Here is a 57,671-nt window from a genome sequence, read left to right on the forward strand (position 1 = left end):
AGAGTGCGGCAAGAGTGGTCACAATAGCATTCCAGAGTTGGTGCTCCATAATCGGCTCCGAAGGTGGTACTTCTGGTGCCTAGTATGGAGCCCAACTTGTTGTCGCGCAATACCTTTCGGCTCATGGCGCAAAAAGCTCGCTAGCCCTGGGTTGTTTGCTAGAATAAGATTCAAGCCCTGAAGGGGCGGGAGAATGCCATTTCTTTGGCTTTACCCTACTTTGCATTCTCGAATATGTCTTCGTGATCAACATCATCTGACCAGTATCCATATCGTCGAGCTAGTATGTCTTCAATCACCTCTGGAGTAAATCTAGGATGATGCGGTGCCAGCCCCCACGTCATAAGAATTGAACCCAGATTCGTCCGACGTGCAAACTCGAGTTCCTCAATAGTGAATATACTGTATGGCAAAGGAGGCTGGTCAATCTTAATTGTCCCCTTCATCACATCCCGCATATATTCAAACATTGCACGTGGATCTGCATGCTTTCCGAGTCTTTGATGCATTCGATTATTCATTGTCACCCCAAAGATAGAGTGTGCAATGTGCCAGTCTTTCCAGCCACGTTTTCTTAATTCTTCCACCAACGCCTGGAATGGTATCTCGCCTGCCAATTTTTTTAAGGTCTCTGGAATCATTTCAATGATGTTTTGATATCTGTTTCGAATCTGGGTCTGAGACTCTTCTTTGGAATACGTAGGACCTGGCCCCGATGGTTGTTGAAGCGATTCATGGCAGCTCACTGGAAATTCATCCTTTGATTCAGGTAAAGAATCAATCACATTGCGTGTTTCATTGAATCGATCTGCTGTAATAAAGTTACGGATGACTTGAGCATAGGGTTGTCCAACAAACATTTTGCCTGGAACGCCACTTTTAAAAATCTCTTCCAGTAACTGTGAGACACGATCGTGCGGCAAAAAAGATATGTTTAGTAACAGTTGGACTATGGTTGCGAGCATATGCGGAAAAACTTCATCTAAATGTTTCTCGGCCACTTGTGATGGCCATTGCACGGTCCACTCTTGTATTTCGCCATTGAGTTCTGGCTTTACGACAGGCTCTAAGTTTGAACCGACTGAAAAGTTAAGAATGACCGATGTTTTAGGGAGACATAAGTCAACTTTTGTCGTTTCTGCTTGCAGAATCTGGAAACATGCTATGAACTGTTCGGCTAGCGTAGTTGACTCATAAGTATTCAACCAACTTACCTTCCAAGTGATTCCTTGGGCACCCCATGTGTAACTTCTCTTAAATCCTAAGTCGCTTGCCGGAAACCCATTAAGTTGTTTCCTGCAAGATGCTACAACAGCATCAGCATCCATGTCCTCAAACTCTTTTTCTGCTTTCCTAACTAGTTCATCAAAAGATCCACCTAAATTCCATTTCGCAATTTGATCATATAAGTGTTGCCCGATCTTCGGCGACAGCTTCTTAGCGAGAACCACCACCATACAAGCATGGTAGTAAAGGCCATCAAACTCTTGATGAACGTCGCTGTCAAATGGGCTTTTCGCCAACTTCCCATGAAAGAATAGGGAAAGGTGTGCAAGCTCAATGAAACCAGCCCAGGCACCCACCGCATAGTCACATTGTGCGGCTTCAAGAATTGCCGTCCATGCCCTGTGTTGTATCTGAGCACGCTGCTGACTTAGTGCAAATTGTGCAGCAAAAAGGGCGTGGTATTTCGCCGCATAGTGCAGGCCAATCTCCTGATAAAACTTTGAAAGCACCATCGCAGCTAGGAAGAATCCCTCAGCGGTTTCCTCAGTAAACCAATTAATTTTCGCCGTATGAATTTCAGAAATTGCATCACGCAGTCTCCCATGTTTGTAGTGAACCATTGCACGATCTCGACTTTTTTCAGCCGCGCTAAATCCGCCAACACGTTTTGACAATGCCTCATCGACTTTAGCAGTAAGCTCAGAGTAATTTGGACGATCAGAAAGTATGTGACAGACGGCGGTTAAAATGTCAGCGAAGTTTTCCAAGGGAAAAAGTGGCGCTTCAGGGAGAAGTTCGGTTAGCTTCATCCACCATTTGATGGGCTCATCAAATTCGGCTTCGATACCGGTCTCAGAGATCTTGTGAATTGCTAGGTGACCACGTAACCGCAGCAGTTCTGCTTTTGTTGATGGGAAAGCACGCTGCTCAATCGCCTTCTCCAACAATGAAATTGTTCTTGCGTATGAGCTTTGAAGTTCTGACAATGTGAATTGAGCATGGCCATGTTTTGTTGCGCTAATGCTATAACTTAATAGCATGCAGTAATCGATAATCTCATCAATATCCGATTCGACTTTGAAGGAACGGTGCAGATACTCAAGTACTTTTCCCTCGTGTCCAATTAGTGTTCCCAGCCCACGAAGTTGTGCTACGGCAATTTCATAGGATGCCCGTCTTTGCAAGTGTTTCGCGCTATTATCACTAGCAAAGACCTCCATATGCCTGAGCCAAAAAGGGATGTCTTGCTGAACTGATTCTTCACTTGTGGCGTGCCTAAGAAGCCCTTTGATCTCGAAGAAATCTGCATAACTACCTTTCTCGGCTGACTTGGTCTTCCATTTTTCAAGCATTGATTCGTATGAATCATCCTTGTCAAAGAGATCTCTTGGATAAATCTCACTCGGAACCTGCAAATACCTGCTTGCAATGTGAAAAGTATCTTTTGCGGAGAGTTCCTCCGACATCGCTTTGCCATCATGGACTTCCAGTTCAACACTGTGCGTTGTTTTTGCCCATTCCTGTAATGCATGTCTTTTTGATACTGCAAGGTCGGTCGAAAGGAAGTAATGGATGGCTTGCACATGTGTGCCTTGTGCCAAAATTGTTTCTATGTCAGCTTTGACCTTAGACTCGATGCTCTCCTTCTGAATCGTACATGCAAATGCAATAGGCTTATCGGAGACCAAACCTAGAAAAGCCGATCTAGATAGTGAAGTAGTGGCTAAGTACGAACGATAAGTTTCAAAATCACGTCCCTGATCGCCACCTGCTGAAACGGGACCTGTTGCTGGCAAGATGTTACTGCAGATTCTCGCACGAGCAAAGTGACGACACATTTCCTCAAATTCATGATGTCCATTCCGGGCACTAATCTGCTCTAATCCGAATCGTATTTGTTGAATAACTTGATCGATGGTCGATGCCATACTATCCACCATTGTTTGATTGTACTTCTATTCTACATGCCCAGGCCCGGATCAATCATCAATCAAAAGCTGAACCAGGATTCTCCACAACTCCTGATGATCTTGCTTCGTCACACCGCAAGTTGGGAAAGCCTGCTCAACCGTACTTGGCAGCGACTTGAATTGCAGCTTGGAGGTGGATTTTCTCTAGCCCATCTTCAATTAACTCAGCATGCTCGCGAACTTGGCTCAACGTAACGTCAAACACTTCCCCATTCTCCATTTGTAAAGTAATTCTACCGCCAGGTTTGCCTACTGCGTTTGTGACATGATCTGCTCGAATGACCTCACATTTACCCAAGCATTGGAGCAACACTCCGCCGCCATGAAATTTTATTAGGGAGCCTACTCTTGGCAGTTCAGGCCAACCGGTAGAGTCGAGGTCCATCGCAATCTCCCTAAAGAAGGACCAGCAACCTCCATAAGGCTAGACAAGTTTTCTTACTCTATCAAGATCAAACACTATTTGCATGGTGCCCTGAAGATTCATGAGATTGCCATGCCACGGAAGTGATGTACTCATCTCTTCCGTGCTAAGTGTGCGATCATCCCCGAACCTCACTTCACCGCTCGCACTCCAATCCCCATGAAAACCCTCACCCTCGAAATCGCCGACTCCCACTACCTCTACGCCGAAAGACTAGCAGCCAGCCTCAACGAACCTCTCACACAACTCCTTCACCGGGCGCTCATCGAGAAACTCGACGAGATCGGAACCGCTCACACTCAAGAAAGAGCCAAGCGTGGCAGCCGTGAAGCTTTTCGGGCGGCCTTGAGCAAAGTTCCCGATGTACCACCAGATGCCGGCGATGAGCTTGATTGAGTCAGCCCCCGAATGGGGGCGACCGGGTGGTAGCTGGCTGCCTGGTGCCCCAGCCGAATGCCCGGATTATCAAAACAACCGAAGCTGTGGCAGGGTCGTTTGGTACTCCAATCGACCCTGTGGAATTGCAACTACATTACGTCTCAGCATCAGGGTTAAGTTGATTACAACACAACCCTGCCAAACATATGCTCACCCCCTCATCGCCTTCTCAATCACTGCAATATCAATCTTCTGCATCATCATCATCGCTTCGAATGCTCGCTTGGCTACGGCAGGATCGGGGTCGATGATCGCTTGTGTCAAAGCCACTGGTGTGATCTGCCAATTGATGCCCCATTTGTCTTTGCACCAGCCGCACTGGCTTTCCTTGCCGCCGTTGCCCACGATGGCGTTCCAGTAGCGGTCGGTCTCGGCCTGGTCTTCGGTGGCCACTTGGAACGAGAACGCTTCGCTCTGCTTGAATGCCGGTCCGCCGTTGAGCCCCAGGCAGGGTATGCCGAGCACGGTGAACTCGACGGTAAGTACATCGCCTTTCTTTCCAGAAGGGTAATCCCCCGGCGCCTTGTGGACAGCCTTCACCTCAGAGTTTGGAAAAGTCTTGGCATAAAACCTCGCTGCCTCCTCTGCATCCCGATCATACCAGAGACATATCGTATTCTTAGCTGGCTTGGCCATGGTGGTTCTCTCCAAAATGAAATTCGAAGGTGTACCCTTTGCAGACAATCCACACTCCCACTCAACCGTCATAATAACAGATGCCTCTCAGGAGAAAACCCATGTCATCTCAACCAATCCTCCTCACCCTCGCATTCACGTTTCTTTTCTTCAATAGCATCCAGGCCGACGACAAACCCGATTCCCGAATCCAGGCCGTCGTCGACTACTTCGGCAAGAACTGCTTCAAGATGGAAAAGTCCAAGGAGGGTGGATGGGATGTGATCGATCCTAAGTTCGATGGCTGGTACATCAACATTTACTTCAAGAGCTTCCCAACTAACGCAACCGAGGAGGAGATGTGGAAAGTGCTGAGGCAGATCAACCTGGCGTTCATCCCCAATGCCCCGGCCAAGCTTGCCATGTCCTACCCCGGCCTGCGTGCCGATGCCCCTGGTGAACCAAAGCGCAAAGCACCCGATTTGAAGAAGCTGGGAATCCATGACAAAATGATCAAGCTCTTCAAGGAGTACAGACCAGCTGAGGTGAAGAAATAGCGGGAGTCTGTAACTGCGCTGACCTCAAGTTCTCTCGCGAGAATTAAAATATTTCTCCACATCTGAAACATTGTTCACATATGCACTAGACAAATGACGATGTGAGTATATATTTCCTTCAGTGACGTTCTTTGTGCAGCAGTTTGTACAGATAGCTATCACCTCTCGTTTTGATTGGCTTCGCTTCTGATCCTGTCAGTTTATCTCACTCTTGTCGTGCCCTTTATCTGGCTCATCTTCATTCTGGCAATTCCAGCCTGTACACGACTAGTCCGTGCGTTTCATTCATTCGAAGTACGATGGAATTCCATCGTGTCTTCGAGGGTCAGTCTCCAGTCAAATCGTTTTACCAAGAACCTGCTATTTGTGGCAGTAACTCCTCGCCATGCTTCCGGTGTCGGAAGCGGAGCCTGCTGCCTTTTGAATCACCTGTAGAAATCGTTCTGCAGGAGTTTACCTGGTCTGAAGCAATTCACCGTGAAACGCTGAATGACCAGGTTTGGAGTAGAGACAATGAGTAAGAAGTTGTATGTCGGTAACCTCTCGTATGAGACCACCGATGCCGATCTGCGTGACATGTTTGAACAGCATGGTAGCGTTTCGTCAGCACAAGTAATTATGGACCGCGACACTGGTCGCTCCAAGGGTTTTGGTTTTGTTGAAATGGGTGAAAGCCAGCACGCTGATGCTGCTATTTCAGCACTCAATGGCCAATCCAGCGGTGGCCGTCAGTTGACGGTGAATGAAGCTCGCCCCAAGACCAATTCCGGTGGTGGCAGCCGTGGTAGCTTCGGTGGTGGCAACCGTCGTTATTAATCGTATCGAGCTGGGTATTCCCATTGAAAATAGTAATAGCTTCAAAGGTAACGGCATTCCCGTTACCTTTGTTGTTAAACAATGCTCCATGGTTTGCCATTTTCCGGTTTACCATGGTTGACTTGTCGTACTTCCCACTCAGCTACACATTTCAATTATTGTCGCTCACATCCGAACATCAGCTCATCATTTCCGCACCTAATCTCGGTGAACTGCCTCTACAGCAGAATCGTGAATAGTTCTGGCAAGAATCGATGTATGAGTAATTGCACAGGCGTTGAATTGGCAAATGAGTTACTGCTGTGAACAAAGCTTTGCCAGAGATAATGAAGAATCTTTGGAAAAGCTTCCTATGATAGAACATCAACGGTGTAACTGGCAATCACACCCATTCAAAAATGCTCTGTCCTGCACCGTAAGATTCAACCATTCAATCAGTTGAAGTCTGCCAGCATGGCGACGCGTTTAGTTTTTTGTGTCCTCGAAAGAATTCATGCAGCCTGTCACGGAGGCTCTCTACGATTGCTGGTATCTGGCAATTCCAGGCAGGCAATTGAAGCGAGGTCGCACCTTGCGGAAAATGTTGCTGGGCAAGTCGGTTCTGCTGGGGCGTGATTCTGATGGCGTGGTCTTTGCTCTCGTTGATATCTGTCCGCACCGTGGCATACCACTGTCACACGGCAAGTTCGACGGCAAAGAGATCGAGTGCTGTTATCATGGCTGGAAGTTCGATTGCTCAGGCACCTGTACTCATATCCCTTCGCTGCTGAGTACGCAGAAGTTTGAGCTTGACCGAGTTCACACAGGCAACTTCCCCTGCAGGGAGGTTCAGGGCAACATCTGGGTCTATATTCCCCAGGAGAAAAATAAACTACCTGAAGCTTTGCCGGAAATACCACTCTGCCCACAAGTTGATGCCAGTCATTATCGCATGGTGGAGCACAGTGTTTTCAATTGCTCGATAGATCAAGCTGTCATCGGGTTGATGGATCCTGCCCACGGGCCTTTTGTTCATCAATCGTGGTGGTGGCGTACTGCCAAAACGATGCATGAAAAGTCCAAGGAGTTCGCGCCCTCGAACCTGGGCTTCACGATGGTTCGCCATCGTCCTTCTTCAAACTCCAAAGTGTATCAACTGCTCGGCGCGGAGGTCTTTACCGAGATCCGCTTTGAACTTCCCGGCAGCCGTATCGAACACATTAGCGTCGGCAAGCACAGCATTGTCGGGCTGACATCACTAACCCCGCTTACGGCAGATCAGGCAGAACTCCATCAGGTTTTCTACTGGACGTTCCCCTGGCTCGGCGTCATCAAGCCGTTCATGCGACATTTTGTCAGAACCTTTATCGAGCAGGATCGCAAAGTAGTTGGTCAGCAGGCGACTGGTCTGAATGAAGACCCGGCTCTGATCCTGATCAACGATGCCGACAAGCCGGCTCGGTGGTACTACGCTTTGAAGAAAGAACTGATCCAGTCCAGAACCGAAGGCAGACCCTTCGTCAATCCCGTGCCTCACACCACGCTGCGTTGGCGAACTTGAAACCTGGGTGAATGTAGATTCCGATTACTATCAGTCCACGCCAAGGCAGCCTCGTCACCAATCCATAGAATGCTTGTTTCTTCAAGGTTCTTATTCGTATGGGCGTTCTGCTGCAAATCACACAAGCTTCCAAGAGTTATGGCGACCAGATATTGCTGGATGGTGCTGAGGCGACCTTTCATGACAATGTCAAAATCGGGTTCATCGGCCGCAATGGGGCGGGCAAGAGCACACTGCTCAAATGCATCCTGGGCGAAGAGGAACTGGACCGTGGCGATATCATCCGCTCTTCGAACCTGAAGCTGGGCTACCTCCGGCAACACGATCCGTTCCTGCCTGGCGAATCAGCGCTCGACTTTCTGATGCGTGACAGCGAGCAGCCTGACTGGAAATGTGGCGAAGTCGCTGGCGAGTTTGAATTGAAAGGCAGCTACCTCAGAGGTCCCATTGCCAAGCTCTCGGGTGGCTGGCAGACTCGTGTCAAGCTTGCTGCACTATTGCTGCATGAGCCGAATCTGCTGCTACTTGATGAACCGACCAACTTTCTTGATATCCGCACGCAGATTCTGCTCGAACACTTCCTCAAGAATCACCGCTCGGCCTGCCTCATTGTCTCGCACGATCGGGCGTTCCTGAATGCCACGTGCACCCACACGCTCGACTTGAGCAGGGGCAAACTGACACTATTTCCCGGCAAAGTGGATGCCTACCTCGAGTTCGTGAAAGAGCAGCGGGAACGGGACATGCGTGCCAACGAAACGATCATGTCGAAACGCAGGCACCTGGAGGAGTTCATTGCCAAGAACAAGGCACGGGCTGCTACCGCGACATTGGCTCGCTCCAAAAGCAAACAGCTTGAACGGCTCGAATTGAACGAGATTGACGGCAATGAATCGACCGCGAACATCCGTCCGCCGAAAGTTGAACCTCGCAAAGGCAACGCCCTGCGCTGCATCCATCTCAGCATGGGTTATCCGGATCGCACGATTGCTGAGGGCATCGAACTCGAAATCGAGCATGGTTCGCGTGCCGCCATCGTGGGTGATAACGGTCAGGGAAAGACAACATTTCTCCGCACGCTGGTCGATTCTCTGCCACCACTGTCAGGCGAAGTAAAGTGGGGGCATGGCTGCAACATCGGCACTTACGCCCAGCATGTCTACACCAGTCTGCCTGAAGACCGAACGGTGCTCGAATATCTGCATTCACAGGCAGCACCGGGCAAAAAGGATCAGGAAATTCTCGGCCTTGCCGGTGCTTTGCTCTTCAAGGGCGGGGCGGTCAACAAGCGTATCGCGGTACTTTCGGGTGGTGAACGTGCCAGGCTTTGCCTGGCGGGTCTTCTGCTCAGCAAACACAATGTGTTGATTCTGGATGAACCGGGTAATCATCTTGATGTCGATACCATCGAAGCGCTGGGCGACGCGCTGGTTGAGTATGAAGGTACGGTCATCTTCACCAGCCACGACCGCCACTTCATGACCAAGGTGGCTACCAGTGTCATCGAAGTGCGTGATGGCCGTGTGGTCAATCACAGTGGCCGGTATCAGAACTACCTCGATCGGGTGAACCAGGAAATTGAAGATGGAGAGCGAGAGTTAGCGAGCACCAGGGCACTACTGCCACGCGAGGTGCGTCACGCAGTCGTTGAAACAAGTGCTGGTCCACGGACGGAAAAGATGGTCCGCAAGGAAATGAAAACCATTGAAAGGCAGATTGCACAATTCGATGAACAGAAGAAAACGCTTACACAACAAATGAACACGACCCAGGATGCCGACGAACTCGTCAAGCTGGAAGCCGAACTGAATGAGATCACTTCTCAATTGGAAGAAGCCGAGAACAAGTGGAGTGAACTCTGGGCCGAAGCCGAAGGAATGTAGTTTTCTCCCCTCTCCCCTGGTGGGAGAGGAGTTGGGTTGAGGGGGTTCTTATTGTGAGTCGTTTAGTCAGAAACTGCTTGATGCAAATCAAATGAAGATGAACCCGATATAGTAGATTCTCGTCTGAATATGGATTAAGCTATCCGCATTCGCGCGAAAACACCATGTCACCATTAGATCAACTACTGCAGGCTCGAACAGAACGGGAACGCAATGCCGCCCTGAAAGGGTGGACGAAGGTGCACGGACCCGTGTTCGAATTCATGGTAACGATCAATCAACCAGGCGTAGTGGCATTGCTGGTGCCAGCAGATCGTTTTGCCGAGTTGCTCGAAGCTTATCAGAGATCCCGTCACCATTACTTAAAACAGCTGTCAGAACAGTTGCCTCAGTTAAGTTTTGATAATGATGAGTTTGAATACCACCTGCTCGTTTATTCACTCGCAGAGCACCTGGAGGGTGATCTCGAGCCGATACGTCCGATCATGGAGAAAATGCTGCTGGAGAAAGATACTGAAATCATGGGAGTAGCCACGAAGCTTTTTGAACGCATGGGGGTAAATTGCTGGGCATCGTGGCCCGTCATTCGCAAGGCATTTGCCTGTCAGGGTATGTGGGAAAGCCCGTTTCATCTGGGTAATGCCGTTGCCGCTACGGTGAGAGAAAAGCCTGATCGCCTGGAGGCCATTAGAACGGCATTACAGGCTGGCAAAGAAAAGGAACAACAGGCACTCTGCCATGTACTCGTCGAGTTAGGCCCATTGGCAAACCCGTTGACCGATGATGTGATTCGTATAACTCTTACGCCATCTGCTTCGCCTGATACCATCAGCTGTGCTATCATGGCACTTGGCTATCTGGGAGAAAAGAACGCTGAGATCTCTGCCATCCTTCGGCATGCCATAGGCAGCGAACACTGGTTTGTTCGTGCCAATGCGATTGCCTCGGCAGGGCAATTGCGACTTGAGCCGGAAATGTTCGTGCCACTCATTATCCAGCGTCTGCAGGATGATTTCGGCTACGATGGCTGGTCAGCATCCAATGCAGCGGTAAAGGCGCTGGGGCAGTATGGGCCTGATGCAAGGATCGCACGCGAACCACTTATTGTCTTGCAGAATTCGACTGATGATGAAGACATGCAGAAGGCTATATCTGAAGCGCTCACTCCGATTCGCTGAAAATCATGGTCAAAAAACGGGCTTCCATGGATCAGCGGGAATTTATGTATTGATATATCGAAATATCACGATATATTGACTGATAGAGGTGCTGAATGCAGAAGGAAGCAATGCTGGAACTTGAAGCACTGACAGAGGCAGCGGAATGTCTGAAGATACTGGCTCATCCGCATCGCCTGCGCATTGTGGAAATGTTGCTGCAGAAACGCTACACGGTCGGCGAGTTGGCTGATGCCTGTGAGATAACCAGCAGCATCGCCTCAGGTCACCTGCGACTGATGCAGCGCTGCGGGCTTTTGCTGCCCGATCGCGATGGCCGCCATGTCTGCTATCGCATCGCCGATCCCTGCCTTAAAAAAATCATGAACTGTATTCGTGAACGATTTGCCTCATAAACCAGGGGAGTGTGATCATGGTAACCATCCATCCATCGGAACTGGCTGCAAAGATACAGGCTGGTGAAAACATCGAACTGCTGGATGTCAGAACCCCAGCAGAGTTTAATGCAGTACATAGCGAATTTGCCAAAAACCTGCCGCTCAACGATCTGAACGCAGCAGAGTATCTGAAGGTCAGGCCACGTGCTGATCAGCCACTGTACGTCATCTGCCAGTCCGGAACGCGTGGCCGCAAGGCTTGCGAGGCATTACAGGCTGCGGGTGGCACCTCGGTTATCAATGTTGAAGGTGGCACTGCAGCGTGGATTGCAGCGGGCCTACCCGTCGTGCGAGGAAGGCAGGTCATCTCACTTGAAAGGCAGGTCCGTATCGCTGCAGGCAGCCTGGTGTTCGCATCGGTCTTGCTGGGCTGGTTTGTGCATCCCTATTTCCTGGGCCTTGCAGCATTTGTGGGGGCAGGGCTGGTCTTTGCTGGAATCACAGATACCTGTGGCATGGGATTGATGCTGGCTCGCATGCCGTGGAATAGAGTTCGAACCGCTACACCAGCCAGTTGTCCAGTTCCACAAAACACTTGATCCGTTGCACGGTGGACTGCTGATGGTGGTTATGCAGATTGACAACCATGGCGAGATTTCCACTCTCCAAAAGAACCCAGACCGTCCCTTGGTTTTCAACCCCCAACTATCTAAGATGCCCCTATCTTACGCGGGGTGTGCTACATGCTTGATCGTATTGCTTACCAGGGTATTACTTTTGACGATGTCTTGCTTGAACCAGGTTACAGTGAAGTCCTGCCCCGCGATGCTGATGTCAGAACCAATCTGACGCGCAACATCCGCCTCAACATTCCCATCATCTCCTCACCTATGGATACGGTCACAGAAAGTGACCTCGCGATTGCTTTGGCTCAGGAAGGTGGTCTAGGTGTCATTCACAAGAACTTGACCGTAGATCAGCAGACCCGCGAAGTGGATAAGGTGAAACGCTCTGAAAACGGTGTCATCACCGATCCGGTAACCTTAAGCCCCGATGCCACGGTCGGCATGGCCCGTCGCGTGATGGAACAGTACAAGATCAGCGGAGTACCTATCACGGTAGGACCGGTGCTCAAAGGCATTCTCACCCGGCGTGATCTTCGTTTTTTGACAGATAATGAGCAGAAACTGCATGAGGTGATGACGAAAGACAACCTCGTTACTGCCCAGGAGGAAACGACACTGGAGGAGGCAGAGAAGATACTCACCAATAATAAGGTAGAGAAACTTCTCCTAGTAGACCGATATTACCATTTGAAGGGGCTGATAACGATCAAGGACATCGACAAAATGCAGAATTACCCTAATGCCTGCAAGGATAAGCGCGGGCGTTTACGGGTAGGTGCAGCTATTGGGGTGCGTGATTACGAGCGCGCTTCCTCGCTCATTAAAGCAGGCGTTGATGTACTAGTAGTCGATTCAGCACATGGTCATTCGTCCAATGTCATTGAAACCGTTGCTGAACTGAAAAAACGGTTCACGGTTGATGTCATAGCAGGAAACGTGGCTACGGCAGAAGGCGCCAGGGCATTGGCCCAGGCTGGTGCAGATGCCATTAAAGTAGGCATCGGGCCAGGTAGTATCTGTACGACACGAGTGATTTCCGGCGTGGGAGTTCCCCAGATTACGGCAATTGCCCATTCCGCCAAAGGTGTGAATGAATACGAAGTGCCCTTGATCTCCGATGGGGGAATACGCTATTCGGGCGACATTACCAAGGCCATTGCAGCAGGTGCAAACTGCGTGATGGTAGGTGGCCTGTTTGCGGGGTTAGCGGAAAGTCCGGGACAGACGATTCTGTACCAGGGCCGAACATTCAAAGCGTATCGCGGCATGGGTTCCATTGGAGCCATGCAGGCTGGTAGCAGTGATCGCTACCGACAGGATGCCAGAGATGGCCAGGTCAGCAAGCTGGTGCCGGAAGGAGTCGAGGGCAGGGTGCCGTTCAAAGGCCCACTGGCTCCCTTTGTCTTCCAACTGGTAGGTGGCTTGCGGGCAGGCATGGGGTATTGTGGGACCAGGACCATTGAAGATCTTCGCACCAAAGCAAGGTTCATTTCAATCAGTCCTGCTTCCGTCCAGGAGGGACATCCACATGATATTTACATTACGAGCGAATCGCCAAACTACAGCCAGTCGCCAGCTTACGCTTCTGAGCGTAGCCACTAGCCTGTTGCTGGTATGCAGCCAAACAGTGCTGGCCCAGGAACCCGTTCAGCCGCCCAAGCCATTGCCTGCAGTGTTAAAGCAGGATACTCCTCCGCAAATCAAGCCGCTGACGCCTCAGGAAGAACGTGCCGTTCAGCTGGAAATGGAAGAAGGACAATTTACGCCTCCGACGCGTGACCAGCTTTACCGCATGGATAGCGAAGCAGCCAAGCTGGAACGTCTGAAGCAGTTACGCAAGGCCATGAACCGCACCGATCTTGATTACCCCGACGAAGATGCGATCCGCATCATGACCAAGTTGGAAACACGCAAATTTGAAGAGATGAAGGCTATGGTTCAGGCCTCATATGTCGTTTATCAGCCTCTCTACTTCCAGCAGATCAACGTGGAACGCTATGGCTGGGAATGCGGCGTATTTCAACCTGTGATCAGCACTGCCCAGTTCTATGGCGATGTGCTGCTCTTCCCTTACAAATTCGCATCTAACCCACCGTGGCATTGTGAAGCCAATGCCGGGTACGCCCTGCCAGGCGACCCTGAACCGCTTCGCTTCCTCACCACGCCATTCAGTTGGCGCGGCGTGGCAGCCCAGGCCGGAGTGGCAGTTGGAGCTGCAGGCATCTTCCCATAGTGCCAATAGTTGCAATGCGAATCGCCGCGTAGTAGCATGGGGCTAGTGCCTCATGCTATTTGGCGTTTATGACAACTCAATGCAAAAAAGTGGAAGTGATTGCTGCAGGTCAGCCCTTTGATGCCGGGCTTTCTCAGGGGCTGGCGCTCCGTAACAAAATACATCACGCATGGAATGCACTGAGCCAGCTTGAAGCATTTCGATTGCAACAGCCCTGGTGGCTGCCTTATGAAGCCTATTGCTGGGTTGCAGCCAACAAGGCTCGCCGTTTTCTTGAACCGTGCTTGCTGAATACGTTGCCATCACAGACCAGGCGATTGGATGGAATAGCTGCAGGCGCCGAACTTCCATTGCGTTCCATCTATCTGTTCAACGCTTTAGAACCGGTGTTGTCATCCGTGGGTGGTTGCACTGTATGTCCCAGCGCCTGTTCCGCCGTTGCCGTGCGAGGAAAGCGATCCGTTCAGCAAGAGCCGATCCTCGTTCGCAACTTCGATTACCTGCCACTCGTTCAACCCTATTATGTCATCCGCGATTCACGTCCAGATGGGAAACTCCGTTCGCTGGAGTTCACCACAGCTCCGCTGGCCGGTGCAGTGGATGGTATGAATGAAAATGGCTTGTGCATCACCTACAACTACGCTTACACCATTGATATTCCCGGCGGATCAGCGGTGCCCATCTCCATGTTGATTTCGGAAGCTCTGCAGCATTGCAGCACGGTCAGCGATGCAGCACAATGGATTGCCGCCCAGCCACGCTGGGGTGGTGGCATCCTCATGCTCGCTGATGCTAGTGGCGACATCGCAGCGCTCGAATTATCCAGCACGCAGAGTTTTCTGAAGCGACCAGCCGATGGTTGCGATTACCTGTTCCACACCAATCACTTTTACGGCTCGATCATGAAGCAGGTGCAGTCGCCGGAGCAGGCTGTCTTCACCAACCTGGCTCCCACTCCACTGCGAGGCAAACAGTTGCACCTTTCCGCACAACTCCGCGATCAACGGCTGGAACAGTTGCTGTCCAAGCCCACCGCCCACGATGGCGAATCTCTTCATGCCATCATGTCCGATCATGGCGAACAGCATTCGCCCACGGACACCACCATCTGTGTGCACAGCAATTACTGGTACACCACAGCCTGCCTGCAGTTTTATCCGAGATCAAGAACGATGCGGGTATCATACAGTTCAGCCTGCCAGGCAGAGTTTGAGGATATTACGTTTTGATCAGGCAGGGTGGGTCGAGCGCTAAGTATTCTGCGAAGAGATCCACACGAAACCAAGCTCGCCCCACCAGTGGTTGCAATCGCTTTGCTAGGGCGATAAGTTGACGAGTAACCACCATGACAAGAAGACAGATTACTATTATCCTTCGTGCAATCGGTGCTGCCGTATTGTCATTAGTATTTGTCTCCATACTTGTAGTCGTGGTTTTCAACAACTATAACTCGCGACGGATAGATTTGCTTAACAAGATCGTCTTAGCGGAAAATGCTTACTATAAATTGAATGGCAAGTATGCAGATCTTGAAACTCTAACGGCAGATATGTACATATCGTCTGACGAAATAAACACTTCTGGATATGTGTCACTCCATATAATTGAAGGCACTTTGATTGACACTTGGTGGGCCATCGCAGGTCCCCAGCATCCCATGCAAGGAAATATCTACTACATAAACGGCAGCGGATATCGTGTATACAGTATTCTGCCATTTCATCTCAAGATCGATAAGGCTACTGGATTGCCACCATCAAATATTAAAAATACATGGTAGCAAGGTAGGGCAGGTCGAGCGCTTAGTAGCTTGCGATGTAACGCTTACAAAACCAAGCTCGCCCCACCAACGCTTGCAATCGCTGTTTTTGATTTGACTGTGATGTGCAATTTAGCGAATCTGGTAATCGTGAAGTGCAGTGAAGAGACTGCTGAATTCATGTTCAGTGGCGATGTACTCGAGGCCTCATGGCACAACTGGTCAATCAACCTGGCGAAATAATCCCTGGCGACCTATATGAAGATTGTCGCTACCACCCGTGCCTTTGCGTTGACGCCAATTCGCTTGATGATGTGGACGGTGTGTATGGCATTTCGTTGGTTGATGGAACGCCTTCCAACTGTAGCATTCGGCATTGCGGTCTTCGTAAACTGTCAGTTGAAGAAGCGGTTCATTGGAAATACCATGGTCCTAGCGACGTGGCCGTTGAGGACCATTGGTGGGAGCGCTGGCCTCAAGTAGACAGCCAGCCACACGCAACTCATGATCGAAGCAACTTGGAAGAGTAAGTCGAATTTATAATAGCGAAATCGCCGTTGCATTCTGAATTCTATCGCTCGACCCACAAAACGTCTGATTACCACCCCACCCCTTCCCGTTTCCACGCATCACACCAGAGAGCTAATATCGCCAGTCGCCAGGCGACGGTGTTATATGCCAGATGTTTGCGTACATGCCTCCACGATGCGTCGTCCTTCCCCTCGAAAAACCGTTCCATTGGTCTCCGTAATCCAAAGTGATCCGCCAGCCCGCCTGGTTGCAGCATGGCATCGCGTGCCAGGTTCTTGAACTCACTCGCCTGTTCCATCCATTGCCCCGGCAGCATCATGCCGAACTTCTGTCGCTGGTAAATTTCCGCAGGCAGCAATTGGTGCTTCTGTGCCAGCATTCGAAGCACGCGTTTGTTCATGCCATCGCCAAGCAATGCCGAGGTGGGCCAGCGACAGACGAGGTTGAGCAACCGTGGGTCCTGGAACGGAACGCGAGCTTCCACGCTGCTGGCCATGCTCGCCCGGTCTACCTTCATATTCAAATTGTTGGGAATCTGATGTCGTAACTCAAACTGCCTCACTGCCTGAAAGCGATCACCTTGATTCTCAAACAGCAGTCGATTCTGCAAACGCATCATCTGCTGGAAAGAGTTGCCCCACTGCTGGCCGCTGCGATGCCGGTATTGACGATATTGAAACAACTGGTTAGGCAGCCAGCGATGCTGAACTGCCGATTGGAAATTCTGGTACCCGCCAAACAGTTCATCGGAACCTTCGCCCACCAGCATCACGGTCAGGCCTTGTGCCTTGCAACTGCGATAGATAGCCAGGCTGCTCAGAAACCCGGTATCCCAGAACAGGTCATCGTAATAGAGAATGTTGGTCTGAATCTCGGACAGAATGTCATCGGGCCGGAAGATCATCTCGCGGTGATCGGTCTTGAGGAAGTCTGCCACCTGCCGGGCATAGGGGCGCTCATCCAGTGGCGTCGGATCGAAGCCCATGCACACCGTTTTCAGTGGCTCCTTGAGTGCCCGCACTGCATATGCAGCCAGGATGCTCGAATCGAGACCACCCGATAACAATAAGCCAACCGGTACATCCGACTGTAGTTGCGTAGCAACTACTTCCTGCAAAGTGGTGTGCAACTGTTCAACGAGATCATCCAATTCAGATGCTGAAAGCGGCCTGTCAGCTTCCGCTTGCGGATACTTCCAATAAGCCTGCGGGCCGGAAACATGGATGCTGCCCTCTTTCCACGTACAGTTCACCATGCTGCCAGGCGGCACTTTTTCCACATCGGTAAACAGTGTACTGAGGTTGTCGTAGAGGTAGCCAAACTCCAGGTAGGTTGCCATCGAAACCCGGTTGATTTCGAGTTTCATTCCTGGGACAGGCAGAAAGCCTTTCACTTCTGAAGCGAATGCGAAGTGAGTTTCCGAGTAACGATAAAGCAACGGCTTCACACCGGTCGGATCACGCACCAGTTTCAAGGTGTGATTTGAAGCATCCCACAATGCCAAGGCAAACATGCCTGCCAGTTTTGAAAAGACCTCATCGCCCCATTGCTGGTACCCAACCAGAATGACTTCGGTATCGGTTTGTGTGCGGAAAGAATGTCCGAGTGATTGCAATTCCTGTCGCAGGGTGCGGTAGTTGTAAATTTCCCCATTGAAGGTAATGACCAAACGACCATCCGGCGTTGACATCGGCTGCCTGCCAGCGGGCGAAAGGTCGATGATCGACAGCCGCCGATGTCCCAGGGCTAAACCGTGAGACTCCAATATCTTTGCACCGTAGTCATCGGGCCCGCGATGGCGAAGTCTATCCCCCATGTTCTGCAATACAGCCTGTGCAGCTTCATCAGGAAGCCGAGGCGATTGCCAAAACCCGTAGATGCCACACATGCCTTAATCCGGTGTGCCGTGCTGGAAGAGGTGAATGTACCGCTGTGCCATGCGATCTACATGGTACTGTTCCCTGACTCGCTGCGCTGCTGCAGAGGTGAGTTGCTTCTGCAACCTTGGGGCCGATTGCAAATCAACAATAGCTTGAATGAGCGAATCCACTTCTCCTTTTACAAACAGCTTGCCACAAACGCCATCCTGAATCAATTCCCTGCACGGTTCAATATCCGAAGCAATGATCGGAATCTCGGCAGCCATCGCTTCAAGCAGCACATTGGGCATGCCCTCGGTTCGGGTGCTGTGAACCAGAAAGTCTGCTTGCCCCAATAACTCTGGCACATTCTGGCAATTGCCGAGGAATTGCACTTGATCGACAATGCCCAGTTGCCTGGCGAGCGCTTCATGGCTCGGTCGCGATGGGCCTTCGCCTGCCAGTTGCAGTTGCACTTTCTTTCCCTGTGCACTGAGCTTCGCCACTGCCTGAAGCAAAGTTTCATGATCCTTGGCATCATCCATGCGACTGACCATGATCAGTCGAAGTGTATCAGAAGGAATATGGACTGAACGATTGGCACGCGATTGAATCTCCTCCACTTCGCAACCATTTTCAATAGTGAAGACACGGTTTGCAGGCAGGCCAATGTTTTCGACCAGTTGCCGGGCGGTTGCTTTCGAAACAGCAATTTCACCGTGACAGAATGGACGCCCCAGCTTCGTCATCAGCTTCGATTTTTTCAAATGCCTGACAGGCTCACCCGCTACGCGAACATAATTGCGTGGAATACCCGCGAGCCAGGATGCAATCGCCACCATGGCATGCGTGCCATAGGCGTAGGAAAGAACGATGTCAGGCCGAATGCCTTTCAGTTGTCGCGACAGTGCACGAATGAATCGTACTCGCCTCCGATGCTGATAATAACAATGAAACGCAGGCAGGTTGACTTCAGCAACAAAATCATCGTATCGCTTCCCCTGCTCAGGCGTTGTAATCATGATGGAGGAGCGGAATTGATCACGAGGCAATCGCTTCAGCAGACGCAAGGCAAAACTCTCGATGCCCCCATACTCCAGCGATGTAAGAACATGAACCAGGTGAAGCATAGGCGATCAGAGTGAACAGAAACAGGGTGGGGCTATGATATGAAGCTGCAAGTACAGGTACTTACTTTTTGAATGAAGGAGCAGATCGTTTCAGCGAAAGCTGTATCAACTCTCCCGAATAGTTAGGCCGTTGCCCCATCCATTTCCCCACCTGCCCACCACCGCCGGGCATGTTCTCCACCAATCCACGGGTGAGGACATACCAGCAGACATAACATTGATTGGAGGATTGCCCGGGCAGGGCCGATGGATCGCGCTCCAGAATATCTTCCACCACCGAAGTTAATCCATCGCGGAAGACTTTGCCAACATAAGGGTGCTTGCGTGCCTGCAGGATGATATCCGCCACCGAATCAGTATGAATGTTGCCGATGGTCAGTTGATCCAGATCAGAAGCGAAGCCACAGCACGGCTTCACTTCGCCTTTAGGTGTAACAATCAATGCCTGCCCTGGCCCTTCGCAGTAATCTTCCTTGAACCATGTGCCATCCCAGCCGCCAGCAAACTTCTCTGCACGCTCGACAGGCGCCAGGTGGTTCCAGTTCAAGGTCATCGTCAGTTCATCACTTACCACCATGTAGCGATGCAGCATTTGAGAATATTCCAGCACACCGCCGAGCGCCTTCGCTAATCGTTCGATCAATTCCAGTCCTTGATCTGGAGCACGGCTCGCATACGAGAGAGAAAGGATGTTGTCCTTATTGAATACTCTCCGTGCAGTCAGGCAGAAGAGTGCCAACTTGTCGATTTCAATGCCATGAAACTTGTCGACGGTCATGCCCAGCTTGCCGGTGAACCCTGCAGCACGCAGATCAGTCAGAACTTTTTGCAGGTGTGGTTCGTCTTGAAACCAGACTCCATTGGACATGATCTTGTCAAACCGGAAACCAAGTTGTGCAGCTCGTCGGCTGACCGAAATGACGAACTCGGGATAGACAAACGGCTCGCCTCCGGTAAAACCCAGACGCTTGATGCCATACTCATGGGCATCTTCAAGGAAACGGATGGCAGTCGGTATGGGCAGCTGGTCCGTCCATTCAATGGGCACGCAACAATGCGGACACGACAAGTTGCACTGGTATGTACCGGCAAATGAGACATAATCAGGACGGAACGTTCGACGCATGGGGTGATTCTATAATGAATCAGAGGATGTTGAAGTTCTGAGAAGTTCCTCACCGATAGGCAGGCTTTGATTGCAATACGCGTTAGCCTGCCTTATCCTGTAAGCAGGGAGGACATGATGCTGCAACGCACCGAAGTGAAGGGACTCAGTCGCACACTGGGCATCGGCCTGTGTTTGTCCACCAGCCTGGCCATCAGCCTGGCTGCAGCCCAGCAACCCAAGCCACCGTTATCCACCAAAGTGGCGCAGGCACCACCGCCAGCCCAAGGTGTCAAGCCGGTAGCACCGCCGGTGCAGTTCCAGATGATGGTCAACGGGCAGGTGGTTGTCGGTGGCGGACAGCCCGGCAATGACAATAAGGAAACTGGCAACCAGCGTGTTAAATTGCCAGTCGATCCCCGCGCTCGACGGAAAATGGAAGAAGCACGTCGCTTTATCGAAACGCAGGATTGGCAAAGCGCTGTCAAGATTCTGCAATCCCTTCTGGATGCCACGGAAGACAACTTTCTGCAGGAAGTTGAAGGCGATAAAGGCAGGCGTGTCAGTGTACGTGCCGAAGCCAATCGCATGCTGAGCAGTCTGCCTCCCGATGGCAAGCGTTTTTACGAGCAACAATTCGGTTCGGCAGCCAAGCTGGCTTTCAAGCAGGCCAAAAGTAAAGCTGATCCGCAGGCGATGGCCGATATTGCCTTGAAGTATGTTCATACCGAAGCTGGTGCCGAAGCTGCCAGTTGGCTTGGCTCCTATCACCTCGATCATGGTCGATACATTGTCGCAGCCCTTTGCTTTGAGCGATTACTTTCCCGCGAAAATGCCAGTAACGATCTCAGTGCCAGTACGCTGTTCAAAGCAGCCTGTGCTTTCGAAAGGGCAGGGGATGTGAACAATCGCGATCGCGCCTGGAGGCTGTTCCAGGCTAAAGTAAACCAGCCCAACGAGCGACTGCCATCAGCCATGCGCAGTTGGGATGAGGCAAAACTCAAAGACGCACTGAAAATTGCTTCAGCAACCCGAGGCATCCTCGATGTCCAGGACTGGCGATTGTTCATGGGCAGTCCTGATCGTACTGCCATCACCACCAGCACCTCGCCATTCCTTGAACCATCCTTCCCAGCCATAGCCACAGCAGAACCGGGACAGGCCAAACAGGAAATTGAACAGGCAGCCAAGAAACTGTCAACGCAGGGTGTGCCCATCATTCCCGGCTGTCATCCATTGATCGTGCGAGACCTGGTCATCTTTCGTACGCTGCACGGCATCAGTGCCTACCATCTGAAGACGGGAACCAAGGCATGGGACAGCCATTCCGATGCCAGCCTGGCTCAATGCCTGAAAACACAGAACCAGGGAGATCCGGAAGCGCAGGTCTACCTCGGAGCTTATCGCGAAACCGCTCCCAACATTCTGATTGAGAATACGCTGCTGGGAACGCTCAGTGCCGATCAGGAACTTCTGTATGCCGTGGAAGACCTGGCATTACCTCCTTATGTTCAGAATTATGGAGCACCCTGGGGCGGTCGATGGAACCGCAACAATCCGCAAGTGGGAAACCGTCTCGGTGAGTTCGTTCAGAGCAATCGCCTGTTAGCCTATGATCTCGATGGGGGCAGAACGGTCTGGTCCATTGGCACGCAACTTCCCGATCAGCCATTTTCACGAATGTTTTTCCTCGGGCCACCGCTGCCACTGGGCGACAAATTATATGTGCTGGCTGAGGTCAGCGCGGAAATCAAGCTGCTCTGCCTGCAGAACCGGAAGACTGTCAAGTCGCAGATTGGTTCCAGTATCGAGTATGAGTACGGCATTGATCTGGTCTGGTCGCAGCCTCTGGGCGTGGTAGATCGCAGCATCACCGAAGATCCTGTTCGCCGAACGCAGGCAGCCTTGCTTTCTTACAGCGATGGTATCCTCATCTGTCCAACCAATGCAGGTTCAGTGATCGGTGTTGATCTGCTCACTCGCACTCTGGTCTGGGCTTACAACTATCAAAATGAAGTTGCTGCAGATCAGCCTTTGCAAATGCAGATGATGAATGCTCGTGGTCGCCCTATGCGGATGTTAGCCACGGAACCTCTCACCAGGGGTGCACAATGGTCGTTTTCCGCCCCCGTTGTCAGCCAGGGCAAAGTGCTTCTGGCCCCATCTGATGGCAATGCCCTGCATGTCATCAATCTGCGTGACGGTACCCTGGCCTGGACGGTGAACCGTGTGGATACTACCAGCAAGGAGCCACTGCCTCCCGATTATTACCTGGCAGGTGTCTTTGGAAACAAGGTTGTTCTTGTTGGCAAACAGAATATCCATGCATTGGATTTGAATACCGGCAAGCATCTCTGGAATACTGCTACCGGTCTCCCCAGCGGCCGTGGCATCGCCAACGATGAGATGTACTTCCTGCCCGTCAAAGGCAATGAACTGATTGCCGTCTCGCTGAAAGACGGAGCCATCATTGCACGTAACAAGGCCCGGCACAAGGAACAGTTAGGCAATCTGGCTCTTATTGGAGATTACTTTGTATCGTTGAACCATTTCCACCTGATGGTTTTCCCCATCCAGGCCATGAAGGAACGGCAGGTCGCCCAGAGGCTGAAAGCCAATCCGAATGATCCCATCGGGCTTGTGGATCGTGGTGAGTTGCGCTGGCACCAGGGCGACATCGCCAATGCCATTACCGATTTCCGCAATGCACTGAAAACCAAACCCGCTCTGGAAATTAAAACCAAGGCCGAAGCTAAACTGTCTGATTCTCTGCTGGCTTTGCTCGAGCAGAATTTTGATCAGCATGAATCCAGTGTTCCGGAACTGGAACAATTGACTCTGCATGTCTCCACGGATGATTGGAAAGACGAAGACAGGCAGAACCTGCTCGACAGAAAAGCACGATTCTATCGGGTTCTCTCCAAGGGGCGGGAGGCACAAGGCAGAATCGGTGACTCGCTCGATGCCTTGCAGGCGTTTGCCCAGTTGGATGACAAGATGATCATCAATCCCGATGATCCGCTCGTTCGCGTCATTCCTCGAGTCTGGTCGCAGGCCCAGGCCAAAGCGATGGCCGAACGTCTGAAACCCGAGTTGCGTGGCAAGCTCGATCAGATCATTGAAGCCAAATGGAATGCCATTCGCAATCATTCCCAGCCCGATGCACTGAGGCAGTTCGTCGATTTTTATGGCGAACTGAACAGCACAGGGCAGAATGCTCAACTGGTGTATGCGGAGAAGCTTCTCGAGCAGAAAAACTATCCGGATGCGTTGCTTCGCCTGTTGCCCTTGCTGAAGGTGCAGAATCCGACGATTGCTGCTCGAGCCTATGATGGAATCGCCAGGCTGAATATTCAGTTGGGGGAAATGGAAAACGCTGCCTACTATTATCGCCTGCTGGCGAAAAAACATCCCACGGTGCAGGTTCGCGATAATAAATCTGGTCTGCAGTTATTCCAGGAACTCATGTACGATAAGCGGTTCCTGCCTTATCTCGAAGAACGTCAGGGACTTTCCAACCTGCAGAACATCACCATCGAAGATTTGAAATACGTTCGTAAATACAACAATAACCACAACTCATTCGTGGCGAACTTTGAGTCGGTCGATGAGTTGCCTCCCAGCCTGCGCAAGTACACGTTGCAGGTGATTGCCGATAATCAGAATCAGTATCGATGTAACTACATCCTTCGCGATCAGGAGCAGGGAAAGGATCTGCTCTCCAAGTGGAGCTTTGCACTGCCCACTTTCAATTACAGCAACCAGGATCGCATCTGGCCCACCTTCAAACTCTGTGGAAACATTCTTGTCTTCTCCTGGTCAAATCGTGTTATCGGCCTTGATCTGGTGAACAAGACGGAAGCCTGGTCGATCAATGTTCTGGGCGATCTGAGTACCTCCGACCAGGGTGGAAATAACAGAACCCAAGTCTTTCCCCTGGAAGATACACCGGGGCGATTTCGTTTTGTGGATCAATTCAACAATATCTCTGAAATTCTCGGAACTTCTGGCCCGGCTACGTCGACACGACTTCTTGTCACCATTCGTCATGAAGGCCTGGTCTGCATCAACCCGCAAACCGGCGAAAAGCTCTGGACCCGATATGGTGTTCCCACTAGTTCCGAACTATTCGGCGATGATGAGTACGCCATCATAATCCCGTACAATCCCAAAAATCAGGCTCGGGTAGAACATCAGACCATGGCTATCAGTCTGCACGATGGCCAGGCTATTCCACTCAAGAACACCGTTGAAGCCCAGTATCGTTCTGCACTGGCCATTCGTGGCAGGCATCTTCTTATGCGTCAGCCCGCCAATGCCGATTCAGACGACCTGCAACTGATGGATCCCATTACTTCCAAACCGGTCTGGAGCACCAGAATCAATTCCAAATCGACCATGGTGAAATCGCCCAGACCAAGCGAACAGATTGGCCATCTGAATCCGCAGGGCGTGTTTACGTTGTGCAATATTCAGACCGGCACAACGGCATTTGTTTCGAAAATGCCTTTCGAAGCAGACAGTTTCACCCAGGCTCATTTTCTTTTTGATGGCAATGAGTGCTACTTGCTGTACTGTCGCAATCTGGAACAGAAAGAGGATTCTGGAACCCGACGCGAGTTGTTCCGCCAGTTTCAATGGCTCCGCAGCATCCCGGTCAATGGTCCCGTGGTTTGTCTGAACAGGGAAAATGGCAAACTGCTCTGGCATGAAGAACTGCCGTTGCATTATGTGGTGATTCAGCGATTTGAAGAACTGCCCTTTTTACTCTGTTCCTCGGTAACCATGTCCACCCGCCAGCCGCCCAACGCCAATGCGAAAGCGAATAAAGGAATGGTCCAATTGAACATCGTGAATGCAGGCAACGGTCAATTGCAGAATGAACTGGCCCTGTTTTCCAAAATGACCGGCAAATCTATTCCTCTCTCGGAAGCAGCTACGCGCGAACTGCAGGGGCAATATGCAGGGCGGGTAAATACCACCACTGGCTATCAGGAACTGCTGATTGATCAGCAAACAGGAAAAGTTGAATTGAAATCGCATGCACAAACACTGTCGTTCCTCTTAACTCCTTCCATTCTCGCAGGCAATCAGAAATAAGGAGATTCCTGTGAATCGCCTCGGTTACACGCGATGGATAACCTGCCTGATTGTGAGTCTGATCAGCTTCTCTGTCATGCATTCCGCAGTCCAGGTTGATGATGCGGAAACGGAAACGCAGAAAGTGCTGGCCAAGTACAAACCAACCGTGGATGCCGGGCTGCAATGGCTGGCCAGAAACCAGTCTCGGGATGGTCACTGGGAAGTGGCTCCGGGTGGTTCGCATCCCATACCCATGACAGCACTGGCAGGTATGGCACTCCTGGCGGAAGGCAGCACCATGTCGCAGGGAAAATATTCTCGCGAAATCGAACTCGCCGTCGAATACCTGCTCGGTAGAGTCACACGTAAAACGGGTTTGATCGGTCGCGCTGATGATGCCCGCGAACAGCAGCGCTATATGTACGGCCACGGCTTCGGCACCATGTTCCTGGCACAGGTATATGGCGAAGAACCAGACGGCGCACGACGCAAGGAAATGGAAAAGGTACTGACAGCTGCGGTACAATTCATTGGCAAAGCCCAGACCAATCTGGGTGGCTGGGGTTATGTCTCCGCTGCCGATGGCAGTGATTTTGACGAAGGCTCGGTGACCATTACCCAGTTGCAGGCGTTGCGTGCCTGCAAGAATGCAGGCATACCCGTACCGAAGGAGGTTATCGACAAAGCAGGTGAATACCTTCGAAAATCATCTGTGGTCTTTCACAAGTCAGGCAATCCCATGACGGAAGAAGCAGGTGTGACCTACAGTTTGCGTGGCGGTGGAGGCGGCGGAATTCGCCCGCCACTGACGGCTGCCGGCATCTGCTGCATGTTTTCTTCCGGTGAGTACAACAACGAACTTGCTCTCAAGTGGATCAATTACTGTCAGAAGTACATCCCCGTGGATAAATCAGGTCGAGACAGCTTCGGGCACTGGGAATACACCCATCTGTATTATGCCCAGGTGATGTATGTTCTTGGTGAAGATCGCCATGCCAAAATGAGACCTGACCTGGCTCAGAAAGAAGCAGATGGCGAGAAGAAGCTGCTCAAGTGGAGCCGGTATCGTGAAGTGGTGTTTGATTATCTGGCAGGCAAACAGGCGCCGGATGGTTCCTGGAATTCAGGTGCTGTGGGGCCGGTCTACTCCACCGCGCTGCACCTGATCATCTTGCAGCTCGATAAAGGTTGTCTCCCCATTTATCAGCGCTAGTAAATGCACTGGACATTCCTTGACAGCCCTGTATCAACCTATCAACCCGTTTAATGCTCTGCGAGACGACGTATGACAGACATGGTGAGTCGCAACAGTGCCAATAACGCCCCGCTGGGTCAGGATGATCTGAGTGAAGCCAGAAAACTTCAGGAGACATTCCAGTCGATCAAAGTACAGCTTGCACGTGTCATCGTCGGGCAGGACATGGTCATCGAACAGTTGCTGATCGCACTGTTCAGCAAAGGGCACGTCATTCTGGAAGGTGTACCGGGTCTGGCCAAGACCTTGCTCATCAGCACGTTGTCCCGCTGCCTGTCACTGGAATTCAGTCGTGTGCAGTTCACACCGGATCTGATGCCTTCGGATATCACCGGCACGGAAGTTATTCAGGAAAACCGCACTACCGGAGGACGTGAATTCAAGTTCCTGCAGGGGCCGCTGTTTGCCAACATCATTCTGGCGGATGAAATCAACCGTACGCCGCCCAAAACACAGGCTGCATTACTGGAAGCGATGCAGGAACGACAGGTTACCGTGGGCCGAACCCGCCATCAGTTGCCCAGTCCGTTCTTTGTGCTGGCCACGCAGAACCCCATTGAACAGGAAGGCACATATCCACTGCCCGAAGCCCAGCAGGATCGCTTCATGTTCAAGGTTTTTGTTTCCTATCCCAGCTTCAAGGAAGAATTCGAAATTGCAAGGCGTACCACTGGGCTGCAGGTGGAAGAACTGCAGCCTGTGCTATCCGGCGATGAAATTCTGCATCTGCAGAGCCTGGTACGCCGGGTACCAGTCAGCGATCATGCCATCAACTATGCTCTAGCCCTGGTCAGGCAGACTCGTGTGAAACAGGATGGCTCTCCTGATTATGTTAAAAACTGGCTCGATTGGGGCGCTGGTCCGCGTGCTGTGCAGTTTCTCATTCTAGGCGCCAAAGCTCGGGCACTGCTGTATGGCCGCACCCATGTCCAGACGGAAGACCTGGCTGCCTTGGCGCTACCCGTTTTGCGACATCGCATCCTGACCAACTTTGCTGCAGTTTCTGATGGCATTACCACCGACAAGGTGATTGAACGCCTGGTGCAGGATACTCCACTGAAAGAAAGTGACCTGACCCGTGATGCACGGTTTCAGAAAATCTTTGCTTCTTAATTAATATGTCGGGTACGGCCAACCTTGGATGGATCATCGCTCAGGCAACCGTGATATGACTGAAAATCCACGACGATTTTTGAGCCCCCAGGCTATTTCGCGGATATCCCGCCTGGATCTGCGTGCCCGGCGTGTTGTCGAGGGCTTCATCAGCGGCATGCACAAAAGCCCGTTCTTCGGCCACTCGGTCGAGTTTGTCCAGCATCGCGATTACACCCCCGGCGATGATATCCGCCATCTCGATTGGAAAGTCTGGTCCAAGACAGATCGCTTTTACATTAAGCAGTTTGAGGCAGAAACCAACCTGCGGGCCATGCTCCTGCTTGATGTCAGCGAATCGATGCGTTACGGCCGTGGCCCGATGACCAAGTACGATTATGCCTGCACCATGGCTGCTTCGCTGGCGTATATGCTTTTGCACCAGGGCGATGCCGTCGGCTGCATGACGTTTGATAATCAGTTGCGACAGGCAGTACCGGCTCGCAGCCATCTGACCCATCTCGATTCCATCCTGCAGTCCATGCATGTCAGCAAGCCTGCCGAAAAAACCAATTTGAAATCGATCCTGCAGCGAGTCTCGGAAAGCCTGCCTGGCCGAGGTATGGTCATCCTGATTTCCGATCTGCTGACAGACCGGCCTGAACTGTTTGCCGGGCTTGATCTGATCCGCCATCGTCGACATGATGTCATCGTCTTTCATGTACTCGATGAAGATGAAGTGAACTTCGATTTTCAGGGCACCACCCGGTTTCTCGGTATGGAGGCCATGCCCGATCTGGTGTGCGACCCGCGAGCACTGAGGCAGGGATACCTTGAAGTGCTGAATGAATATCTCGATGAAGTGCGACGAGGCTGTGCGTCGCATGGCATTGAATACTCGCTCATCCGTACGAGCGATTATCTGGATGCGGTGCTGGCCCGCTTCCTGGCTTCCCGCATGGCACTGCGTGGCAGAAAGTAAGGATCAAACGGACATGTTCGAAAACGTGCTCAATCCGTTTGCCTGGTGGGGAATGCTGGCCCTGGCTGTCCCCATCATCATTCATTTGATCAACCGGCTCCGCTATCGGAAAGTCCACTGGGCTGCGATGGAATTTCTGCTCAAGGCCATGCAGAAAAACAAGCGCAAGCTGCTTCTCGAACAGTTACTATTGCTGCTGCTCCGCTGTCTGCTCATTGCACTTGTGGCCTTGCTATTCATCCGGCCACGGTGGTTTCTCGGTGGCGCCGGCAACGAATCGGGCTCGGTGCATCACCACTACTTTCTGATGGACGACAGCTACTCGATGTCTGATCTGGAAGACCCATCTCGCCCAGATGGTGTATCAGCATTCAAGCGTGGCACCCAGCTGCTGGCTGACCTGGCTGCAGCACATAGCAACAGTAATGCATTGCATCACTGGACGGTTCTCTCCTGGTCGAACCCGGCGGTGCCTGAATTCGGCTCGCCACTCACCAGCGAGAAGCCGGAAGGTTTCAGAATGACCCCAGATGCTCTCACCAGGCTTCGCGAGCGATTCGATGAGTGGAAGCCAACACATCTGGCACTCACGCCGCTAGCAGCAGTGCAGCAGGCTAACAAATACCTCGAAACAGTGACTGATGGCAGAAGGCACATTCATATCGTCAGTGATTTCCGATTGGGAACCTGGCGCAATTCAGGCGATGAGGTTTATTCCCTCCTGGCAGACCTGTCCCGGCAAGGCAAAGTAGATGTACAACTGCATGACGTGGCTCAGCCGGCCCGTTCTCAGGTCGCTGGTGATGTTCCCCCGGCACACGGCAACCTGGGCGTTACCAGCATTCTCGTCAAGCCTCGCCGTGTTGCGGACAGTGTAATGTCTCCGGGCGATGCACCGTTGCGTGTTGTCACTCCCCGACTGCCCTTTGATGTACATGTGACTGTCAGGAATTTTGGTTCCGCCGAGCACAGCAGGATCAATCTTTCCCTGCTCAGCAACCAGCAGCAGCGTGCCGAACGCATCCTCGACAGACTGGCCGGGGCTGAAGAACGCACGTTGGTTTTCAATATGGAGTACGCTACTGATGAACCGATAGGCCTGAAATCGCTGACGGTTCGCCTGTCCGACAGTGAAAATCGTGATCATCTTCTGGTGGACAATGAGCGTTATGCCCAAGTGGAGTTGCGGAGCCATGTGAAAGTGCTGCTGGTTGATCCGGAAGCCCGCAGCAGCCAGGCTGCCAGTGACTGGCTCTACATCAATGCTGCGCTGACTGGCACCAGCCGAACCGGCGTGCAGGCTGATATTATCACGCCACGCGAGTTGTCTGCACGACGCAATCTCTCAGCGTATTCGGTGGTTTACCTGCTGAATATTGCCGGTGTCGGTCGCAGCGAAGGCGATCTCGATGAAGATGGATTGCGTAACATCACACGATATGTCAGACAGGGAGGAAGTCTGGCCTGGTTTCTGGGACCACGCACGAATGTCTCCAGCTTTAACGACAGGTTGTACCAGAAAGGGCAGGGCATCTTTCCTGTTCCGCTGATGCTCAGACCTGATCCGGATGGCAGAAAAAATTTCCCGTTCATCGATGAAGAACCAGACAAGGATGATTTCTTTGCCAAGGTGCGGTTTATGAAACTGCATCCCGCCTTTCCCTTTACCGGTGAAATTGCCGACACCTTCGCACGCTTCATTCACATCAACCGCTACTTCCGAATCGATCCGCAATGGAAACCGGGTGAAGGATCCGAAGTGCTGATGCAACTCGTTAATCGCAGGCCGCTGCTCCTCTACCGGGATCAGGTGCGACAATTAGCAGAAGAACTCAATGCAGTGGCGTCCCAGGTGCCTGCCGGCAAGCTGACTTCGCATGTTGGTAAAATCCTGGCCAGCATCGTGGAAGCTGACAGAAAGAAAGCACGTAAGGGTGAACTGATCCAAGCACTCAGTGCTGCACTATCAGAACCTGCTGCAGCAGATTTCTGGAAGGACAAGAAGAATGCGGACTTGCTCAAGAAGTTTAATGACCTTCAGATGCTCCTACTGCAGGGCGATCCTGTGGTCGTGGAAGCTGCGGTCACCGGCGGTATTCGCACTGGCCGGGTCATGGCATTTATGATTCCTGCCGCCCCAAGCAGCATTCAAGGCAAGGACTACGGCTGGCATGATATGGCAGTGGGCGACCTGGGTCAGTTCTTCTTTGTCCCCATGATACTGGGAGTACAGGATCATTTGTCCGGACAATCGCGTAATGTGGAACTGTCGAATACTGCACTGGTTCAAGCCCAGCCGCTCGAACTGCGACTCGAACAGGACAGATATCATCCCCAGGTGGAACTCTGGTATCAGGGGCCTGAAGAAAAGGAGCCAGCCAAGGTTGATACAATCACAGGCGAACGCTTCAAGTCCCTGTTCCAACCAGCACCCGGGAAGGAATCGGGTGCCAGCATGGCGGAACAATTCGACTGGATGGTGAAAATCAAGGCGGTGAAAGGCCCAGGTCATTATCGCTTGAAGTTCAACCAGGTGGGTACAGCATCAGGTATGAGCGATACAGCAGTCCGTGGCGAAGCCAGCATTAATCTGGATACTGCCAAGATACCGGAAGAACGGCCATTGTCATTCAATCTGGATGGGCAACAGGAAGGTGATATGTCCCGCCTTTCGGAAGATCAGATACGGGAATCTTTGGCCGATGGTCTGCAGAAAGGTGTCAGCAAACTGCCAGCTGGCGAAGCACGTGAATTTGTTCAATCGAAAAACTGGTTTGTCGTCAATGCAATTGATACACAGGCTCTGGAAGCGTTGCAGTCGCAAACCTGGTCGGAATTCTCCTGGGTGCTGCTCCTCTTCCTGGGTCTATTGATGCTGGAGCAGTACCTGGCTATGAAGTTCAGTCATCATCTGGCATGAGCGGAACTATGCAAGCGAGTTCTGAACAACGCATGGAATTCATCTGGCGCCGCCTGCAGGAGCCGCCCGAGTTGTTCGGCATTCCACTCTCGTTTGATCCCTACTGGTGGCTGGCGGTTCTCATCCCGCTGCTGCTGATTGCCTTCGTACTGATCATCCTGAACTGTCGCCGCGAGAGTCGGACGATTGGTATGAAGTGGGCCAGCCTGCTCGCCCTGTTACGCATCGGCGTTTGTCTCGTCATTGCCATAGTCTGGCTGTTGCCCGCCATGCGGCAGGTAACTCTCAGCGAACAACAGTCGAAAGTGGCTTTGCTGTTCGACGTTTCTGCCAGCGTCACGGAAACCAGCGACCAGAGTGCTTCTGAGGAACCCGGTGCATTACGACTGACCAGACAGGAAGAACTCATGGCATTGCTGCAAAAAGCAATGCCTGCAACTCCGGGTGCGCCTGTTCAACCCGATTTTCTAACCAAACTTCTCGAGAAAAACCCATTAGTTTGCTATCGCTTTGGTGATACGCTCGATGCTGAACCATGGCAGATTGCTGCGAACACGCGGCCTAGTCTGGGAAAATGGAAATCGCTTCTGTTTCCCGGCCAGCCAATCACGCTTGATGAAGTACCACCTGCTGATTTGATGACTTCCCTCAGCGATCTGGCGACACAAGCACAAGCTGAACAGCAATCAGGGCAGGCATCACGTGCCAAATCCCTCGTGGATGCATTTGAACGTATTTCTGCTGAACGCAAGACGCTGCAGAATCGCTTGCCGGAACGTACCAATCTGGGTACCGCAGTACGTGAATTGCTCCAGAAAGAGAAAGGGCAGTTGCAGGGAGTCATTATCTTTTCCGATGGCAAATCAACCGCTGGTTCCAGTCAGGATTTGAAGGAAGCACTCAGCCTGGCTCGTCAAGATAATGTACCCATCTTCACGGTAGGTCTTGGCTCAGCACAGTCGATTCCCAATCTCCGCCTGGTGGATGTGCTTGCGCCCGCCCGCGTTCAGCCCGAAGACGACTTCCCCGTTCGCGTGGCAGTGGAAGGTGATAACCTGACTGCAGGTCAAGCCGCCTCGGTCATTCTGCAGGTAGAGAAGCCTGGTGAAGCGCCATCCGATCTGCCGGCGCAGCAGGTCAATCTCCTGCAGGCTGCCGGACAGCAATCGCGAGGAACTGCGGAATTCCGCATTACCAACCCGAAAAAGATCAAGGGAGAATGGAAATTCCGGGCTCGAGTCGTGCCCGTGGCAGGTGAACGCACTCGTGCCGATAATAGTTCAACCGATGCAAGTCTAGTCAAGGTTGAGGACCGTAAGTTGAGTGTGCTGCTCTTCGCCTCAGCAGCTACCAGAGAATATCAGTTTGTCCGCAGCCTGCTGGTGCGTGAAGCGGAAAAGTTTGAATTCAGCATCGTGCTGCAATCCGCCCAGAATGGCACTGTCCAGGATATTGATCCCAAGCGGTTACTGGATCGATTCCCCACCGTGCTGCGTGCGAGAGACGCAGACCCCAACAACCTCGGCAATTATGATGTCGTGGTGGCATTCGATCCGGACTGGCGATACCTGCTGGCAAAAGAAGACAGCATGGGCAGGGAATCGAGTCAGGAACTGCTGCGTCGCTGGGTGCAGGAACAGGGCGGCGGGCTGGTTACCATAGCCGGCCCGGTGAATACCTTCAACCTGGTGCGCGATCCGGAACTCGCAATTATTCAGAATCTCTACCCGGTGATCTTTGATGATTCTCCCGATGCCCTGCATATCCTGGATCGGTCCAACCGTGAACCCTGGGCTTTGAACTGGGACCCCAGTGCCAGCAGTCAGCCCTACCTGGATCTCAATGATTCGAGTTCGCCAGGAAACTTTTTCGAAGGGTGGAATGCCTTTTTCGATCTGCAGAAACAGGGAGATGTACCACAGATAGATATGCCTTCCTCGCGAGGCTTCTTCAGTTATTTCCCTGTCAGACAGGTGCGTGCAGGCGCCCAGGTGCTGGCACGCTATGGCGATCCGAATCGCAAGGCGCAGACTCCGCAGGGTGAACGTCAGCCTTTCTTCGTCCTTTCCAAATCGGTCAAAGGGAATGTCTTCTACATTGGTTCCGGCGAAACGTATCGCTTGCGCAGCTTCAGTGAAAAGTATCACGAACGGTTCTGGACCAAGCTGCTGCGTGCCATGGGCAAACGTGAATCCTCACGTGGCCTGCTCATGGTCAGTGGAAGACATCATGAAGGTGATACCGTTCTGGTGGAGGCGGAACTGCTGGATAATGATCTGAAGCCACTGGCCGCCGATCCCCAGTCGCCGGTAATCCTGCAGGTCAAGGCGCCGCCAGCAGCTCGAGATGTTCCCAGGGAGTGGGCCGAAGGCATGCCCATGCAGCAGGATATGGGAAAGCCCGGTGCTTACTCCAGTCGGCTTCTCGTCAAGTCAGCTGGGAAGTATATTGTTGAATTAAGGGTGCCTGGCACGGGAGAAAAACTGACTGCCAGCTTCATCGTCGAAACAAGTGACCCGGAACGGGACAATACCCGGCCTGATCATGCATTGCTGCATCGCATGGCTTCAGTCAGCCAGGTTGTCACCCTGCTTGATGAGAAAAAGAGACCAGCTTTCATGGAAGCACTGCTGGATGCCCGTCAACGCATGACCGCTGATGCCAGAAATGCTCCTGGCGGTGCTGTCGCCAATCTTACTGCAGAGAATGAAACAGATCGTCTTTACTTTTCACTGAATTCGATGATGTGGATCACTGAATGCCTGGACAGTCATATTGTCCCCTACAGTACCGAAGGCAAAGTGTACGATTTGTGGGACAAAGGCATTTCCGTTCTGAATCATCTTGATCAGCCTGACAAGGCTGATGGTATTTCCTGGGCGCTTTGGCTGATAGGTGCACTGCTCGGCACAGAATGGCTGATTCGCAAACTTCTCAGGTTGGCCTGATACAGGAGTTCGATGGGTGTCCACAGCGACAACAACAAGACTGGTACAACGTAAGGCACCATCGCCATTGAGCAGCGGCTTAACCAGCCCGCTGGCAAGCCTGCAAACTGCCATCCGTCGTTATGTCGTTCTGGAAACACTGGCCCTGCTGGTACTGGCTGCTTCCATCTGGTCGCTGGTCTCACTCTGTTTCGATTGGGGCATCTTTTTCAAACTGTTCGGATTTGATTACCTGCGTGAGGGATCGCCAGGCGTACAGACATTTCTGCGCACCAGTGCCCTGCTGATTCTGGTGGGTGTGGCGGGATGGATCATCTGGCGATATCTCGTCGTACGAATGCTCAAACCTCTTACTGCATCTGATCTGGCCATGGCATTGGAACGAAGGTATCCAGGAGCACTGGCAGATCGACTGATTACCGCGGTGGAGTTGAATGATATCGAGGAAGCTGCCAGGAAGGGATATTCGCGCTCCATGCTCGAGGCAACTGCCCGGCGAGCTGAAGAATCGCTGCAGGGACTGAACGTTGGCGATGTTCTGAACACGCAGCGACTTCACAAACGGTTGGGATTGGCAACAGTGTGCCTGCTCATCGCAACCTTGTTATTCCTGCTCATGCCGGAAATTCTGCAGACATGGGCTGAGCGCAATGTTCAGTACCGGCGCACACTCTGGCCACGAGAAGCCATACTTGAATTCACCGATTTTCAGAACCGGAACAAGGCGGTTCCGGTGGGCAGTGAATGGAAGGCGGTTATCCGTTCAGCCCGCTGGGCGGTGAAAGATGCATCTTCATCGGAAGGCTGGCGACCTCTCATGCCGGATGACTTTCAGAGCCTCAATACGCCTTGGGAACTGGTTGACATGCAGAAGGACACGTTGCTGTCATTCCTTCCTGCTGACTGGCATCATTGGTCGCTCGACCGGATTGAATCGAACCTGATCACCGAAGGAGCGCAACGGGAATTGGGGCTGACCTGGGCAAGCCAGGCCTTGCAACAGTTAAAGAGTGCTCAGGATGCGCTGCCAGATTCGATCAGATCATTTCTTCCGGAATCCATGCAGAAGTATTCGTTACAGCAGGTCTCGCAGGTGCTGGAGCTTGCACGGACCTTAACGCGTGAAGACGCCATCAGATTGCAGAAGGAGTTGTTCACACTGCGACCTGTCTCAAACGACATGGTCTGGACAGTTGCTTCCATGCATCAGACGGGGTTACCCATTCCTCTCTCCTCGATGGCATTTATTCAGAAACTAGCGTACGACCGCGACGCCAATGCACCGGCTTTTGCCATGCCCGCTGCTGACTGGAATCGCTTGCCTGTTGACTGGCAGAAGCTTGCCATCCGTGATCTTTCCAAACGACTGAAGCTCTTTGCAGAATCCGAATCGGCTGATGCACTGGGCCAGCGGGTAGCATCGCAGGGCAAGGCATTCTTTGCAGATTTGCAGGCACGGGCAGCACTCACTAGTTTTGCAATACGTAAAGCATTTCGTCAGTTGACCATTCCAGACAAAATAACTCTGGAATTCGAGAATCTTTCCGAGGTGGATGCGCGAGGCAAAGCCAAGCGTGGGCAGCCTGAGGTGAAACGTCAGCCATCCTCCAATGAATTCCAGTACGAGTTTAAGAAAGTCGATCGCCCGATGCGGCTACGGGCCTTGAGCAGTCAGACTTCCACGCCCTGGTATCGGGTGGATGTCAAGCCGTTGCCGACTCTGAAAAGCCTGGTGCGTTGGCAGGAAGAGCCTGGATATCTGCACAGCAGCGCGAGTAAAGTTCGCATTGGCCCGCTGGTCATGCCGGTAGATGGTGAGGAAACCAGAGTTCAGGCGCCGTTCGGTTCGCTCGTCCGTATCGAAGGAGAAAGTCATAAGGCGCTGTCTGATGTCAAAGCAACTGCTGATCTGCCTGAGCAAAATCCAGAAGTTGAACTGCAAAGCGACCAGGTCACGTTCCAGCTCCGCTTTACCAACCCCTTACGCGAAGATGTCAGGCTGAAACTGACTCTGAAAGACCAGGATGGCATCTCAGCAGTACGAACTCTGCTCATCCTGATGACTCCCGATAAATCGCCTGAATTCATCAAGGGTCAGTTTGAGGCACTCAATCGCAAGTTTGTCACCAACAAGGCTGTCCTGCCGTTAAGCGTTTCCGTTCGCGATGATGTAGCTCTGCTCGCTTTGGAATACGATGTGAACATTCTGAAGAATGATCGAACAAGTGTGCATCAATTCCGTGTGCCGTTGCGTACCTTTGAGCCATACCCCGAAGTTCCTGCGATGCCAGGTGGATTGAATTTTGAAATCCGGGAAGACGTTACGCTACCCCGGCTGTTGACACATTACAACCAGGCAGCAACGGGAGCGCCGATGTATCACCTCAGCCGACTCGGAGCATTGCCCGCAGGTTGGATGGTACTGATGCCGGATTGGAACTTTGGCCTGCACAAGGAGTATAGTCGCGACTATGTCGATCGCGCTATGTCGGGGCCGGTTTATACTAACAAAGATGAATATCTCGATACCTTGGAACTCCGGACCCTTGCCAAAAAGCCGATCACCGAGCCACTCCTCGAAACGCCCTATCGCATGGTGATTCGCATCGTAGCTCGCGACAATCGAATGAACCAGGGTAAGCCCGGTCATCAGGAAGGTTACTCGTCAGAATCGTTTGAATTCAATGTCGTCAGCGAACAGGATGTCCTGATTGAAGGCGGTCGTCGCGAGGAAGATTTGCGGGACCAATTTGAGGAATCTATCCAGGCCTTAAGGAAAGTGCGGAACGGATTGAAAAGAATCCGCGATGAGATCGATACGTCAACCACCGCGCGTGCCGAAGATGTCCGACGGGGCATGAACGATGCCCAGGATGCCACCAGGAGTCTGGCCCAGATCAGGGCAGCACTTGATGAGAAAGTTCTCAGGGAATTCAGGCAGATATACAGAGAATTCGCTTTATGCAGAGTTGATGAGAGAGTTCTCAATCGAATTGATCAAAGAATCTGTAATCCCCTTTCAATTCTCTTGCAACCAGAGCAGGGGTTCGCCAAACTGGAAAGTGGGGTTGACACTCTGGCCCGACGATTGGAGAGTGAAGGCTCCTCCCTGCCGAAGAGTCTGCTGCAGGATCCCGTATCCCAGGCAGATCGAGTACTGCAGAAACTGGAAGAGATCCTGAACGACATGCGCAAACTCATCGAATTCAATGAAGCGCTGCGTGTCTTGCGTGATCTCATTAATAACGAACAGAAGCTGGTCGACGAGATGAAGAAACTAATTCAGCAAAAACTGAAGAATGATCTCGATGACAGGTAAGTTGTAACGTCGATACTAAGAGGGTGTTGTCGAAATAATACAGCACCATCGCATGATGAAATGCCACTCCGCTCCCTGGCGTAAGGTACAATGTACAATGCAGGTGGAGGTAAAGCGATGCGAAGGATTATTGCACTCACCGTATTCCTGGCAGGCAGCATCACCCTGCTGACATGGGGTCAGGATCAGGGCAAACAGCCTCCGCTCAATCTCTCCGGTACCCAGGACGATATTGCCAGAAGTTACAAGGCTCTTGAAGGCACTCTGATCAAGATTGCCAGCAAGCTCGAGCGCACCGGTACCAAGGAAGGAGTCGAAAAATCGCGGATCATCTTGCGTGCCTTGCAGGAAGCTCGTGAAAAAGATATCGCCATCAACCTGACTCAACTCGCAGATGTTCTGAAAGAGCCAGACATTGCCCGTCTTAAGAATGCAGTCGAAAAGGGTGGAGCAATCAAAGGCGACTTGGAGGCACTGCTGACAGCCTTACTCTCGGAACGCTCCTCCAAGGAGCATGTTGAATACCTCAAGCAACTGGTCAAGGAACTGGAAAAGGCTATCCGCGATCAGAAAGTGGCCATCAGCAAGAATCAGTCGAGTGCCGTCGATAAGGAAGACGCAAAGAAAGCTCAGGAGGTAGCAGAAAAGCAGGTGCAGAAGATTCTGCAGCAGATCAAGGACTACGAAGCCAAGACTGGCCCCAAGCCAGGCGAGCAGAAAGACGGTAAGCCTGGCGAGAACAAACCGAACTCCAAATCAGACCAGAAAGATAAAGAGCAGAAATCCAAAGACCAGCAGGACAGGAATCCGCCAGAAAAGAAGGACAGTAAACCACAGGATAAGTCAGCTCCATCAAAAGATGGAAAACCGAAGCCTGGTGAATCCAAAGATGGCCAGTCCAAGGAAGGCCAGTCTAAAGAAGGCGAACAGAAGGAAGGTGAGCAAAAAGAAGGTCAGTCCAAGGAAGGTCAGCCTAAAGAAGCTGAAGGCAAAGAAGGACTGTCCGGCAAGAGCAAGCCCGGTGAGCAGAAAGAAGAAGAACAGGATGCCGGCGTTCCTCGCAAGCGAATTCAGGACGCCAACGATTCACAATCCAAAGCCCGCGAAAAGATCGAAAAGAATGAACGCAAGAATGCGATAAACGATCAGGAAGATGCGAAAACCAAGCTGGAACAAGCTCGTAAGAAGCTTGAAGAGATTCTGCGACAGATGCGTGAGGAAGAAATCGAACGTGTATTGGCTGATCTGCAGAAACGATGTGAAAAAATGCTGCAGATGCAGGAAATCATCAATGCAGGCACCAAGCAGGTGCAGGCACGCATCATCAGTCAAGGCAAATCTGAACGCGAAGATGAGCAGGTCTGCAGACGCTTAAGCGAAGATGAAGACAAGGTGCTGCACGAAGCTGACAATGCCATCGCAGTCATTGAAGCAGAAGGAACCGCGGTAGCATTCATTGAAGTCTTCCATCAGGTACGCAACGACATCATGCAGGTTTCACGCAGACTGGGTCGCATCGATGCCGGTCAGGAAACACAGTTGATTGAAGAAGACATCATTGCCACGCTGAAAGAGATGATTGAAGCTTTCAAGAAACAGCAGCAGGAACAGCGCGACAAGAAGGAAAGCGAGCAGAACAACAATAATAACAATTCCAATTCTCAGGAATTGATTGACAAACTCGCAGAACTTCGGATGATCAAGGCTATGCAACTTCGTGTTAATATCCGCACTACCCAGTGGGGCAAGCGATACGAAGGCGAGCAGGCCCAGGAACCGGCCATTGTTCAGGAACTGAATGATCTGGCCAAGCGACAGCTTCGTATCTGGAACGTGACAGATAATATCGCCAAGGGGAGGAATAAATGATCAGGACTATACGCCTTGGTATGTTGACCTTTGCCTGGTTCGTGCCTCTTGCTGTATGGGCTGATGGCAAACGGCCTGTGCCACCTTCTCAGCCTCCTGCGCTGACTGATGTGCAGTCGCTGGGGCAGATTCAGGTGCCTGCTTTGGAACAGGCTCGCAAGCTTGCACAGGATTATGTCCTGCATCAAGCCGATGGCAAAGCCAAATGGGCTGCCATCGAATCTCTCTGGGCTGCTCAGGAAACCCGCACGCTGCTTGATCGTACTGTCGATTCGCTCAGCCAGGTCGATCCCGCCATTGCCGAACTGGTCACCAGCATTCGCCAGCAACCAGGTACTTCACTGCTGCGTTCTCCCGTGTTGCAGGAAACCAGCTACACGCCCTATGTAAAAGATAATCTGAAACTGTTTCTGGCTCGTGCCCTTACCAACAAGCGCCTGCATGAAGATGCACTGGCCCTGTTGCGATCACTGACCCCGGAACAACTGATAGACCCGGCCAGCTACTATTTCTACCGGGCTGTTTGCGAAAATAAGCTGCGGCTTAAGGAAGACGGGTTGCTCTCCGCCCGTCGTCTGCTGTCATCCATGCAGAATACCGCCCCGGAACGATACCTGGTCGTTACCACACTGATGCAGGATGAAATGCAGAAGTGGGAAGATCAGGATCTTGGCGATGTAGCCCGCCGCATGGAAGAAATTGAAGGACGGCTTGATAACGCTCAGGGTGGTGCGAAAACGCAGGAAAAGCAGAAAGAAGTCATTAACATGCTGGATAAGCTGATCAAGGACATGGAAAACCAGTGCCAGCAGTGCAACAAGAGTTCCCCAAGCCAGGGCCAGGCAAAAACCGAGCAGCATGCTCAAGAGAGTAAAGTCATGAATGGTGCCGGGAAAGGTGAAGTCGAGAACAAAAAACTGATCCTCACCGCTGATGTCTGGGGTAAAATGCCTGAGAAGGAAAAAGTGAAAGCCCTGGAAGCTGTCAATCGACAGTTGCCTGCCCATATTCGCGAAGCTGCTGAAGGGTTCACGAAGAAACTTCAGACAGGTGGCAAATAGCCTGCGAATCAACTCTTGTCTGAGGGGCATGGCCAACCGTGCCCCTAGTCTGTTGGCGGAGTCAACGGTAGTGAATACATCCCGATTTCGACTTCTTCTACTCGTCTGTTGTGTTCTCACCGGCCTATTCTCATCATTGCAAGCCGGGGAAATCAGAACCATTGATGGCGCAAATCATGTCGGCGAAATTACCTCGCTCGACTCCTCGGAGGTCAAACTCCGCAGCGGCGAAGGCGACAAGATCACCTCCTTCCCGCTGAAAGAGGTTATTTCCATCGACTGGAACAATGCAGCACGCAACGTGACTCGTGTTCCCTATCTCAAAGTAAAACTCATTGACGGCACGCTGATCTATTGCCTCACGCTTGAGATGAAAGCCAAGCAGATTGAACTGCTGCTCATCAACGGCCATCGTTGGACAGTGACATTCGATCAAGTTCATGTCATTGTGTGTGATGCACAGGATACCGCATCGCTGGCTGCTTTTGAAGCTCTCGAAGCAGAACGTCCCAGGGAAGATGTTATTCGTGTTCAAAGCCGTGAAGGCAACAACATAGAGCCATACCAGGGCCTGATACAGGAAGCCAATGCCCAGGGAACCCGGCTGGTTTTCAAAGCTGTAGGCCTCGATCAGGCATCCAATATTGATGTAGCCCGCCTGCGAGGACTCTATTTTCACCGCTCGAGTGTTGGTGTTGGCCCCCAGGCCATTGCCCGCATTTACGATACATTTGGCAATTGCTTTACCGCAACCGCTTGGCAGTGGGGCAAATCAGATTGCACTCTCACCACGCAACTCGGCAAACAACTGGTGTTACCCAATTCCACTATTACCAAGATGGATTTGACTCCCGGCAAGCTGGTCTATCTCTCCGATCTGGAGCCGCTGAAAGTCGAAGAGTCGCCTATTCTGGCTGACCTCTTTCGTTACCGCAAAGATAAGAACCTGGAAGGCGGACCGCTCAGCGTAGGCAGGCGGGTCTATGAAAAAGGCCTGGCTCTCCATTCCCGCACCATTCTTGAATACGATATCAAAGGCTACTCCTCTTTCCGCTGCACGCTAGGACTCGATGATGCCATGGCAGGTTCGGCTCATGCACTGGTACGCATCGAAGGCGATGATAAGGTGCTGCTCTCTACCAACATTAACAGCCGCGAAAACAAACCGCAGCAGGTCAACGTCGATATCAAGGGGTTGCAGAAACTGCGAATCGTGGTCGATTATGGCGAAGATCTCGATCTGGGAGATCACATCAACCTCGCCGATGCCAGGCTCATCAAGTAAGGAATCAACATGTTTACAGGGCGATGGATGTTACTGCTCCTGGCTTGGTTGATCCTGCTCAATGGTTTAAAAGCACAGGAAAAGACCTCTCTGCAGGCAGCAGAGCAGAAACGTATCGCTGCGATTGATAAAGTACGTCCGGCAGTCGTGGCGGTCTTTGGTCCGGGTGGAGGCGGTGGTGGTTCAGGTGTTGTCATCCATCCCGATGGTTACTGCCTGACAAATTTTCATGTCACCCAACCCTGCGGAAACTTTCTCTATGGCGGCCTGGCCGATGGCACGCTTTACGATGCGGTGATTGTTTCCATTGATCCTGTCGGCGATGTGGCCATGATTAAACTCATTCCCAAGGAGCCGGGTAAACCGTTCCCTTTCGCCCCGATGGGAAATTCTGACAAGGTGCAGATTGGCGACTGGTCCATCGCGATGGGCAATCCCTTTCTCCTTGCTACCGATTTCACACCGACAGTTACCTTCGGCATCATCTCTGGCACGCATCGCTACCAGGGACCAGCCGGCATTATCCTGGAATACACTGATTGTCTGCAGACTGAGGCCTCCATCAATCCCGGCAATTCCGGTGGGCCCCTCTTCAATCTCGATGGTGAAGTCATTGGCATCAACGGTCGCGGTTCGTTTGAGAAACGTGGCCGGGTGAACTCTGGTGCAGGGTATGCCATTTCCATTAACCAGATCAAGAATTTCATGGGGCACCTGCGGGGCGGACTGAATGTCGATCATGCAACGCTCGGCGCTTTGGTGAAAACGGAAGATGATGGCCGAACGCGGGTAACGAAAGTTCTGGAAACGACAGATGCTTATCGGCGAGGTTTACGAGAAGATGATGAACTGATTGCTTTTGCAGGCCGCTCGATCGGCAGTGTCAACCAGTTCAAAAACGTTTTGGGCATCTACCCCAAAGGCTGGCGGTTGCCCATGACTTATGTACACCAGAGTGTGGAAAAGGATGCCACCAGTATTCGCCGGGAAATCTTGGTCCGGCTTGCCGGCGTGCAGGCTCGCGAAATTGTCGGTGAAGGTAAACGCCGCGATCGCGAACAGCCTGCAAGGCCCCCCGCTGCTCAGGCGCCCAGCACCCATGCAGGCCGTAAACTCTACAAGAAAAAAGAAGGTTTCACCAATTACTACTTCAATGAACTCGAACGGGATCGTGTGCTTGCAGCATTCGCGAAAACTGGCAAGTTTGATGCATTGACCGGCACTTGGTCGTTCCAGGGTGAAGTAGAAAGGCCACTCAAAAGTGAAGTCCTCCTCACCATCGATGACAAGCAGGTCTCTGTGAAAATCGATAACAAGGAATCGATTATTGAACCACTCAAAGCGGGTGAATCGCCTGAAAACCTGGCATCACCGGCGGGCAGCGGTGGCTTGGCGATGACGCTCTATCACTGGCGGCGGTTTCTCATTCAGGGAAAAACCGGTTTCGATGCTGCGTTCTTTTATGCCGGCACCGAACCCTATTACCCGCTCGGTGAACCGGCCAACTACACGCTGGCTGATGTGATCCAGACTGAATATGCAGCAACCGTCTGCAAATGGTACTTTAATCCCGCAGATGGCATGCTGCTCGGTTGCGAATGCTGGCTGCTGCCTGATACCGATCCCTGTGAACTCACGTTTCTGGATTACGCCAAGACTGGTGACAACCTGCTGCCAACCCGCCTGCTGATTCGCCATGCAGATAGGGAGTTTGGTTTATACAAATTGACAAAGGCCAGCCTGACACCAGGGCCAGCGAGGGAGGAAAAGAAATGAGATTCTCCCGTTCTATTGCACTGCTGGTTTGCTGGTGCTTCACTGGCTTCGCATTCGCCGACGATACCTTTGCCGGCATTGCCAGAGAAGTGAATCAGAAGATGGTCAAGATTTACGGGGCAGGTGGCTATCGTGGCGTGAATGCCTACTGCACCGGCGTAGTAATCTCGCCCGATGGATACATCCTGACGGTCTATTCCCCCACCCTCGATACGCAGAATCTGCGCGTGCATCTGTACGATGGCACGCGTCATACCGCTGAACTGGTCGCGGCAGAACCACAACTCGATGTTGCCCTACTTCGCATCAAGGAACGGGAGTCATTCAAGGAACAGCCTTTACCTCACTATGACCTCTCCAAGCCCGCGCCACTGGCTCAGCCGGGCGATTGGGTGCTGGCGTTCTCGAACCAGTTTGAAGTAGCGGTGCGCGATGAACCGGTTTCCGTGCTACGGGGTGTCGTTGCCGCGGTCGTTCCTTTTGCTGGCAGACGAGGCATCACAGAAGCGAATTATAAAGGCATGGCTTACATCGTCGATGCCATCACCAACAACCCCGGCGCCAACGGCGGCCTGCTCACTACCAGGCAGGGCGAACCACTCGGATTGATTGGCAAGGAACTGAAAAACACGCTTACCGAAACCTGGGTCAACTATGCCATGCCACTCGCTCCCCTGGCCGATTTCGCCCAGAAAGCCATGAAAGGGCAATACAAACGCCAGGTTCGCAATGAAGATACAGTAATCGAAGATAAGAAAGCCTATCATGGCATCACCCTCATCACAGATGTGCTCGACCGTACGCCGCCTTACATTGAAGACATCATTCCCGGTTCGCCTGCTGCCCAGGCTGGTCTTCGCATCAACGATCTGATCATCTTTGTTCGAGCTCCCCGGGCTGATGTTCCGGAAGAACTCGAAGAACGCCTGATCTCCAGTTGTAAGACCTTTAAGGAAGTCATGGCGCCAATATCGCCCGGCACCAGAATCGGGCTGGTCGTGCGCCGTGATGGACAACTCGTTACGTTTGAATTGACACTGGGTAAACCACTGCAACCTGTTACTCCTGCCAAGAAATAATTGATGAATAGATACCTTTCCATTGATGTGCTGCGTGGCGTCATCATGATCATCATGGCGCTTGATCACGTCATCGGCGCTATCGCAGTTCATCCTGCTCCTGAAATCTCGCTGCCAGGCAGTTTCTACTTCAAAGGCTACACCAGCGACGCTCAGCAATGGAGCAGACTGCTGACACATTTGTGTGCACCCGGCTTTCAGCTTCTGGCAGGCATGGGCCTGGCCATTTCAGTGGTTCGAGCAACGAAGGCCGGAACCAGTCAGGGGAAAATAACTCTCGATCTTCTGATACGGGGTGTCGTACTCATTCTTGCCGATTTCATCATCATGTATCCGATTTTTAAAGTCACCATCTTTTTCATGGTGCTTGCCTGCATCGGTTCCTGCACACTATGTTTCCTCGTGCTGCGCTGGCTACCACGCGACCTCATTGGCATTGTGGGTCTCGCCATCATTTTCCTGGCGCCGGTCTACGGCCCAACAGCTTTTACACAGCTTACTGGCGAAAGATACCTGCTTGATATCTGGACTAAGGTTGGATTTGGTAAGGGTAGTTTAGGCATTTTCTATCCCATCCTGCCCTGGCTTGGCATCTTTGCCGTGGGCTGGTGGATGGGACTCAAACTGTTCGAACAACCTGCTGAAGCTTCCGTTACACGTTCTGCCCGCATGTTTACTTACACAGGGCTGGCTTGCGTCATTCTTGGTATGGTTCTGCGTATGTCAGGCTGGACCTATGCCGAAGCTTTGCCACTCAATGGCGCTGATAACATGCAGCCTGCATTCTGGCAGTTTACCAAGTATCCGCCATCTATTGTCTTCATGACCTTGACCGTTGGAATACTGCTGATGTTGCTGGGACTGTTCCGCTGGCTGCTTGACGGTCCAGACAAGACTATTCCACTCTGGGCCAATGTGGTGGCAGTGTATGGCAGAACGGCTTTCTTCTATTTCATTGCACACTTCTACCTGATCGGTGTCATTGCTCTCTTCCTGGGACAGGAAGGTGTGACTAACCCCGATTTAAAACTCTCCTTCGGCATGGCGTACTTTATCTGGATTGTCGTGCTCTTCATTATGTTCCCGCTCTGTTACTTCTACGATCGTCTACGCCAGCGTTATCGCAAGGTTCTCCGTTATTTTTAGCGAGTATGGATATGTCTGCATGGATTTGCCTGACACTCTGTTTGCTGCAGCCACCCGCAGGCGATGTGCATGCTGAACTGGAAGCTGCAACCCGGAAAGCACTCTCCCAGATCGCTCCTACCGTAGTGCAGGTACGTACCGTAGGTGGAGCTGAATTCATCGGCAAGCGAGAAGGCACGGTGCAGCGCGGCACCGGTCCCACCACTGGTACCATTGTCAGTGCCGACGGTTACATTCTTTCCAGTTCCTTTAATTTCGCCAACAAGCCTGCTGCCATCACGGTCATGATTCCCGGCAGAAAGGATCCATTGGCAGCCAAAGTGATTGCCGAAGACCAGACACGTATGCTGACACTGCTCAAGGTTGAAGCCACAGGATTGCCTGTTCCCGCAGTTGCTCCACAGAAAGAACTGAAAATCGGCCAATGGGCCATGGCCGTCGGACGAACCTGGAGCGATTCACAAAACACCATGCCCAGCGCCAGCGTCGGCATCATCAGCGCTCTTGACCGCGTCTGGGGCAAGGCGCTGCAGACTGATGCCAAGGTATCACCCGTCAATTACGGCGGACCGCTAGTTGATCTGCAGGGGCGTGTCATCGGCATCCTGGTGCCTCTTGCTCCACGAGGCGAATCAGAAACTGCCGGAGTGGAATGGTACGATTCAGGCATCGGTTTTGCCGTGCCTTTCGATGATGTGCAAGCCGTGTTGCCCAAACTGAAGCAGGGCAAAACACTGCAAAAGGGCCGCATGGGCGTCATCATGAAAAACGAAGACCCCATCATGACCGAAAGTGAAATCACCAGCGTGACCCTTGAATCGCCCGCGAGCAAGCTCGGCATCAAGCCAGGCGATAAGATTGTGAGTGTCGATGGCAAGCCGATCAAGAACCAGGCTCAGTTCCTGCACGCCATGGGGCCGAAGTACGAAGGCGATACCATTTCACTGAAAATCAAACGAGGTGAGGAGATACTCTCTTTTGAATCAGTGACCCTGGCTGGCCAGCCTGCCAGCCATGTGCATGCATATCTCGGCATTCTGCCGGTGCGTGATGACAATGAAAACGGTGTACTGGTAAGGTATGTCTATCCTGAATCGCCCGCCGCGAAAGCCGGCATTGAACCAGGCGACCGCATCATGCGCATGGATAACGTTCCCATCAGCGATCGTAACTTGCTCCTGGCCCTGATGAACCGCATGCTTCCAGGCATGCAGACAAAACTGGTGGTGAAGAAGCCCAAAGAATCAAAAACGCTCACAGTGGCTTTGGCATCTCTCGATGATGCATTGCCAGTGGGCGAACTGCCAGTAGGCACCGCAAAAAAAGCATTGGAACAACGAAAACCATTGCCTGGCGAGTCACCTGCGCCAGGCAAAGCTCCGAGCAAACGGCCAGCCGAGAAAGCCCCTCCCTCAAAAACCGTACCTGCAGCGAAACCGAAAACCGGCTACTACGAAGTGAACGACACCACCAGTGGCCGCTCCAGTTGGTATTACGTTCCGGAAGATTACGATCCCAATATCTCGTACGGGGTGGTGCTCTGGCTGCATCCAGCGGGCGACGCCATGATGGAAGGTATGCTTTCCGTCTGGAAGCCGATCTGCAACCAGCATCATCTGATACTCATGGCGCCACGCGCCGAAAACCAGCAGGGCTGGATGACCAGCGAATCTGATCAAATTCAATCGGAACTACGTGCACTGCTGAATCAGTACACGATAGACAGACAGCGCATCGTCGCGCATGGCCTGCGGCAGGGTGCTCAGTTTGCCCTCTATATGGGCTTTGATGCCCGGGAAATGATCCGTGGCGTGGCTTCCGTAGGAGGCAGCCTCGCTCAGCCTCCCAAGGAAAATGTTGATCAGCAAAGGCTCAGCTTCTTCCTGGTGGCAGGCGAACGGGATCCGCAGATCGAAGCTATCCGGGCGGTGCCGGGGAAACTGAAAGAGAATCGTTACCCGGTCAATTACTTCGAATTAACCGGGCAGGGGAACGGCTATATCACCGATGTGAATGTCTTCGAGCAGTTGATCCACTGGATCATTGGTCTCGATCGCCTTTAACTCTTCTTGCGTGTTCGTCCCACTTTCGGAATCCGTTTCGTCTTCATTTTGGGATTCATTGCTCGGACTACGAAATACGCAACTTGAGCTAGCGAAGTCAGTGTGGCAGCTACATACGTCATGGCCGCTGCCTCCAATACTTTGCCCATCACCTTGTCTTCATCTTCCCCGACGAGTCCAGCGAGGATCAGGTTCTCCCGGCCACGGCGTGTGGCATTGAATTCCACAGGCAGGTTGAGCAGTTGAAACAACACCGTAATGGAAAACGCAGCGATGCCTGCAATCAGTATCCATTTGCCCAGCACCTGCTCACTGGCACTAAGCCCCAGCCCCGCCAGGATCATTGCAATACCTGTGGTAGAACCGAAACCCGCGAGCGGGACAATGAGGTTGCGAATACCGAGAAACGGATAGTTCATACCATCCTGAATCGCATGCCCTGCTTCATGGCAGGCAACTCCCAGTGCAGCGAGCGATTTGCCTTCATACACTTCCGACGATAAACGCAGTACCTTGCCTCGTGGATCATAATGATCCGACAACTTACCTTCCACTTCCTCCACAGTCGCTATAACACCTGCCTGCTTGAGCACCCGTTCCGCTGCTTCAGCACCAGTCAAACCGCAACGGGCCATCACTTTCTGGCCTTCAGCGAAATTCGTTTTCACCCGCCAGGCAGCCCATGCTGAAAGTAAGAGTGCAGGCGCCAGGAAATAAAGGTACTGCAGATCATTCATTTCGAAACCTCAACGGTATTCTCCTGTCAGCGCAGTTTAGCCAGTTTACAAATTCCGGGGAAAAATCGAAACATCAGACCGCCGAACGCCCCCGTTTCACTACAGCCGTTCAAGTTTGCGTAGCTTTACAGCCGATAAGAAAGTGGGATACTCTCGGGAGGTGGTAGCATGAAGTCGTATCGTCAAACCAGCGCCTACTGGTTGTCGTGTTTCATGCTGTGCTTCACATCTATCGGTCTGGCTCAGACGACCTCGCTGGGTACGGTAAGTTTTCCATTGAATAAGCCGAAGGCTCCGGTGGAGTCCGTCACTGACTGGTCCAAAACAGTCATTCATACTGCCAACACCGCCTGGGCTGAAACCAATGCAGCGCAGCGCGAAAAGCTGCTCAATGCCTGGGCCGAAGCAACACCTTCCCAGATGGCTTACCTCACACGAGTGCTGCAGCAGAATCAGCCAGCTGAAACCGCTCAAACCATTCAGACATTGAAAGAACTCTTTGGCATCATTCGCCGCATCACCTGGCAACCAGCCGATGTGCCTGCCATGCAACGCGTGGTAGCTGCCTGGGTAGTAGTCGTACCGCCATTAGTGAAACGAATTCCTTCAACCGAGCTTTCCTCCCACCAGCGACGCAATCTGGAACAGGTCCTGCTCGATCTTGCATTACTAAGCCGTGAAGGCCCGTTGGCTTCACCCGTAGCCCGACAAACCTGGCAAGCTGAAGTCAAGACTCTCGCAACCATGCTTCAGCATTCCAAACATTCTGTGCGACTGGTCGCCTTGAGTGTGCTCGAAGCTCTGGGCAGCGATGCTGCAGATGCAAAGGAACAGGTAACCAAGGCACTCAACGATAGTGATTGCTTTGTTCGCTGGGTTGCTGTACGAACCGTGCAGGCTCTGGGGCTGACAGAATCCGCTCGCCAGCAATTAACCAAGCTGGAAAACGATTCCGATTCACAGGTCCGTCAGGCAGTGTTGGCAGCTTTGCAGAAACCTGTTACTGGCAATGATGCAGCAATGGAACTCAAGAGTGTTCCAACCTCAACAAAAACTGAAGTGGTTCAGCAGTCCGTGGTAACATCGGTGCCTGCGAAACCAGCAGAAAGCTTGACGAATGTTGAGACACCGAAGCCTGCACTGACCATCAGGGAAGAGACCAAACTGGAGATTCCCAAGATGGAAGTTCCAGCCAGAATCGAAGTCCCGGCAAAGCTGGAAATACCCAAGGTCGAAGTCCCTGCGGTTGAATCCAGACCAATGCCTAAGCCAGCCATGAAAGTCGAAACATCGTCACCAGCGAAACCCGCGCCGTTGACTGCGCTTCCGGTCCAAAGGCAAATCCCGGTCAGAAAACCAGTAGCTAAAGAACTACCTGCAACCAGTTCGCCAATGTTTGGCCCGGCTCCAACTCCTGTATCACAAACATCAACCCGGCCTACAGTTCAGCAGACCGCTGCCGTGGCTCCTGTCAACTCTCCTGCTCCGGTAAAGCCTGCACCGACATCGCTCTGGCTCTCCAGGCTGCGACAAGGTTCGGTGGAGCAGCAGGTAAACGCTGTCATGGAACTAGGTAAACTGGGTGCATCTGCCAGCGATGCCATTCCAGTGCTGTCTGAATTCCTGCTGCGAGGCGATGTCGCTGTCCGCCGTGAAATCCCACTGGCTCTGGCCAAAATGGGCAAACCTGCCCGCATGGCAACAGCCGTTCTCGAACGGGCCTTGCAGGATCAGGATACCGATGTCAAAGTCAACGCCGCACGTGCGTTACTGGAACTTTCCGAATAGCAAAACTGCTCTCGCCAATTTCGAAAAGACCTGCTATCTGGCAGGCGTGAATTGGCTTTGGTTCGTGTCTGGAGTCGGTCATGCGTATAGTTGTGTTACATGGCATGGTGTTGGCTGTTCTGTCGCTGTTCGCCAGCCAGGTTCAAGCTCAATTGTTCAAAGCCAAACCTATTGCAGTGGTCAATGGCCAGGCGATTGATCGTGATGAATGGGAAGCAGCAGTAAAGCGTTTGCCGCCTCCACCGCCCAATATCAGTGCCGAGGCGAAAAAAGGCGCTGCCATGCAGGTGCTGGCACTGATGATTGATGATGTTCTGCTTCGACAGTATCTCAACAAACAGGTTCCACCACCCAGCGCCGCCGATATTCAGCAGAAATTGACACAACTCGAAACAGCACTGCGTGCCAACAAGAAAACACTGGCTGATTACTACCGCGAAACAGGGCTCAACGACGAAAAACTCCGCTCCGGCATTTCCGCAGAAACTCAGTGGCAGCTGTTCCTGTCCAAACGCATTTCCCACGATGACCTCAAAAAATACTATGAAGACAACAAGGACATGTTCGACGGAGCCAGGATTCGCGTCTCACACATTGTTTATACGATCCCGCCCGGCAATGCTCAGGCTGAAGCTGCAGGCAAGCAGGCAATGGAAAACGTGAGACTGAATCTTCTCAAAGGCGCTGACTTTGCAGGCTTGGCTAAACAGTATTCACACGACAAGACCAGCGCTGAACGGGGCGGAGATCTCGGCTGGTTCCCACCACGCAAGGCTGATCCCGATCAGTTCATCCGAACTGCATCCAGCATGAAGAAAGGCGAAGTCAGCGGACTGGTGCGTACCGATTATGGCTTGCACATCATTCAGGTAGCAGATTTCCAGCCTGGCAAAACCAGCACTTACGATGAAGTCAAGGAATCAGTCAGAGATGTGTATGCCGATGAGTTGAAGGTAGCCATCATCCTGCAGCAACGCCGCGACGCCAAGATCGAAATCAATGACTGACAGTTTGTAGTCATCACTCTCCGAGTGATGACCCGGCGGTGAACGTCAATCGCGGTTGGTCAAAATGCCAAGCGAAGCCCTGATGTTTGTCAGGGCTACTTCATTCTCGGTAATCGTTTCTTAGACTACAAGGTGCCCACGCATGTGAAGTCATGCTGATGGGTGCCACGGTTTGCGTGTACCTGCGCTCACCGTGCCAATTCACCGCATTGTTAATTTTTGCGGGCTAACTGAGCATGCGCTGGCTGTCGAACGGGCTATCATTCCTGCTGATTCTTTTAGTACGAGCCTACCAACTCGTACTCAGTCCGATCTTTGGCGGCCAGTGTCGCTTTTACCCCAGTTGCAGCCGGTACATGATCATGGCTATTCAGAAGCACGGCCCGATTCGTGGCACCGGCAAAGGCCTCTGGCGACTCTGCAAATGCCATCCCTGGCACCCCGGCGGATTTGATTATCCGTGAGATAATTCAGTTAACTTTCACTGACACTCGCAAATAGTGCATCTACTGATTGCTGGGATGTCCTTCTATCATCTTTTAATTTCATCAGTGCAGTCATGATTTCAGCACTGGACCATTTGCCGAGTGTACCCTGTTTGGCCTGCAATTGTCTGGCTTGCTGTAATTGCCTGTTCAGCGTCGAAGCAAATTCAAGGCGATTCCGGGAAGTTTGATTGTCACCGCTCGATAACATCATGGCGGATCCACCCCCACCAAGGTTCGCAGGCTGCTTCAGTTTCCGCTTGGAATAGCCTTCAAAAGCGCCAATATCTACACCTGCTCCACTGGGGCGACTTGCTCCGACAATATCGCTCGGCGGTGCAAAGCTCAAGATGCCACTGTCCTTTGCCACACTGGTTAGAGACAGCCGGTAATCGTTAATACCGACATTGAGGAACAATGCCCCGGGCGTCGAAAGGAACGAGTGCGTATCCTGACCAGTATTGGATTGCCAGGCGCTTTGCGTAATCACCGTGCTTCCACCATTAATGGAAAACCGGTTCATCGTAACATTGTAATCGCTGGTGAAACCCAGCAGGCTGTCAGCGGAAATGGTAATCGATCCACGGAAACTGTGTGCACTATAGAAGATGTTGTTCCGCAGCGTGTTGCCGGTGCTTCCATTGGAAATGTTCATCGCCCAGCGGCCATCGGATGCCACCAGCACCGTATTGTTCACCACCAGGTTGTTGGTAGAGGGTGCTCCACCATCAATGCGATACAGCGAAATGCCGCTGGCATGCGTGTTGTAAATCAGGTTGTTACGAATGACAGAATTAACCAGGCCATCGCCATTGATGCCTGAACCTCCACCCACGCCATTGTTGTAGATGACATTATTTTCAATCAGCGCATCCATGATCAGTCCATTGCCACCGCCGATGACTGCATCGCCATTGAGGTGTATTCCATTGGCATTGTTATTGAAGATGAGGTTGTTGCGAATGGTCGGCCGCACACTGCTGTTGCTGACATAAATTCCATGTTCAACGAGTGAACCACTGGTCTGGTTGTTTTCAATCAGCAAGTCATCACTGTAGCCGGTGAGTATGCCCCAGGTATTGTTGTTATGTGCAACATTATTGCGGATAATGACATGATTGTTGAGAACGCTGCGGATGCCCGTGCGCGGCTGATTGATAACCGTGAACCCTTCGATGGTGATGTAATCAGCGCCTTCCAGGTTGATACCATCGGGAGTCGTGGCATTGCGTGTTACGACGCGAACTCCCGGCTCAGCACTGAAAGTGATCCGCTGGCTGGCGGTGCCATCACGAGTTAAGTGAAAACCGACATAATCACCAGCCCGCACAATGACGGTATCTCCCGCCTGTACCACATTGGCAGCATGCTGCAGTGTCAACCAGGGTGTTGAAGAACTGCCATTGTTCCCGTTATTTCCCGTGGGAGCAACGTAATACACCGCTGGCATGTCGCGGGCTTCAAGCACTTCCAGGTTGAGTAAGGTTGTTCGGCGAGGCTTCATAGAACCATTCCTGAAAGAACATATTTCATCGACACAAAATGATGTCGATGCAGAATAATCTGTTGAAAGTGTGGACAGTTGATTCAGAAACGAATCGCAGACGGGGCGATTACAGAATAGGCTGAAAACTAGGCTTAGTCAAATAAGTTTGTAGCCATCAATCTCCGAGTGATGACCCGGCGATGAGCGTCTAGTGCAATGCTATATTCACTGTGCCGCCCGGCGTTGTTCCCTCGGACGTACCGCTTCAAAGCCGGGTATGAAATCTTCCTCCACGAGCGTGTTCATCAGCATCTCAATGGAAGTAAGCTGCTTTCCTTCACCGGGCACAATAAAGGCGATGGCAACTCCATCTTTCCCCATACGGCCTGTTCGGCCAATGCGATGCACATAGCTCTCCGGGTCTTCCGGCAAATCATAGTTGATGATGTGCGAGATGCCTGTCACATCAATACCCCTGCTGACAACATCGGTTGCCACCAGCACACGGATTTCACCGGTCCGAAAGCGACCCATGATGTTCTTGCGAAGCCCCTGTGCTAAATCACCATGCAACACACCCAGCCGGTTCTTCAGGTTGCTCTTGGAAAGCATTCGAAAGAGCTTGTCCGCTCCCCGCTTGGTGGCAGTGAAGATGATGCACTGCTTGGGTTGTTCACGCACCAGAACATGTTTTAGCAAAGTAAACTTGCGATCTTCATCGACGGTGAAGAATGTCTGCCTGATTTTATCAACGGTCAATTTCTCAGCGCTGACATCCACGGTATGAGGCTGATCCATGTATCGCAGTGCCAGCCGCATGACACTGTCGGGCAGCGTGGCCGAAAGCAACAGTGTTTGGCGATCGCTGGGAGTATTGCGGAGAATGCGTTCGATATCAGGCCGGAAGCCGATGTCGAGCATGCGGTCTGCTTCATCCAGCACCACGAAACGAATGTTACCAAGCTGCAGACTGCCTCGCCGCTGCAGATCGATAATGCGACCCGGCGTGCCAATCACCAGTTGTGCCCCTTCCTGCAGGCCGCGAATCTGGCGATCAAACCGTTCGCCTCCCATAATGGCAACGGTCGGTATGCCGAGTGGCTTACAGAACCTGACTGCTTCTTCCGCAATCTGTTGCGTCAGTTCGCGGGTGGGTGAAAGGATGATGACTTGCGGGCCGGGCAGCTTGGGATCCAGATTTTGAATGATGGGCAGCAGAAACGCACAGGTTTTGCCGGTGCCCGTCTGAGCTTTGCCAATGATGTCCTTGCCGGTGAGCGCAGCGGGGATGAACCGAGCCTGGATGGGGCTGGGCACTTTGTATCCCACATGCTCAATGACTTGTAACAATGCGGGACGAAGAGGTAAATCAGCAAACTGCTTGATCTCAACCGCAGGCGAAGAATTTTCAGACACTACGAACATAAAATGAACAACTCAATACGACAAAGTTCAAATGATTATTTCAGTATACAACGTAACCGCGTTTCCCCCAATGCCAGCTTGTACTCATCTCGCTCTGCGAGATGACACGGCGATGAGCGGCTATCAGAACAGAAACCAAAAAGGCACGCGAAAGCCGTGCCACTGCTTCACGTACTCGTTAAGCAGTGCTGTTCCCGAGCTACGTATACCGCACCCCCCGGTGCTTCGGCAAAAAGAACGCAGGCAGCTGCTTGTCAATCTGCAAATATCCCTGACTAGTCAGGGCCAGGGTGCCGTTGCGTTGCTGCAAGAAACCCTGCTGGCTGAGTTCTGTGATGGGTTCCTTGAAGCGATCCATGATGTTGACGCCAAATTTCTGTTCGAAGTATTGCCTCTCCACGTGGCCTGTCTTCAACTGCAGCACCAGTTCACGGATCAGCGCCTCATCGGGATTCAATTTGAACGCACGGGAGAAAGGCAACTTGCCTGATTCCAGTGCTGAAAGATAAGTATCCCAAGCATCCAGGTTCTGCACATGCAGGCCACCCAGATGCCCGAAGCTGGCGACACCGGTGCCTAAGAGATCTGCCCCATGCCAGAGTGCATCGCGATACACAAACGACACACCCGCATTCCGCTTGACCATCGTGTAGGCCGACGATTGATCGTAGCCATGCTGTTTCAGTTCATCGACAGCATACTGCATCCAGGCTCGCTTGGTGGGCCAGTCGGCAAAGTCGGGCACGCCTTCCGCATCAGGCTTGTGCATCTCCTTGGAGAAAACAGTGTTATAGGGCAACTCCATCTGGTAGATCGTGACGCTTTCGGGCGACAGATCGATGACTTTGCTGATGCAGTCCTTCCAGTTGTCCCACGTTTCACCCACCATGCCTGCAATCAGATCGATGTTGATCTGGTTGAATCCCAGGTCTTTGCACCAGCCATAAGCTTTGTAGATTTCAGGCGAACGGTGAGCCCGCCCATTGATTTCGAGGATGCGATCCTGAAAGTTTTCAATACCCAAGCTCAGGCGGGTAACGCCGAGATGTCTGAGTGCTTCTAGCTTGGGCAGTTGCAACGTGCCCGGTTCGCATTCAAAGGTGACCTCTTCCGGCTTGCTCCAGTTCATGCGGGATTTGATGCCTTCAAATAACTCGGTCAACTGCCGGGCACTCAAGTACGAAGGCGTGCCACCGCCAAAATATATGTAGTTCAGTGGACGTTGGCCGATATATTTCGTGGCTGCATAGAGTTCGAGTTCCTTCATTAAGCCGGTAACGTACGCTTCCACATCACGGGCATTCTTATCGGTATACACGCGGAAGTAGCAGAACTTACATCGCTTGCGGCAGAACGGAATGTGCAGGTACAAACCGAGCGGCGTTTCCGGTTTTGCTTCCTGAGCCAGCAATTGATGCACATCAGGCAGGTAATCGGGCTTCCAGTAAGAAAACGGCGGGTAGTTCGCAATGAAGTAATTGCCTAGCCCAGTCGATTCCTGATTGCCGGCTTCCACCGTTGGCAGGTTCATAGTTCTCTCCTGTTACTTGCTGCCAAAACAATAGACGGCGCCATCATTGTTGCCGACGATGAGCTTGCCTTGTCCGTACGCACACGATGCGGTAACCGATGCGCCGAGAGCATGCTGCCAGAGTTTATTGCCAGTCTTGAGATCAAGACAGTAAAGATTGCCATCGCCCGAGGGACAGTATATTCGCTGGCCTATGATTATCGGAGAGCAATCAACCCGGCCACGCGTTTGAAATACCCAGGCACCTTTACCATCCTTCATATGAATGGCGTGAATCTTACGGTCACGTCCACCCACCACCACCAAGCCTTCAGCTAGTGCCGCTGAGGAATAAAAGGAAGCAGTACGCGGTGGTTCATATTCCCAAACCACTTCTCCCTTTTTCCAGTCGATGCACAGGAAGCTACGTTCCATGTTGCCTACATAAATATTCTGCCCTTCGATAGCTGCCGATGCACCCGATGGCCCACCCATCGGCACCTTGTGCACATTGGTGCCGTCACTGATTTTGACAACGTGCAATGCCCCATCGCAACCCGCAACAAAAGTCATGCCATCGACAATGCCCGGCGAACCATTGATCGGGCCATCGATCTTGTACTTCCATTTCATCTCGCCGGTTTTCAGGTCAAGGCAGTAGAGATGCTCATCGTTGGAGCCGATCAGCACTTTGCCATCGCCGGTGATGTTCGCGGAAGAAACTATTTCGCCTTGCGTGGTGAAAGTCCATTTCTTGTCACCAGTCTTGGCATCCAGGGCATGAACGATACCTTCCCCATCGCCAATAACAACGATGTCATTCATGACTGCTGCAGAGGCCTTGAGTGTTACCGCTTTGGTGAAATATTTCCACTTCGTGCTGCCATCTTTCATGGACAGCGCCAGCAGATGTCCATCAATGGTGCCCAGGTAAGCAGTGTCACCAACGATGGCTGCGGTAGAATCCACTCCTTCGGGCACATTGATTTTCCAGAGCAGTTCTGGCTTTTCAGGCAATGTACCCTTGGCGAGGTAACCTGTTTGGTTGATATCGCCACGGAAAAACGGCCAGTTCTCGGCAGCAGGCT

Annotated in this window: 40 protein-coding genes (1 of these 40 running past the window's edge); 29 read left to right on the forward strand and 11 right to left on the reverse strand. The window is 52.1% G+C overall.

Annotated elements, in window-relative coordinates:
- Window positions 1-215: 215 nt before the first annotated feature.
- Together JNJ77_17755 and JNJ77_17760 are read right to left on the reverse strand one after the other, a co-directional pair.
- The gene (locus JNJ77_17755) at window positions 216-3,155 is read right to left on the reverse strand and encodes a hypothetical protein (protein ID MBL8824437.1); all 2,940 of its coding nucleotides are present in this window, start codon (window positions 3,153-3,155) and stop codon (window positions 216-218) included.
- A gap of 136 nt (window positions 3,156-3,291) precedes the next feature.
- A complete protein-coding gene (locus JNJ77_17760) occupies window positions 3,292-3,582 on the reverse strand; it encodes a hypothetical protein (GenBank protein MBL8824438.1) in 291 nt (96 codons plus the stop codon).
- Window positions 3,583-3,780: 198 nt separating this feature from the next.
- Here JNJ77_17760 and JNJ77_17765 point away from each other — a divergent pair, with 198 nt between their 5' ends.
- Entirely contained in the window at window positions 3,781-4,017 is a 237-nt protein-coding gene (locus JNJ77_17765) for a toxin-antitoxin system HicB family antitoxin (GenBank protein MBL8824439.1), read from the forward strand.
- Between the two features lie 192 nt (window positions 4,018-4,209).
- Here the strand turns inward: JNJ77_17765 and JNJ77_17770 are convergent, their stop codons facing one another.
- Window positions 4,210-4,695, reverse strand: a complete 486-nt coding sequence (locus JNJ77_17770; protein MBL8824440.1) for a VOC family protein — start codon at window positions 4,693-4,695, stop codon at window positions 4,210-4,212.
- Window positions 4,696-4,796: 101 nt separating this feature from the next.
- Here JNJ77_17770 and JNJ77_17775 point away from each other — a divergent pair, with 101 nt between their 5' ends.
- The 11 genes from JNJ77_17775 (at window position 4,797) to JNJ77_17825 (ending at window position 15,664) form a co-directional block, all read left to right on the forward strand.
- Window positions 4,797-5,231 carry a hypothetical protein gene (locus tag JNJ77_17775; protein MBL8824441.1) on the forward strand — a complete coding sequence of 145 codons (435 nt, stop codon included), beginning with the start codon at window positions 4,797-4,799 and terminating at the stop codon, window positions 5,229-5,231.
- 513 nt (window positions 5,232-5,744) lie between these two features.
- Complete coding sequence (locus JNJ77_17780) at window positions 5,745-6,047, forward strand: RNA-binding protein (protein ID MBL8824442.1); 303 nt, start codon at window positions 5,745-5,747, stop codon at window positions 6,045-6,047.
- Window positions 6,048-6,540: 493 nt separating this feature from the next.
- Complete coding sequence (locus JNJ77_17785) at window positions 6,541-7,587, forward strand: aromatic ring-hydroxylating dioxygenase subunit alpha (protein MBL8824443.1); 1,047 nt, start codon at window positions 6,541-6,543, stop codon at window positions 7,585-7,587.
- 98 nt (window positions 7,588-7,685) lie between these two features.
- Window positions 7,686-9,470: an ABC-F family ATP-binding cassette domain-containing protein gene (locus tag JNJ77_17790; protein ID MBL8824444.1), complete on the forward strand. Its 1,785-nt coding sequence runs from the start codon at window positions 7,686-7,688 to the stop codon at window positions 9,468-9,470.
- A gap of 164 nt (window positions 9,471-9,634) precedes the next feature.
- Window positions 9,635-10,648, forward strand: coding sequence for a HEAT repeat domain-containing protein (locus tag JNJ77_17795; protein ID MBL8824445.1), 1,014 nt, complete (start codon window positions 9,635-9,637; stop codon window positions 10,646-10,648).
- Window positions 10,649-10,743: 95 nt separating this feature from the next.
- The gene (locus tag JNJ77_17800; GenBank protein MBL8824446.1) at window positions 10,744-11,043 is read left to right on the forward strand and encodes a winged helix-turn-helix transcriptional regulator; all 300 of its coding nucleotides are present in this window, start codon (window positions 10,744-10,746) and stop codon (window positions 11,041-11,043) included.
- A gap of 17 nt (window positions 11,044-11,060) precedes the next feature.
- On the forward strand, window positions 11,061-11,624 hold the full coding sequence (locus JNJ77_17805; GenBank protein MBL8824447.1) for a rhodanese-like domain-containing protein: 564 nt from the start codon (window positions 11,061-11,063) through the stop codon (window positions 11,622-11,624).
- Between the two features lie 144 nt (window positions 11,625-11,768).
- Window positions 11,769-13,253, forward strand: coding sequence for an IMP dehydrogenase (gene guaB, locus JNJ77_17810; GenBank protein ID MBL8824448.1), 1,485 nt, complete (start codon window positions 11,769-11,771; stop codon window positions 13,251-13,253).
- Window positions 13,180-13,884, forward strand: coding sequence for a hypothetical protein (locus JNJ77_17815; GenBank protein MBL8824449.1), 705 nt, complete (start codon window positions 13,180-13,182; stop codon window positions 13,882-13,884). Before guaB ends, JNJ77_17815 begins: the two co-directional genes overlap by 74 nt.
- Window positions 13,885-13,952: 68 nt before the next feature.
- The gene (locus tag JNJ77_17820; protein MBL8824450.1) at window positions 13,953-15,113 is read left to right on the forward strand and encodes a hypothetical protein; all 1,161 of its coding nucleotides are present in this window, start codon (window positions 13,953-13,955) and stop codon (window positions 15,111-15,113) included.
- A 116-nt stretch (window positions 15,114-15,229) separates the two neighbouring features.
- Window positions 15,230-15,664: a hypothetical protein gene (locus tag JNJ77_17825; protein MBL8824451.1), complete on the forward strand. Its 435-nt coding sequence runs from the start codon at window positions 15,230-15,232 to the stop codon at window positions 15,662-15,664.
- A gap of 577 nt (window positions 15,665-16,241) precedes the next feature.
- On the opposite strand, the gene asnB is transcribed toward JNJ77_17825, so the two are convergent.
- The 3 genes from asnB to JNJ77_17840 all read right to left on the reverse strand — a co-directional run bounded on the left by asnB (window position 16,242) and on the right by JNJ77_17840 (window position 20,289).
- The gene (gene asnB / locus JNJ77_17830; protein MBL8824452.1) at window positions 16,242-18,062 is read right to left on the reverse strand and encodes an asparagine synthase (glutamine-hydrolyzing); all 1,821 of its coding nucleotides are present in this window, start codon (window positions 18,060-18,062) and stop codon (window positions 16,242-16,244) included.
- A 3-nt stretch (window positions 18,063-18,065) separates the two neighbouring features.
- On the reverse strand, window positions 18,066-19,163 hold the full coding sequence (locus tag JNJ77_17835; protein ID MBL8824453.1) for a glycosyltransferase: 1,098 nt from the start codon (window positions 19,161-19,163) through the stop codon (window positions 18,066-18,068).
- Window positions 19,164-19,224: 61 nt separating this feature from the next.
- On the reverse strand, window positions 19,225-20,289 hold the full coding sequence (locus JNJ77_17840; GenBank protein MBL8824454.1) for a radical SAM protein: 1,065 nt from the start codon (window positions 20,287-20,289) through the stop codon (window positions 19,225-19,227).
- Window positions 20,290-20,403: 114 nt separating this feature from the next.
- Between JNJ77_17840 and JNJ77_17845 the strand changes: the two genes are divergently transcribed.
- From JNJ77_17845 to JNJ77_17910, 14 genes are all read left to right on the forward strand, one after another.
- Window positions 20,404-25,368 (forward strand): PQQ-binding-like beta-propeller repeat protein, encoded by a 4,965-nt coding sequence (locus JNJ77_17845; GenBank protein ID MBL8824455.1) that lies wholly within the window; start codon window positions 20,404-20,406, stop codon window positions 25,366-25,368.
- A gap of 76 nt (window positions 25,369-25,444) precedes the next feature.
- Window positions 25,445-26,563 carry a terpene cyclase/mutase family protein gene (locus JNJ77_17850; GenBank protein ID MBL8824456.1) on the forward strand — a complete coding sequence of 373 codons (1,119 nt, stop codon included), beginning with the start codon at window positions 25,445-25,447 and terminating at the stop codon, window positions 26,561-26,563.
- An 81-nt stretch (window positions 26,564-26,644) separates the two neighbouring features.
- The gene (locus tag JNJ77_17855) at window positions 26,645-27,718 is read left to right on the forward strand and encodes a MoxR family ATPase (protein ID MBL8824457.1); all 1,074 of its coding nucleotides are present in this window, start codon (window positions 26,645-26,647) and stop codon (window positions 27,716-27,718) included.
- A gap of 55 nt (window positions 27,719-27,773) precedes the next feature.
- Complete coding sequence (locus JNJ77_17860) at window positions 27,774-28,679, forward strand: DUF58 domain-containing protein (GenBank protein ID MBL8824458.1); 906 nt, start codon at window positions 27,774-27,776, stop codon at window positions 28,677-28,679.
- Between the two features lie 13 nt (window positions 28,680-28,692).
- Window positions 28,693-31,599, forward strand: a complete 2,907-nt coding sequence (locus tag JNJ77_17865) for a BatA domain-containing protein (protein ID MBL8824459.1) — start codon at window positions 28,693-28,695, stop codon at window positions 31,597-31,599.
- 32 nt (window positions 31,600-31,631) lie between these two features.
- Window positions 31,632-34,547, forward strand: coding sequence for a VWA domain-containing protein (locus tag JNJ77_17870; protein ID MBL8824460.1), 2,916 nt, complete (start codon window positions 31,632-31,634; stop codon window positions 34,545-34,547).
- A gap of 16 nt (window positions 34,548-34,563) precedes the next feature.
- Window positions 34,564-37,866 carry a hypothetical protein gene (locus tag JNJ77_17875; GenBank protein ID MBL8824461.1) on the forward strand — a complete coding sequence of 1,101 codons (3,303 nt, stop codon included), beginning with the start codon at window positions 34,564-34,566 and terminating at the stop codon, window positions 37,864-37,866.
- 117 nt (window positions 37,867-37,983) lie between these two features.
- Entirely contained in the window at window positions 37,984-39,735 is a 1,752-nt protein-coding gene (locus JNJ77_17880; GenBank protein MBL8824462.1) for a hypothetical protein, read from the forward strand.
- The gene (locus JNJ77_17885) at window positions 39,732-40,796 is read left to right on the forward strand and encodes a hypothetical protein (GenBank protein MBL8824463.1); all 1,065 of its coding nucleotides are present in this window, start codon (window positions 39,732-39,734) and stop codon (window positions 40,794-40,796) included. Before JNJ77_17880 ends, JNJ77_17885 begins: the two co-directional genes overlap by 4 nt.
- Before the next feature lie 28 nt (window positions 40,797-40,824).
- Window positions 40,825-42,081, forward strand: a complete 1,257-nt coding sequence (locus JNJ77_17890; protein MBL8824464.1) for an NPCBM/NEW2 domain-containing protein — start codon at window positions 40,825-40,827, stop codon at window positions 42,079-42,081.
- A 9-nt stretch (window positions 42,082-42,090) separates the two neighbouring features.
- Entirely contained in the window at window positions 42,091-43,857 is a 1,767-nt protein-coding gene (locus JNJ77_17895; protein MBL8824465.1) for a trypsin-like peptidase domain-containing protein, read from the forward strand.
- Window positions 43,854-44,936 (forward strand): trypsin-like peptidase domain-containing protein, encoded by a 1,083-nt coding sequence (locus tag JNJ77_17900; GenBank protein MBL8824466.1) that lies wholly within the window; start codon window positions 43,854-43,856, stop codon window positions 44,934-44,936. Before JNJ77_17895 ends, JNJ77_17900 begins: the two co-directional genes overlap by 4 nt.
- Window positions 44,937-44,939: 3 nt before the next feature.
- Window positions 44,940-46,082, forward strand: a complete 1,143-nt coding sequence (locus JNJ77_17905) for a DUF1624 domain-containing protein (GenBank protein ID MBL8824467.1) — start codon at window positions 44,940-44,942, stop codon at window positions 46,080-46,082.
- 11 nt (window positions 46,083-46,093) lie between these two features.
- Window positions 46,094-48,145 (forward strand): PDZ domain-containing protein, encoded by a 2,052-nt coding sequence (locus JNJ77_17910; GenBank protein ID MBL8824468.1) that lies wholly within the window; start codon window positions 46,094-46,096, stop codon window positions 48,143-48,145.
- Here JNJ77_17910 and JNJ77_17915 read toward each other — a convergent pair.
- On the reverse strand, window positions 48,142-48,882 hold the full coding sequence (locus tag JNJ77_17915; protein ID MBL8824469.1) for a zinc metallopeptidase: 741 nt from the start codon (window positions 48,880-48,882) through the stop codon (window positions 48,142-48,144). The two genes, JNJ77_17910 and JNJ77_17915, sit on opposite strands and share 4 nt — an antisense overlap.
- A 168-nt stretch (window positions 48,883-49,050) precedes the next feature.
- On the opposite strand from JNJ77_17915, the gene JNJ77_17920 reads away from it, so the two are divergent.
- The 3 genes from JNJ77_17920 to yidD all read left to right on the forward strand — a co-directional run bounded on the left by JNJ77_17920 (window position 49,051) and on the right by yidD (window position 52,141).
- Window positions 49,051-50,670: a HEAT repeat domain-containing protein gene (locus tag JNJ77_17920; GenBank protein ID MBL8824470.1), complete on the forward strand. Its 1,620-nt coding sequence runs from the start codon at window positions 49,051-49,053 to the stop codon at window positions 50,668-50,670.
- An 80-nt stretch (window positions 50,671-50,750) separates the two neighbouring features.
- A complete protein-coding gene (locus JNJ77_17925) occupies window positions 50,751-51,677 on the forward strand; it encodes a peptidylprolyl isomerase (GenBank protein MBL8824471.1) in 927 nt (308 codons plus the stop codon).
- Between the two features lie 236 nt (window positions 51,678-51,913).
- Window positions 51,914-52,141, forward strand: coding sequence for a membrane protein insertion efficiency factor YidD (gene yidD / locus JNJ77_17930; GenBank protein ID MBL8824472.1), 228 nt, complete (start codon window positions 51,914-51,916; stop codon window positions 52,139-52,141).
- Between the two features lie 10 nt (window positions 52,142-52,151).
- Here the strand turns inward: yidD and JNJ77_17935 are convergent, their stop codons facing one another.
- From JNJ77_17935 to JNJ77_17950, 4 genes are all read right to left on the reverse strand, one after another.
- Window positions 52,152-53,666 (reverse strand): right-handed parallel beta-helix repeat-containing protein, encoded by a 1,515-nt coding sequence (locus JNJ77_17935; GenBank protein MBL8824473.1) that lies wholly within the window; start codon window positions 53,664-53,666, stop codon window positions 52,152-52,154.
- Between the two features lie 207 nt (window positions 53,667-53,873).
- Entirely contained in the window at window positions 53,874-55,073 is a 1,200-nt protein-coding gene (locus tag JNJ77_17940) for a DEAD/DEAH box helicase (protein ID MBL8824474.1), read from the reverse strand.
- Window positions 55,074-55,272: 199 nt separating this feature from the next.
- Window positions 55,273-56,604, reverse strand: a complete 1,332-nt coding sequence (locus tag JNJ77_17945) for a coproporphyrinogen III oxidase family protein (GenBank protein MBL8824475.1) — start codon at window positions 56,602-56,604, stop codon at window positions 55,273-55,275.
- Between the two features lie 12 nt (window positions 56,605-56,616).
- Window positions 56,617-57,671, reverse strand: the 3' portion of a protein-coding gene (locus JNJ77_17950) for a PQQ-binding-like beta-propeller repeat protein (protein MBL8824476.1). It continues 67 nt past the right edge of the window; 1,055 of the gene's 1,122 nt are visible here — the last part of the coding sequence; its start codon lies beyond the right edge, outside the window — the gene reads right to left on this strand; it ends in the stop codon at window positions 56,617-56,619.

The sequence above is a fragment of the Planctomycetia bacterium genome, assembly GCA_016795155.1.
GTDB lineage: Bacteria > Planctomycetota > Planctomycetia > Gemmatales > HRBIN36 > JAEUIE01.

Coding starts and splice junctions, on each gene's coding strand:
- JNJ77_17755 (MBL8824437.1), bottom strand. CDS start 3,155: ATGGCATCGACCATCGATCAAGTTATTCAACAAATACGATTCGGATTA.
- JNJ77_17760 (MBL8824438.1), bottom strand. CDS start 3,582: ATGGACCTCGACTCTACCGGTTGGCCTGAACTGCCAAGAGTAGGCTCC.
- JNJ77_17765 (MBL8824439.1), top strand. CDS start 3,781: ATGAAAACCCTCACCCTCGAAATCGCCGACTCCCACTACCTCTACGCC.
- JNJ77_17770 (MBL8824440.1), bottom strand. CDS start 4,695: ATGGCCAAGCCAGCTAAGAATACGATATGTCTCTGGTATGATCGGGAT.
- JNJ77_17775 (MBL8824441.1), top strand. CDS start 4,797: ATGTCATCTCAACCAATCCTCCTCACCCTCGCATTCACGTTTCTTTTC.
- JNJ77_17780 (MBL8824442.1), top strand. CDS start 5,745: ATGAGTAAGAAGTTGTATGTCGGTAACCTCTCGTATGAGACCACCGAT.
- JNJ77_17785 (MBL8824443.1), top strand. CDS start 6,541: ATGCAGCCTGTCACGGAGGCTCTCTACGATTGCTGGTATCTGGCAATT.
- JNJ77_17790 (MBL8824444.1), top strand. CDS start 7,686: ATGGGCGTTCTGCTGCAAATCACACAAGCTTCCAAGAGTTATGGCGAC.
- JNJ77_17795 (MBL8824445.1), top strand. CDS start 9,635: ATGTCACCATTAGATCAACTACTGCAGGCTCGAACAGAACGGGAACGC.
- JNJ77_17800 (MBL8824446.1), top strand. CDS start 10,744: ATGCAGAAGGAAGCAATGCTGGAACTTGAAGCACTGACAGAGGCAGCG.
- JNJ77_17805 (MBL8824447.1), top strand. CDS start 11,061: ATGGTAACCATCCATCCATCGGAACTGGCTGCAAAGATACAGGCTGGT.
- guaB (MBL8824448.1), top strand. CDS start 11,769: ATGCTTGATCGTATTGCTTACCAGGGTATTACTTTTGACGATGTCTTG.
- JNJ77_17815 (MBL8824449.1), top strand. CDS start 13,180: ATGATATTTACATTACGAGCGAATCGCCAAACTACAGCCAGTCGCCAG.
- JNJ77_17820 (MBL8824450.1), top strand. CDS start 13,953: ATGACAACTCAATGCAAAAAAGTGGAAGTGATTGCTGCAGGTCAGCCC.
- JNJ77_17825 (MBL8824451.1), top strand. CDS start 15,230: ATGACAAGAAGACAGATTACTATTATCCTTCGTGCAATCGGTGCTGCC.
- asnB (MBL8824452.1), bottom strand. CDS start 18,062: ATGTGTGGCATCTACGGGTTTTGGCAATCGCCTCGGCTTCCTGATGAA.
- JNJ77_17835 (MBL8824453.1), bottom strand. CDS start 19,163: ATGCTTCACCTGGTTCATGTTCTTACATCGCTGGAGTATGGGGGCATC.
- JNJ77_17840 (MBL8824454.1), bottom strand. CDS start 20,289: ATGCGTCGAACGTTCCGTCCTGATTATGTCTCATTTGCCGGTACATAC.
- JNJ77_17845 (MBL8824455.1), top strand. CDS start 20,404: ATGATGCTGCAACGCACCGAAGTGAAGGGACTCAGTCGCACACTGGGC.
- JNJ77_17850 (MBL8824456.1), top strand. CDS start 25,445: ATGCATTCCGCAGTCCAGGTTGATGATGCGGAAACGGAAACGCAGAAA.
- JNJ77_17855 (MBL8824457.1), top strand. CDS start 26,645: ATGGTGAGTCGCAACAGTGCCAATAACGCCCCGCTGGGTCAGGATGAT.
- JNJ77_17860 (MBL8824458.1), top strand. CDS start 27,774: ATGACTGAAAATCCACGACGATTTTTGAGCCCCCAGGCTATTTCGCGG.
- JNJ77_17865 (MBL8824459.1), top strand. CDS start 28,693: ATGTTCGAAAACGTGCTCAATCCGTTTGCCTGGTGGGGAATGCTGGCC.
- JNJ77_17870 (MBL8824460.1), top strand. CDS start 31,632: ATGGAATTCATCTGGCGCCGCCTGCAGGAGCCGCCCGAGTTGTTCGGC.
- JNJ77_17880 (MBL8824462.1), top strand. CDS start 37,984: ATGCGAAGGATTATTGCACTCACCGTATTCCTGGCAGGCAGCATCACC.
- JNJ77_17885 (MBL8824463.1), top strand. CDS start 39,732: ATGATCAGGACTATACGCCTTGGTATGTTGACCTTTGCCTGGTTCGTG.
- JNJ77_17890 (MBL8824464.1), top strand. CDS start 40,825: ATGGCCAACCGTGCCCCTAGTCTGTTGGCGGAGTCAACGGTAGTGAAT.
- JNJ77_17895 (MBL8824465.1), top strand. CDS start 42,091: ATGTTTACAGGGCGATGGATGTTACTGCTCCTGGCTTGGTTGATCCTG.
- JNJ77_17900 (MBL8824466.1), top strand. CDS start 43,854: ATGAGATTCTCCCGTTCTATTGCACTGCTGGTTTGCTGGTGCTTCACT.
- JNJ77_17905 (MBL8824467.1), top strand. CDS start 44,940: ATGAATAGATACCTTTCCATTGATGTGCTGCGTGGCGTCATCATGATC.
- JNJ77_17910 (MBL8824468.1), top strand. CDS start 46,094: ATGTCTGCATGGATTTGCCTGACACTCTGTTTGCTGCAGCCACCCGCA.
- JNJ77_17915 (MBL8824469.1), bottom strand. CDS start 48,882: ATGAATGATCTGCAGTACCTTTATTTCCTGGCGCCTGCACTCTTACTT.
- JNJ77_17920 (MBL8824470.1), top strand. CDS start 49,051: ATGAAGTCGTATCGTCAAACCAGCGCCTACTGGTTGTCGTGTTTCATG.
- JNJ77_17925 (MBL8824471.1), top strand. CDS start 50,751: ATGCGTATAGTTGTGTTACATGGCATGGTGTTGGCTGTTCTGTCGCTG.
- yidD (MBL8824472.1), top strand. CDS start 51,914: ATGCGCTGGCTGTCGAACGGGCTATCATTCCTGCTGATTCTTTTAGTA.
- JNJ77_17935 (MBL8824473.1), bottom strand. CDS start 53,666: ATGAAGCCTCGCCGAACAACCTTACTCAACCTGGAAGTGCTTGAAGCC.
- JNJ77_17940 (MBL8824474.1), bottom strand. CDS start 55,073: ATGTTCGTAGTGTCTGAAAATTCTTCGCCTGCGGTTGAGATCAAGCAG.
- JNJ77_17945 (MBL8824475.1), bottom strand. CDS start 56,604: ATGAACCTGCCAACGGTGGAAGCCGGCAATCAGGAATCGACTGGGCTA.